Below are 49984 nucleotides of genomic sequence, written 5' to 3' on the forward strand. Positions count from 1 at the left end.
TTGCAAATCTTTAAAAAGTACAATAAAGAGTGCCCTCTTATTGAAATTGTACAAAATTCAACTCGATATTCACATTATTATAAATGTCAAGTCAAGGTGATATGTGTGGCTGCAAATGTATAAAAATAAAAAAAGGGTTGTCGATGATTTACCGACAACCCAGGTAGTTTTTTAAAAAAGTTATTTTTCAACTGTTACTTAGACAAAATCAAAGTACTATATAGGGCGTTGTTCAACTCTGGAATAGTAGAACCATATTTAGCGTTGATCACCTTGATCATTTCATTGGTAGCTACCGCATTTCCGGCAGGGGTCAGGTGAATACCATCTAAACTAAAAATACCTCCTTGAATAAAAGCAGTACGGTAAGTAATCCCATTGAGGGTAACTCCGTTAGCGGTGGCGGCTTGCCCCAAAATAGTATTGATGTCTAAATAAGCCAAACCTCTGGCGTCTGCCTCTGTTTTGATCGCAGCATTGTATGCATCCACGGCAGTATTACAAGCAGCTGCTTCTGTTTTATCCAATACCAGGTTGGTGCCCAAAGGATTGTTAGGGTGTAACCCATAAGGGAAACCATTGTTTGCCCCAGCATCTGTCTTACCTAAAGACGCATAATTGGTTTGTTTGCCCAACAAGAAGAAATCTTCAGCAGTAGCCTTACGCACCGTAGCCCCAGTGCCTTCAGTAATATAAATATCAGCATTGTCTGGTCCTCCACCTGCTTTTACTGCAGCCTGTAGATTCACCAATGTTACTGTGGTAAAATGAGCAGCATAAGTAAGCTTAGGAATGGTAATCAAGATACCTTTGGCGCTCCCAAACTTGTCTAGTAAAGTCTTGTAGTTTGCTTCAAACACCGTAGTAGGAGTGATAAACTCTGGGGTAGCTCCTCCCTCTACTGCATACCTGAGCACATCATTGCCTCCCATCCAGCAACTAAAAAATGTAACCCCTGCAGCCTTAGCCGTCACAAAATCTACATAACTGCTGGTAGCATCGCTGGTACCCAACAAACGCTCAAAGTAGTTGTTAAAACCAGCTGCATTGTTAAAACCATAACCTGCTGTAGTCACTTCAGCCACCTTAATACCTGGTATGCCCAGGTTGTTCAAGTCTCCAGTATATTTTTCTAATAAATTGGTTTTACCATCAGCGCCCACTCCTATGATTGCCAGGCTACTGGTTTCGTTTACAATGGTAGGCTTTAGATCGGTAAGCTTCAAAAAGCCTGAGCCGTTTTCTTTGCCTGTACCAAAAGTAGGCTGTACAAAAGCACCACCACCTACTTGGGCAAACTGCCCTGCCAACAAATTTGGAAAAGCATATTGCATACCATCATTGTATAATCCACCATTGGTCAAGCCAGCGGTAAGAGAATTACCCACTGCAATGTATTTGCTAAAATCAGCGGTTCCCGCCGATGCCGCAGTAGGCAATGTAGGCGTAGGCGAAGGGGTTACCTCTTTGCATGAGGTAAAGCCTATAAACAATAGTCCGATAAGAACTAAAATGATAGGGTTTTTTCTCATAACTATCATTGTTTTCATCTTAATATATTTTGAATGTTTTTGAATCTGAATAATTGAAAGGCAGGTTGCCAACACTAAACACTGGCAACCCTTGGCAGGCATAATGTTAGTTAAGCGCCTGATCGAACGTGATAGACAAATAATACATTTGACCAATGAAAGGGGCGCCAAAACTAGTGCGGTAATCATTGTTGCCAATGTTAGATGCACCTAACTTCACGATAGACTTCAAAGACTTGATTTTGTAGTTTACCTGAGCATCTAACACTCCATAAGCAGGTATATACCCGTGACCAAAGGCAGATCTCCACAAGAAACGGTCTTGCCAACGGTAGTTGATAGAAAAACCTAAATTTTTAACCAAACCACCACGGTTGCTTAGACCGAACTTGTAGCGATCGCCTGGCGTGTTAAACGCAATCTGAAACTCGTCATCAGGGTCAATATCAGCACTGAAAAGCGCTGCGCTATAGTTACCTGTTATAATAAAGTTTTTGGGCAATTTGTAGCTTACGCCAATTCCCAGACCTTGTGAGTTTACTGGTACTTTAGAGTTGATATAAGGACGGAAAGCAGTTCCAGCTGTCCAGCTTCCGGTAGGAGCAGTACCTGCACTTTTAGCAAACACTGTCTGCTGATCCATAAAGTTGTTGTATTGGTTAAAGTATCCATTAATATCAATCAATACCTTATTGGCAATCAACCCTTTATACCCTACTTCAAAAGCAGTCAGTTGTTCTGGCTGGATAAATTCAAGGTTTACAGTATTGCCTTTACTATCTGTGGCGCCTCCTTGAAACAAACCATACTGTTCGGCATTGGCTTTGGTACTCCCCAATAAAATACCTGAAGTACTTGGGAAGTAAATAAACTGTGCCTGAGTGTCAGGGTTACGGAAACCAGTCTGGAACGAAGCTCTGAAGTTATGCTCACGTTCTTTGCCCGCCGAATATACCAAAGAAGCACGTGGCGTGATTTGCCCGTCAAAGTTTTCGTTTTTATCAAAACGAATAGAAGCAGTGATTTTTAAGCGATCTTTCAACAGTTTTTTAGAAACCTGAGTGTATACCCCAAATTCGCCAATTTTAATCCGCTCAAAAGTGCCATTTCCTCTGTTTTCGTTAAATACAGTACCATCAGAAAACAAGTCGTACTGACGATAGTTACCCCCTACCTGAATCTCGGCAAAGTCAATCATATCACTAAAGTTATAATTGAACTCAGCATGGTAAAGGCGGGAATTATCTATAAACCCAGCGCCTCCTCTCTGGAAAACACCCTCTCTTACTGTTTTCAAAGTAGACTCTGCCAAACCATTGCTTGTACCTGGTTGTACGGCAGCATAAGCAGCCGTTTGTGCAGCGGCCACCTGTTCGGCAGTAGGCGTACCACCTGCCAGCAATGTAGGCAATAAAGCACTGGCATAAGTACCAATATAAGTAGGTGCAAGGGTAGAAGTAGTCAAAAGACCCATAGCCGTCATATTGTAAGAGTCTCCATCATCGGTCTCAGACATATACGCTCTGGCAAAAAAGTTAGCCCCTTTTACCTCTGCCTTGTAATAAGTTTGAGTAAAGTCTCTCAAAGCATAACGCTCACCTCCCTGGTATACCGAAGAACCAGAACCACGGCGGAAACTAAAGCTGGCTTCTATCTTAGGCGTGATACGATAATGCAACGCCGCACTAATTTTCATACTGCGGGCATCAAAAGACTCTAACATGTCTTCTTCTTTGTAGCCTAACCTTCGCAATGGTACCGTTCCTAAAGACTGTAGACCATTGGCTACCACTCCTTGTGCCAGTGCAGTATTACCTCCAAACTGACTTGCCAAAGTAGCAGCAAAAGCAGGGTTATTAATAATGCCCAATGCCACCGTGTTGGCAAACGAAGCTGTTCCAAAAGGAGCTACGATAGGCACTTCGTCTCCGTAACTGTTCAAACCATCAAAAGAAGGGTCGCCAATGGTAGGCTGGGTTTCATTTCTTACTGTAGTTACATCGGTACGGTGCGTTACATAATCGTTAGACCGCCAATCTTGCGCCTGAGACAAAGAGAAATTTACCTTAAAAGCAAGCTTGTCTTTCAAAAAAGATTTGGCATAACGAATAGAGGTGTTATACAATGGCTGAGTGCCATAGGCAGTAGCACCATCTTTGGCAGTGTTTGATGTAGCCACCCCTCCTTTTACCAATACACTGAGACCTTGGTATTCAAACGGGCTTTTACTATTCATCATCAAAATTCCGTTAAAGGCATTAGGGCCGTATAATGCCGAAGCAGCACCTGGTACCAGTTCCATGCTTTCCATGTCTAGCTCCGAAATACCTACCACATTACCCGTAGGGAAGTTTAATAACGGCGCAGCATTGTCCATTCCATCCATCAACTGTACCATACGCACGTTGGATATAGTAGCAAAACCACGGGTATTAATTGAAGCGAAGTTCATGCTACCCTTATTTACGTGTACTCCTTTGAGGTTGGCAAGTCCATCGTAAAAATCAGGTGCTGCTGTATTTTTAATGGCAATGATGTCCATCTTTTCAATCGTTACCGGAGACTCCAGAATTTTTTCCTCCACCCTTGAGGCAGATACAACTACTTCGCCAATAAGACTGTTACTTTCTTTAAGACTTACCTGAATATTACTATTACTTCCAGTAATATCAACGGTTTGACTAGCATAACCTATGTAAGAAATTTTGAGTTTAAAAGGTGTTGGTTGACTTACAGACATACTAAAAGAACCATCTGCCTTAGTGGTGGTTCCTTGTACTGTTCCATCTACAACAATGTTTACCCCAACCAGGCCTTCTCCAGTCTTGTTATCTTTTACTACCCCTGACAAAGTTACTTGTGCCTGGGCATAAGCAGTAGATAACAGGCAAACAAAAATAGAAAACAGAAGTTTACGTAAATGTTTCATCATAAACTAAAAATTTAATTTGTTTTTGTGTATAAATTGTAAAATTTTGTACTATTCCTAATTTCAAATATAGTATAATAACATATATGGTCAAAAGATTACATAATTTATGTGAATATTTAAAATTGTGTTTTTTTTAATTTGTTTATCACTTCCATAACAATGTAATGATTTTAACAGTTATGTAAAAGTTCATTAAGTAACAAATTGAATATAGCATAAAAAACTGACTAACAGTTAGTTGCGAGTCATAGCAATGTATACCACATTTACTTGGTTGATTGGGTGAGTCACCCAAAAGGAATGAAGGGCTTTTGGTTCCGAAAAAACCCTGAAAATCAAACCAAAACCCATATAAACTTACGTCTGAGGCCACATCATAACCATACACGCTACAGACAAACTTATAAGCTCAGATGCTTTGTGTAAATTTATATAGTTTAAGCAAAATCAATGAAAAAACTGCCGCTCCACCCCAAAACCCTCCCTCTTAAACAAGGGAAAATAGAATGTAAGGTTTCACATCAATTAAAACCGTTTATCCCAAAAGAGAAAATAAGATCATTTTTTCAAACTATTGGTCAAAAATATCGTTTAAGTTGCCCTGCTACTTAGTTTACTTTACAGTTGGGCAACCATTTTTTCACTTGTTTGGCAAGTGTTTTATCTGACACATTTATATAAGTGAGATTGGTAAGACTTGCTAATTCTTCGGGTAACGCAATCAACGGATTATTGCCCAGATTCAATACACGCAATTGGGTGAGCTGCCCTATTTCGGGTGGTAGGGTGGTGAGCTGATTATTTCTTAGAATAAGTGATTCAAGCGAAGTCATTTGTCCAATAAAGGTGGGTACTTCAGTCAATTTATTATCCATCAAATCCAGCTTCTTTAACTGCCTCAGTTGAGTAATACTTGATGCAATCTGACTGATTTGCCCATGTGACAATATCAACACGCGCAACTTTATAAACCTACAGATATGCGCTGGTATGGCTGTCAATTGGTGAAAGTTCATGCTTAACTCTTCCAGTTGCCCGAACTGGGTCAATCGTTGGGGTATTTGCGGGCTATACCAATAAGTAAAATATAGGTGGGTAAGATTAGGCAGGCGCTCTATGCCCGCTGGAATAAGCAACGAACGCGTTGCCTGATTGTTGAATGTTTCAAACTTAAGCCGCTGGATGTGGGCAATGTCTTTGATTTGGTCAGCCACTTTAGCCACTTCAAAATTAATCGTAAGCCAGGGAATCGCCTGATTGTTTTTGTATTCTGTCGTTGTCAGGCACTCTATCACCCTGGAAAAAAAACGCCCTCCTTGTTCAAATATCTCCTCTTTGCCGTATTCTTTGCAAGCAAAAGCGTGGTCTATAAAGCGCTCAACAGAAAATGACGCATACACTTGTCCAATTTGTTGGATTCGAGCCTGATCAAAAGCAGAAGCACTGCTGGCATACCCCAACACTAATGCCTGTAGTAAAGCGGGTAGGTATTGGGCAAACAGTTTTTTGACCACCTTGTGCAATGCCTTGTCGTTTTCTGTGTACAAGTAGAGGGCTGCCAGATTGCTATACAGTGCTGGGGGTATTACAAAGTTTTGCATCAACGAAAGACCCAACATTACATTTCTGGTATCACTACTGAGCAACAAATGCGTGATTTTTTCAAGGTTCTTGTCAGACATCGGGGGTAAGGCCACTATTTGCTGCTGATACCATTGTTTTAGTAAGCCTTCGGTAAGACACTGTGTATGTGGGTACTTGTTTAGATGCTCCTGCACCAGGGCTTCTTTGTCTTTAAAACCTGATGCCAACACCACATGGGTAACTTGGGCATGCAAGGTGGTACTTATTTTTACTTGCTGCGCTTTGAGCACCTTTTTCGCTTCCTTTGTTTCGTACAAGGTAGCTTTACCCGCCAAAAAAAGCATACTTTCGGCAGTAATTGGGGCTTGGCTTTGTGACACGATGTATTGCTCTATCAAAGTCTGGGTATATTTTGCCACATGTGCAGTTTTAAGCCCTAGTAAAGGTATAAGATCATACACATTGTGGCACATTTCCTGGGCTTGCTGCCAATGGTTTTGGTAAAGGTAAAAGGCTATTTTTACTATATCAGGCGACAACTGCTGCTTTAGGGCTTGCAACTCTTCTAGAAAGAAAGCTTGCTTTTTAGTATACGAGGAACTGTTTTTTGTGAAAACCAACGTGTCTAACTGATGAAAAATATCGGCAAGTTCAGGGGGTATGTCTTTCATTAGGTTGCCGTCTAAATCGAGGTAACGCAAACGGTTCAGACGAGTAATATCAGACGGCAAATGGATAAACCTGTTTTCGTGCAAACTCAAATATTCCAGTTTGTCCAATGTCAACATCCATTCAGGCAAAGTATTGGGGGCGTTGTCAAACCAACCCCAACGCGCCATATCAAGCGCTGTCAACTGGGTAAACTCAGGCAAAATATCGGCAATATTGGCGCTTGGAAACAAATGCAGTACTTTAAGATGTTTGAGCTTGGTAAAACGTGTGGGTAGCTTTTCGTCAGGCTCCATAGGGTGGCAAAAATACAAGCATTCAAGGTTTTTCAACTTAGTCAGTTGTTTGATCGTATGCCCCAAATCCAAGTCAAAGTTGGATGAAATATCAAGCGAAGTTACATTTTGTAACTTGGTAAAATTAGCTGGAAGCTTTCTTAGGTTACAATCGTTCAGACTTAAGTGCAAACCTTGGGACAGCTGGCACAATACCTCTATTGCTTGCTCCAGATCTAAGTCAAAATTTTTTTGCAAAATCACTTCTTTGAGGCAAGGCAAAGTCCCCAACGCTTCGGGCAGTTTTTTAAGTAAGTTGTCCCGTAAATTGAGCTTTTCGAGCGCCTGCCATTCGGCTATTCTAGGCGACACTACTTTGATGCGGTTATGCTTGGCAATGAGTACCTTAAGACTTTTGTTTTCAAACAATACATCAGGCAGGTCAACAAAATAGTTTTTATTAATGTCAAGATATTCAAGTTTATCGAGCCGGGCAAAAGAGGCAGGCAAGGTTTTGAGGCGATTGTGGTTAATGCCCAGTTTAAGCAAACCAGGAAAGTCTCCCACCCTATCATCCAATGTCTTGAGCTTTTTATGCCCATAAAACAAATCTTGCACTATGGCAGCCTCTTTCAGAGCTGCTTCAAAATCCAGGTATCTTTTCATTCTCACAAATGGTTGATTTAATAAAGGTGTTGGCTGGCAAGCAATTACGAATGAATACATTGTCTTGATGATCGACACCTGTAATCATATTTCTTGATTAAATATAGCAAACCCACTTTGTATTTGCAACCTAATAAAAAAGCCTTGGTACCTGAACCAAGGCTTGCTCTTAATTTTCAAAAACCAGGCGCAAACCAACTACAGTTCCTGAAATGATTTGGCTACCTGACTAAAAGTACCTTGATACTTTTTCCGCTGGCTTGCCATCGTCCAACCCATCAACATATATAAGCTTTTTTTACCTTCTATAAAAGTAAAAAAATAAGCTACATCTGTCTCTATTTCTTTAGTACTGGCATCTATGTTTACGGTTGCTGCCTCCAAGCCATTTATCTTTATCAGCTTACCCTTATGCTTTTTGCTTATTTTCAGGTCTTTCCCCAATTGTTCCATTTTTTGTTTGCGGTAATAGCTCAATACCGATCCTCCACTCAACTCCATGGCTTTCGACAATATCTTTTTTGCTGTAGTATCTTCGTCTATCACAATCACATACATCCCTTTGGTAGTATTTTGGTATTGCAACGATGCATATTGATTGAGCCCAATGGATCGTTTCATATATTTGGGTATTTGTATACTATATTTACCTGGTATTTTTACCAGAGTAAAATCTTCTTTGTCCAGTTTTTCAGGAGCATTGCTATTGCACGACATCAGGGCACACCCTGCCCATAGGCATATTATTAAATATGTAATCTGTTTCATATCTTTTTAGGCTATTAATTTATCTCTTTATAAACGAGGGCAAGCAGTCCAACGGTTAGGTCACCCTTAGCTAAGGTAAGGAATCCACCTCATGAAAGCATACGTTTATTGCAATAAGTTGCCTTCTCCAAATCGCCTACATCTACCGAGACAGAAGCTACATTGGGGAACATTTCTACCAGGCAAGCGGTTATTTTTTTAGCCAATACACTTTTCATTTCAGTGGTTCGCCCCTCCATAATACGTGCAAACACATGAATAAAGTCTGCCTGGGTGTTGGCAGTAATATAATGCTGATAAGGAATGAGCCTTACTTTGATATTCTGTACATCGAACAAGCCGCTGGCATTAGCAACATCAAACACGGCTTGGATTACCTCTTCGGGCTTTTTTCTTTCTATAATGCTTTGATTGCATTCAATCACAAAATGTGGCATATTTTTTTTAAATTAGTTGAATACAAATGTAGGATTTTAGTTGGTAGTTTGTAGCCTGTTTTTGTAGCCAAAATTCATTTTCAATATAAACCAAAGCTTACACCCCTGGCAAGTTTCAATTCTCTTGCTTTACGCAAAAGAGTAACAAATAAAACAGCTTTTTACACCTGCTAGGTTTTGAAAACCTGGCAGGTGTGGGTGCTCAAATAAACAACCCTCCCAAAAAAGTAAATATTTGGACAGTATATTTGATCATCTGGGGAGGAGTAATACTTTTGGGACTTATTTTGTCACTACTTGCCGACTAATGTTTTGCCTTAAGCACCTTTTGATATTCTCGGTATACAGGCATTATATCAGGTTCGGTTTTCATCCATTGACTACGTGCTTTGCCATCTTTCATCCAGCGGTACATCCAAGACACTCCCCATTTTTTGTAGTAAACATCGGTTTGTTGGTAAACAGGGTCTTGCATTGCCTTGGTTAAACTAATAAAACTGTACTTCCGTTGACGCAACTTGCTCAATAATAAGCCTATGTAATCGGCATTGAGGGGATTGTCATGGCACAAGTAAATATGACGTACCGGACGTTTGTATTGAGTCATTGCCATTTTTTCAAAAAAAGTAAAATACTCCAGGGTCTTTTGTATATACAAATTACCTATGCGTTGAGCTTCTTTGGGCTTGCCTTGCTTTTGGTAGTGTTCATACAAATAATTAAACATCCAATCGGAACTTTCTACAGTAAAAGGAGTCAATATATAGTCATTGGCTTGCAGATAATGTACAATTTGGTAGTGTTGGCTAGAGTCTTTGCCCAAATCGTTGTAAGGAAATCGAAAGTAACGCAATTTTTTATGGTATTTTTTGGCAAGCTTCTCAGTAAACTCTTCCCCTTTTAATAAGTCTTGGGTAAATGCCTGATACCCCACTGCCGAATACCGCAAATGACTATAGGTATGATTGCCTAAAGTATTGTAGGGTGATTTGCCCCAGTGCATAAGCAAGCCTACATTGGCAAAAAAACCTTGGTTTTTGGAAAACCGAAGTTTACTTTCGTTGATAAAAATAGCTGTAGGTACTTTCATCTTGTCTAATTGCCGTACCAATTTCAGCGAAGCATCATAGGCTTTGGTATTGGGCACATCATCTATTGTAATGGCCACTTGGAGCTGGGCCAATACGCCTGGGCACACAATCAAACCAGCAATAATCAACATCAAAAGTTTTTTCATTTTTTTTTAAATTTTACTCTCGTGAAGATCGTATAAATCAATCATCACAAAAAAATTAAGCAATATTCATGGAACTCACCAACGACAAACCCCACCAACTAAATTATAATCAGGCGTATCAATTTTTTGACTACCTGCTCAGAGAAAGAGATGACTTAAGCCTGCAATTAAACGTCAAAAAAAATGCATTGATCGCTCTAGACAATCACTTTGACCCTATTTTTGAGTTTCGTTTTCCTTTGCCTTATCCAGTAATTACCGAAAACACACTGGGTGAAGCAGAAACACCCCAAACTTATTTCGAGAAAGTATCTACAGCCATTCCCAACTATTTGATGTTGCTCATTCAGGCAGGCAATGCCGCCCTGGGGTATTTTGAAGAAGGCGAAATGATCAATCATAAGGTCATACGTAAATACATGATCCGCAAAAAACAAGGAAAGTTTCAGGGTAACCACCTCAAAACCAAAGGTAAATCTAAATATGGCTCAAGGGTACGCCTGCAAAATACCGTAGATTTTTTTGAAGACATTAATCAAAAAATAACCGACTGGGAAATAGCAGATGATGCCGAACGAATTATCTATGCTGCATCCATTACCCTCTGGAACATGTTGTTCGATTCTAAGGTAGAGAGTCCCTTTGACAAAGCCGACCCTCGCTTGCGTAAAGTGCCCAAAGATGTACACATACCTACTTATGAGGAGTTGCTCCGCATCAATCGCTTTGCTCATCAGGGATTTGTGCACATTTTCCAGGAAATTGACCTCGAAGCATTTTTTGAAGGATTACTGCCTCAAGACAGTGACGAAGATTGGTGACCCGCTCAGCAACAGTTCTTTTTAATTAAGTACTGAGTCACAATTAAATACATCTAATTACTACAGGTAATTAATTTATTATGAGTAGCTTAAGTACACTTGTAACCACTTATTGCTACTTAATCACTAAAATAAGTACTTTATTCAAAAAAATTCAACCAATTTTTCGCTCCCCAAAGGGGTCAATTCGTATACGGTGTAATACTTGACTTGTCTCAACTTTTACCAATGAGTAGCAAATAGTTCATTTTAACGTACATCCACGAATTTTATAAAGCATTAAAAACCAATGCACTATAAAATTAATGGCTACTTGTAACGCAGGGTGTCCTACTCACCACTGTTTTTTTTCATTGTACAAAAGTAATTATTTGCAGTCACTCTCTAAGGAATGGACAAAAGTAACTTTCAAGCTTAAAGGTGGCCTTTTTCCTTGACGCTTCTTTATTTTCAACCATTTCTTTACTCTAAACATTGACAATTATGAAAACTAAAAAAACACTATTCCTACTGCTATTTTTTTCGTGGGCGGTGTTTGCCGCTCAAGCACAAAAAAAGGGGGGCAAGATCATGCAACAAACTACCAGTGGTAGTCTCAAAGGCAAAACTTATAAAGTAACTTTCAAAAACAAATCGGAAAAAGACATGTATGTGGCAGTGGCCTACTACGACAACGACCCCCGCACCATGGGCGGGCGCTGTTTTTACAGCAAAGGCTGGTATAAGGTAAAACAAGGCAAGTCGATATGGCTCAATGTATCGGGAAAAAAGTTTTACTACCACGCCCACCAGGTAGGCAAAAACGATGTATCGTATGGTAGCGAAAAAGAGTTTTATGTACACCCCATCAAAGCTTTCAATATAAGGCGGGCAGCAGTAGGCAGGTATAAAAGAGAAGGCGATAAATATTCAAAGTATAAATTTGATAAAATTCCCGAATCCAGAATGATCACTATTAAGTAATAGTTGCAGTTAGTAAACTCATGAGGGCAATTCATAAACTCACGTGAGGAAATCTGGCATATTATGCTAACTTTGCTAATACATAAAACAGTTGAAAAATATAACCACAGCCAGGGTTTGTATAATATTTAAAACGTTTACTACCAGTTAGTAAGTAAAAAAAATATAGAGACTGCTGGTGGAGGTTTGAGGGCACTATATTTGAGCCTTTTTTAGGGAGCAAACAAGAAATCACCTACCCATTTTGTAGCTACTCTTTTGCCCCGAGGCTTTGTTACTTTTAGCCTTTGGCAGAGCTCAGCACAGCAAAGCTGTAGCCTCGGTTTGCAGCCGTAGCTCTGCTATGACTTTAAAAAGTGCCGCGTCTCAGAATAAGATAGCTAGCAAAGAAAGGGTATCCTATTTTTTAATTGCTCCCTTATACGTCACATTGTTTCATATAAATGATTTTATTTCACAAATTTTTTACAATACCTTACAAATTAAAAACGACATTATGAGAAAAAGTATCTTCACATTGTGTTTACTAGGTCTGTTTGCCTTATGCACTACCAACACTTCGCAGGCACAAATTCATTTTGGATTTGATGTCTCAGGAGGGTTTCCCTTGAATGAGTTTCAAGCACAAAACCCCAATACTGGAGTAGGCATAAACCTGAATGCCTTTTTTCCTTTTGCCCCTCAAGTACCAGTGTATATAGGTCTAGACCTTGGGTTTATGGGCAATGGTTCACGTACCAACACTATTACAGAAAACCTGATATTAAGGGATGGTTTAGGAAATACTATTGTTAACTTTCCTATTCTTTTTGATGTCCAGACCCGCAACAACATTTTTAATGGACATGTAATATTAAGAACCAAAATTCCATTACCCCTGGTACAACCTTACTTCGAGGGTTTGGTGGGCTTCAAAAGCTTTTCTACCAGAGTTTCGCTTACCGATGTAAGAGCAGGCGATGGTATAGGGAATAATATATTTAATATTAACTATGACCAACTCAGACAAAACTCGCAGGTAAATACCACTGTCTTATCAAGCACTGCCCTTAGTTATGGTTTTGGGGCTGGTTTTCATATTATGTTCGGGGGCGGGCAATTTGGCTTAAACCTGGGAGCTCGTTATTTATTGGGTGGCACTGCTCAATACTACACTCGCGAAGACATCAATGAATGGACTGCTACCTTTGACACTTCGTCATTGACAACCAACCCTGACAATGCCCAGGCACAACTTAACAATGGAGGAAACCCTCGCAACTCTCGCACCGATATGCTTGTGGCTAATATAGGTATTGTAATTAAATTATAATCCAAAACGTTTACGGTAAGAAATATAATGAACTCCCTGAAAACTCAGGGAGTTTTTTTATTGCCTTTTGGTAAATAATGTGCCTGTTTGTAGTCACTACATATCTTTAAAGTCTAAAAACTCCTGATAGGCATTTTGCAATTCACGCAACGCTAAGGTCTCGTTTTGCGCAGTAGCTACCTCTACCCCTCTCTTGTATACAGCTTCGGCTTTTGCTTCCTCTTCAAGTTCTTCATAAAGCTTGCCTGCGTGATAATAGGTAGGCACATAACCAGGATGGTCTTGCAGTAACTTTTCAAAATAAATCAACGCCTCCAAAGGTTTGTGCTTGGTATACTCCAAAGCTATAGCATATATATTAAACGGCTCGTTGGGCTCTTCTTCCAGAAAACCAAGTAATTGCTCTAAGCGAGATTGTGACATATAAAATTTTGTTTTTAGAATATTAAGTTAAACTAAATTTCAGCTTATGTACTCATCATAAATGGTCATCTTTGATCTTATATCGCTACTTTCGGGTATTTGCCACTCTTTTTTGACTTACATCAGCCACAATTAGGAGTAAAACAAACAAGAATAAAGAACACCAAATAGTCTATTGAAACCTAAGAAAATCACTTAAGACAAGCCTAATCCATTGAATTGTACAACTAAAACTACCATTAGTCCTTTCAATGCAAAAAAAGGTATGCACGCATACTAAAATTACCCCATGATTACCTATATTATTCAAGGAATATTGCCTAAATTCACACCAATTTAAAACAGTTAATACAATAAAACATAATATAAATGAAACGCCTGGTAATTTTTTAGTTTTAGGTATAACATAAGGCTTGAACAAAAAATTTATCTGAATGTTTCCATTTTACCCTTACTCATCGTACTGATACTTCTTTTGTTTTTGTAACAACTTGAAGCAAGGGGTAAGTGAGGGGATTTATCAACATTTTAAAATTTCTATACGAATGAAAATATTAGTTTGTATTACGCATGTTCCCGATACAACTTCTAAAATCACTTTTACTAACGACAACACTGAGCTTGATAAAGGTGGATTGCAGTTTGTGATTGGTCCTTATGATGACTATGCACTGGCTCGCGCAGTTGAAATAAAAGAACAATTGGGAGGTACAGTAACGGCGTTGAATGTAGGACAACAAGAGACTGAACCCACCATCCGTAAAGCCTTGGCTATTGGTGCCGATGATGCCATTCGCATAGACGCTGAGCCAACAGATGCTTATTTTGTTGCCCAACAAATAGCAGAAGTAGCCAAAGCAGAAAACTATGACTTAATCATGATGGGTAGAGAGTCTAGTGACTATAATGGAGGACAAGTTCACGGAATGGTAGGCGAAATGTTGGGAATACCTTCACTTTCGCCAGTAATGAAACTGGACATTGACAAAGGAGTGGCTAAGATGGCCCGTGAAATAGAAGGTGGAAAAGAATACTTAGAAGCATCGCTTCCGTTGGTATTGGGTTGTCAGGAACCAATTGCTGAATGGAAGATTCCAAACATGAGAGGTATCATGGGTGCCCGTAAGAAGCCCCTTAAGGTGATTACTCCTACCAATAACGACACCCTTACAACTCCTGAGTCTTACGAATTACCCGCTCCTCGTACCGACGTAAAACTAATTGATGCAGATAATACTGCTGAATTGGTAAGCTTGTTGAAAAACGAGGCTAAAGTTATATAAGGTACTTTAGCAACAAGCCAGAAGCCGCAAGGTACAAGCTTTAGACAAAACTTTATACCTGTTTCTTGCCACTTGTAGCTTGTCCCTTAAAGCTATTTTTTAAATTAAATAAAGAAATTACTACGTAATAAAAATATATGTCAGTATTAGTTTTTGTAGAACTTGCCGATGGTGAACTAAGAGGTTCATCACTTGAAGCTGTTGGTTACGGAGCCGAAGTAGCCAAAATGTTAGGAACAGAAGCCAACGCCTTGGTATTGGGAAATACTGTAGGTGCAGATAAATTGGCTACTATAGGAAACTACGGAATCAACAAAGTGTTAAACGTTTCGGATGAGCGTTTGAACAACGGAGTGATTCAGGCGTACGCCAGCGTAATGCATCAAGTAGCTGAGCAACAAAATGCCAACGTAATTGTACTTGCCAAATCGTCTTTAGGCGATGCGGTATCGGCACGTGTAGCCGCTCGTTTGAAAGCAGGATTGGCTTCTAATGTGGTAAGTTTGCCAGATACATCGGCTGGATTTAAAGTAAAAAGAAGTGTATATACTGGTAAAGCATTCCAGTTTACGAACATGGCTTCTGACAAGAAAATCCTTGCCCTTAAAAAAGGCGCTTATGCACCTGAGCCTACTGATGCCACTGCCGAGGTAGTAGATACTACTGTGAATGTTGACGAGGCGGACTTTAATGTAAAAATCACTAAAACCGATAAAGTAACCGGGCAAATCTTATTGCCGGAAGCTGACCTTGTAGTATCAGGTGGACGTGGTTTGAAAGGACCAGAAAACTGGGGAATGATTGAAGAACTTGCCAGCGAACTAGGCGCGGCTACTGGTTGCTCTAAGCCTGTATCTGACATGGACTGGAGACCTCATCACGAGCACGTAGGACAAACTGGAGTAAAGGTTTCTCCTAGTTTGTATATTGCAGTGGGTATTTCAGGAGCCATCCAACACCTTGCTGGGGTAAGCTCTTCTAAAACCATTGTAGTCATCAATAAAGACCCTGAAGCACCATTTTTTAAAGCAGCAGACTATGGTATTGTAGGCGATGCTTTTGAAATAGTACCTAAGTTGATTGACGCAGTAAAATCAGCCAAATAAGGGCTTTATAGCTTGTTTTAAATATTTTAACCTCTTGACGAAAAGCACCTTAGCTGACTGTCAAGAGGTTTTATTTTGTAAAAAACGCATACAAAATTGCTTAAATTTGATTAGGGACAAATTTCTTGTATATTTGTTTGGTATTCCACTTACCAGAGGTTAATCCTATACAGTAATGTTCAATTAACTTCCTGAAAATTCAAGGGTATTCAATAATTATTGTAGTAAGTTTTTATACCTTTACACCTGAAATTTATTCGATTAAATACTAAAGCCGTTTTCAAGCACAGTGAGTAAGATAAAACTTAAAATTCTTGGCCTATCATCTAGTCAATCACAATCTGGTTCATTTGCTTTGGTTATGGGAGAGTCTAAAGGAAACAGACGCCTTCCTATTATCATTGGAATGTTCGAAGCTCAAGCCATTGCCATCGAAATTGAGAAAATCGTTCCCAATCGTCCAATGACCCATGACTTGTTCAAATCATTTGCTGAATCGTTTAACTTTTCAGTATTAGAAATTCTCATATCCGATCTGCGTGAAGGCGTTTTTTATGCCAAAATTGTTTGTACGGATGGCACTCAAACAGTAGAAGTGGATGCCCGCCCCTCAGACGCCATCGCTATAGGCTTAAGGTTTAGTGTACCTATATACACTTACGAAACCATTATGTCAGAAGCAGGCATTGTATTGTCGGAATCTGAAGAAGGCGAAGAAGACTCAATCATACCAGAGGAAGAAGAAGTAAGCGAACTATCGTCTACCGAGCAAATCAAGGATTACACCAGCGACAAACTGCAGGAGTTACTTGATGAAGCCCTGGAAAATGAAGATTACGAAAGAGCAGCCCAAATTCGTGATGAAATGAATCGTCGTAATTAGTTGTTGCCAAAAAAATATCCTCCCTCCTACGGGGGAACAAACTCACAACCAAGGTTGTGAGTTTTTTTATGCCTTGTATAAGGGCATTAGTTTGCTTATGCAATAAAATTTTATTCCAAAAAATACAATTATTCCAAATAAAAAACACATAAACAATCATATACATTTTTTTATTTGGAATAACAGTCAAAAACAGGAACAATAGAGGGTAAATTCGCGTTCGATGTAGTAACACCAAAATAAGTAAGTGATGACAAACATAATATTAACCCTCGATAACAATATACTATCGATATCTTTCTATAAATTTATCGCATTGTATATACTTGCCATTCTGGCAATGCTTTCTTTGCTTATAATCGTAAGCAAAAAAATTAAAGAAAATTACTATAAGAAAGCAACTCAACAACAAATCAAAATTTCAAGCCCTTTACAAATAGCCTATTTAAACAATGGCTTGCCTGGCTATATTCGTACGGTATTGTTCCAATTGATACAAGAAGGCTACCTTACCAAACCCAAGAGGCACTGGTTTAGCTACAAAGTAAAAGCTACTGCTACACACCCTCCAGTCAAAGACTTGAGTAAAGCCGAACAAACTATTTTTCATTATGCTGCCTCAAACGAGTCATGGCATAAGATTATCAATCACCAGGAACTACACGAAGACTTGTGGAAAACCGAAGCAACCCTGGAGACCCAATTGACCAATTTTAACTTACTTTACCCTCAGCCTGTGCTCAATCGGCTAAATAAGTTGCGAGGTATTTTTATTCTTTTTACACTGACCCTAGGTTCTTATCGTTACTTATTAGGAACCGAAAAAGCCCGCACAGGTATTTGGAGTTTGTTGCTTGTGGGTATGTTGGGTATGATGCTCATTACACACGTAGCAAAGCTTGATCGGGTAACCAAACAGGGACAAAAGTATTTGAGTAGCTTGAAAAACAGTTATAAAGACTTAAACCCTGCCAAAAGCAATAAATATAAGCTGGTGGTTACCAGTTTGCTCAAAGATGATAAGCAAGAGATGGCTTCTCTGCTGAAAATGCTCAAAAACAAAAAACCAAATCAACACAGCTGGGCACAAATGCCACAAAAGTACCTCAATAACTTGTCGGCGAACCCACAATTAGAAACCTGAACATCTACTACAGTGGTTTAATGCAAATAAAGGTACATGGCGAATCCAAAAAACGATTTAAACGTATATTTTTGTGTATCTAAATTACATATTAAACCCTTTCTATTATGTTAAAGCTTAACTATACTACCCTGCTTATTTTTTGCATTATGTTCATGACGGCCTCTTGTATCAAGCAAGATGTTGAGCCAGATAATACCACTACCAATAGTGGAAACAATGGCGGCACTGATGACAACGATAATAGTGGAGGCAATGATAATGACAACAACAATGGTGGAAGTAGTGGTGGTTCGTCTGGCTCTACCAGTTTAAACCTGGACAAGGACAAAATATTGGCCTTGGTAAATGAAGCCCGAACCAAAGGGACTACTTGCGGAAGTAACGCAAAGCCTCCAGTAACAGCAATTAAGTGGAATGATGAGCTGGCAAAAGCAGCTTTAGACCATAGCAACGATATGCAAGCGCAGGATTACTTTAGCCACACAGGAAAAAACGGTTCTAAATTTAGTGAACGCGCCAAAGATGCTGGTTATACAGGATTCCCCACGGGTGAAAACATTGCCTGGGGTTATGGTAGTGAAGAAGCAGTAATTAAAGGTTGGTTAGAAAGCACCGGACACTGTAACAACATAATGAACGGTAACTCTAACGAGATAGGCATTGCCAGATCTGCCACTGGTAATTACTGGACAATGGTACTAGGAAAAAGCAAATAAACTTATTCATATAACAATTCAAGCCCTGATGTAATGCTACATCAGGGCTTTTTATTTTGCCATTATTGCATGTTGTCTCCTAATATCATCTGTTCTATTTCTTGTTTGGCTTGCACCAATGCCTGATTTGCCTCAGCTTGTAGCTGTTTTGCCCGATCTCTCAGGTCTTGAATATAGGTTACTATTTCGTTTTGTTTGGCAAGGTGAGGCAGGGGAATGGTTTGCTCTAAATAATCAGGCATAATCAAGTTTCTAATTCCATTGGTTTGACTTTGCATAGCATCGGTTAATTTGATATGATGTACGGTTTTTAAAAAGCAAAACAAATACTCAGGTAATACTTTTTGGCTATTGACTCTTATTTTATGAATAAAATTACTGTAACATATTGGCTCCTTTGTCAATAACTCTTCCCTGAGAATGGCTACTCTCCCTACTGGTTGATCCAAACTCCCCCCAGACTTTTCTATTAATAAATCATTTGGACGAATATCTATATCAATAAGTTTTTTTTGCTGTATAAGCCTATGCTTTACTCTATTATTCTCTAATTTCAAATTGTATACATTGTCAAATTCTGTAGCCCGAACCACCAAACATCTGCAATACTCATTACCCAGATTTGTATTGTCATCCTTCCCCCAATCTCCTGCCCTACTGGATACAATCAGTGTTTTGAGTTTTGTAGAATCAAACCTATTACCTTCAATGGCTCTTTTAAGATCTTTTACATTTTTATCATATCTTTTAGGATCAAACCGCTCTCCGCTTACCGCTCGTATAGGCACAGTAAATATTCTGCTTTGCAAAGAGGTGTCTTTTTTGGGCAATACAATGCCCAACTCTTTCAGCAAATAGTGATTGATACCTGCCAATAGTTGCTGGGCTTGCACTAGCTTTTGTTGCTTTATTTGTACCGCTTTATCGTACTTCAGGCATATTTGCCGTTGCCTGTCTTCTGGAGGAACTATAATAGGCATAGGCGATAGTTGTTGGATATTGATATTCTTTTGTGCAGACTGTGGTGCCAATTTTTCGAGGTATGGTTTAATAAACTTAAAATAAATATTTAAATAATTTATATTCAAGCGTTCGTCCTTTGGGTAAAGCGCAATTAGGCTATCAGGAAAACAAGCTGGATAGTCTAAAATAGCCGTATCTCCAATATTTGCGGCAATTGTCATTACCAACACATTTGGTTGAAACAACCTACTTGTGTTTACCCCTTTTTCGTTTAGAGTCTGGCTATAAACTATTTTACCATCGCTTTGGCTTGCTTTCACTATATCACCAGTTTGAATAAAAGGGTATTTACCTCCATAAAACGCCGGATCATTCCTGGGTCTATGCCCAAACCTTCCCCGTTGCATTGTTATAACATTTGATAGTTTATACACAGGGTAAACAGTTTGTTTAACAAGGGGTAAATTATCTACAGATTGATAATAAACAGGATCGAGCCGTCCTATAACCTGTGAATATCGCAACAAAAACACTTTTTCCTGATTCACTTGATCGCTTAATACAAAATTGCTCATATACTTTTTGTTGATTATCTTATAAAGTCGCCATAAACTTTTCCAATGCTTCGCCAATTGCTACCAACTCATTGTTGGAGGTGGTTTTGCCAGTGGCATCATAGCCAATGTCTTCGGCTATAGCCATAAAAATGCTGTAATCGGGCAGGACAATTTGTTTTTGCTGCATATATTGATCGTGTAAGTTGGTTTTGAGTTGGTTGATAGCATGGGTGTATTTTTGTTGAATGCCTTTTTTCCAAGCTTTAAAAGCAGGTGTTTTTGCTATGGCTTTTCTGTCTGTTTCGGAAGTGGTATTATCAAAGCCCCGATGCGCTTTGATAATATCCTTTTTTTCTTTTTCGAGACGTTCAATAGTAGCCTCGTACTGGTGAGTAGTTTTTATATTATTCTTAAGGCGATCTTTTATACTTTGCAACGACTCGGTAGTGGCTTTGTCCCATTTTTTTAGAAATAACACTGAGCTTTTCACCCCAGCTCCGGTATGCGCAAAAGCAGTTTGTGGCATAGATACTACTGCCACTATACGGTACCACTCTTCTATACGATCGCGCACATATTGCAGGCTACTATTGGTAAGTATGCCATCGGGTACTACTATAGCCAGCGTGCCACCTTCTTTGAGGAAATGCCAACACTGTTCAATAAAAAGTACTTCGGTGCTTTGGTTGGCACGCCCCTGCACGGCTGAGTTTTTGGTGTCCAGCCAGCTTACGTCTTTATTGCCTAACTTGTATTGGTGTAAGTAGGCTTTTTCGAGCTGTTTTACTACACTTCCAAAGGGTGGATTGGTTACAATAAAGTCAAAACTATTGTATTTAAATTCACGATTATGGCTTCTTTGACGCAAGGCTTCATCTTTGAGTAAACCATCGGCAGCTATCACATTGGTTTGCCCGTCGTTATGAATAATCATGTTCATTTTGGCAGTGCGGGCAATTTGCTCATTGATTTCTATCCCAAACAGTTTTTTTGACACAAAGTCGTGCCAGTAACGATGATGGTCTGCTCCCTCGGCAATGTCGTTTTCAGGGTCTCCTTTTTGATTTTCAAAATACTCATCTGCCTGTTTTCTTATTTTTTCAAGGGTATACAGCAAAAAGCCTCCACTGCCACACGATGTATCTAACACCCGCGAGTGGTTGGTAATGGGCAATACATTGATAATAAACTGAACAATGTTGCGAGGGGTAAAGTACTGCCCAAAGTCGCCACGAAAATAAGAGCCCATGAAGGTTTCAAATGCTTTTCCTTTGCTGTCCAGGTCGGTATCTTTCAGGTTTACCCCTTCAAGGTACCCTACCACTGCTTTTACTTTAGCAGGTTTGAGCCTGATATCGTCTTTAAATACTTCTGGGTCTTGACGTTTACCTTCGGCATATAGTTTTTTAATCCGGGCGAACAACTCATTTGAATTTTTGTGCTCAGCACGGGTAATTTGCTCTGGAGTAGCATTTTTAGGCAACGGCGTATTAAACACTTGAAAGTCGTACGCCTCTCCTTTTTTTCTTAGTTTGCGTTCATCCCATATTTTGCAAAAGATCAACTTATCGAGTTCGTCAAATGCTGTAGAAGGGTTGAGCTCCCCTCCTGCCCATAAAGCATTATGTGCCAGCTTGAAACGGCGGGTAAGGTCACTTTCACTGACTGTTTCAATGTCAAAAAACTTTTGCTTGATACTGTCACCCAGCGCGTCTTCATTGCCTTTACGCCCACCTTTGGCATATTTATATGCTTCTACCCCCACATTGCCATACCGGGGAATATCGGGCTTGGTGGTCATCACAGTGTTTTCGTTTCCGATAAAAAAGGCTTGATTTTTAGTACCAGAAGTGATCCAGGTATACATTGGTTTTTTTGATATACCACAAGCATAACTATAGGCTTGAGCAACCCCTTCTTTGAACTCCATTTCCGAGGCATCGGCTTTTTTGCATTCTACTACTATATGAGGCACAGTACACGCCGCATCGCTGTATACCACAATATCTGCCTCTTTTTTTCTACCTGCTCCGATTTTTATGGGTACCAATAACCTTACTTGCTCCACTGGGTAACCATAAATCAATATGAGTTTAAGAAAAGTAACCGCCTGCACTTGCTCTTCAGGATAAGTGTAATTCCGTTTTTTGTTTTGGTGCAAATAGGTAATTTGTCTTTGGTCGTCAGCAATTTCAATGAGGTGGTTAGCTACACCTTTTGATATCAGGTTTTTGGACATATTGCTTGGCTAATTGTTGTTTTAGAAATGCAAAAGAATTAAAAAAATTAATAAATAAAACATTTTGATTAAAATTTTTAACTATTAAGATTATTAAAAACAACACATAGAGACAAATCAAGCAGTCAAAAAGCCCTGATGTGAGTTACACCAGGGCTTTTGTCAAATTCTTAGACATTTTTTTTATTGAAAAGCCTATTTGGGTTGTTGCTGAAGATCTGTAGCAGGTGGAGGTGTAGAGGGGGAAGACTCTTCAGTGGTAAAAAACCGTCGATGTAGTATCACCACCATTACAATGCCCACAAAAGCCGATATATCGGCAATATTGAAAATAGGCGCCGATACGGTAAGTCCGCCAAACTTAGGCACCCAATGGGGTAAAGCTATAGGGCCTACATCTATAAAAAGCATGTCTATCACTTGCCCGTGTAACCAAGGAGTGGCAGCATCGAGGGTGGCAAGCCCAAGAAACGCCCCATAAAAAATACTGTCAATCAAGTTGCCTAGCCCTCCGGCAAAAATTAATACCAAACTCCAGATTAAGCCTTTGTGAGCTTTGCGTTGAATCAATTTGTGTAGATACCACCCTATGCCTAAAATGATGGCAAGTCGAAAAATAGTAAGTAACAATTTACCGTAAAACGACCCAAATTCGAAACCAAATGCCATACCGGGGTTGAGCGTATAATGAAGCTTGAACCAGTTGCCAATCAAGGCAACCTCCTGCTCTTGCTGCATATTGAAATGAACTAATAGTTTTAACAGTTGATCGAGCAAAACAATGCGCAGAGCATAGACATAATATAAATGGTTTTTCTTCATAACGCAATATATAACTACACAATTAGTTAAACAACTTCTCTATCTCCAAAAAGTGATCATTGAGGGCTTATTCAATATCTACAAAAACGGAATGTTGGGGGTTTAGTTCAAAAAATCAGCCAGAGCTGCGGCTGAATACCACAGATAAAATACCCCACAATTTGACCCTTGTATGTTTTTCTCATGCCCTCTCCCTCAGCTACTTGGTTCTATGGGCATACTTTATTTTTTGTGCTTTGCTAAAAGGTACAATTAATGATTAAAGGTGGTTGAAATTTTTATAAAAAGTTGCTTTAACATACATTTGTATTTACAGTTTTCAAAATTTATCGTTTGAATAGATTACTGAAACACTCAATGCAATGTTGATTGCTCGTATTACATGGAATATATCAAGGAACGTAAACCTTTACTAGAAGTAATAGCCCTCTTTTTGTTAATCATAGGATCTCTATTGGCTTATTCGCTTTGGGACAAACCCTTGTCTTTGAATGTAGAGATAAAGCAAACCAGAATGAAGGCTTTTTTGAACCTTGAGCCTCAGGAAGATATACTCTGGAAACCTGTAACCGAAAAAATTACTGCTTTTATTGATAAAAAATTACGCGAAGATTCATTGGCAAAAGCCGATTCAATTAACCAAACAGCCAATAAAGGAAACAAAGCCAAAGCCGATGCTACCAAGGTAAACAATGTACCTGCCGGATCGGGCAACCTGGAAACTAACCTCAAAATAGCCAAAAAACGAGGAGTACCACTAAATGTAGTCATGCCTGCCGGGGTAAACACCAATACCCAACATATATTGCTTGCTGGCGACTCAATGGCGGGGGCTGCCGGGTTGGAATACGGCTTTAGAAAATACGCTATGTACAACGGGCATCGCCTAACGGTGATATCACAACCCAGCTCTACTACTGCTCTTTGGAGTCAGCAAAAAAAACTCAAAGCAGCAATCGCTACTTATAAGCCTACCTTTATCATTATTGGTCTGGGAGCCAACGAGCTGTTTGTACGAGACATACCCCAAAGAAAAAAATACATCAGAGATATATTAAAACAAGCTGGAAATATTCCAGTGATATGGGTAGGCCCACCCAATTGGCGTAAAGATACGGGCATTAATGCTGCTATTCGCTCTATTGTAGGCAAAGATCGTTTTTTCTTGTCTGAACACATCAAAATGAGTCGCCAATACGACGGTATCCACCCTGATATTAAGGGAAGTGTTACCTGGACTGATACGCTTACTACCTGGATTATGTATGCCAGCAAACACAAAATTCGGTTGATTAACCCAATCGCAGCAAGAATTAAACTACCCAAAAAAGATAAAGCTGAAACAGGCAAAGACTCTACAAACAGGAAAACAGATACTACTTCACAAAAATGAGGACAAAAAATTTGTTTATAGGAATAGGTCATCGCTGTTTTTTGGGAGGGTGGTTCATTTTATTGGCAGTGTGGAGCTGCGAAGAACCAGCGTCTCGTCATAACCACGATGAAAAAACAAAACAGGCTCGTGCAGTGCTCAACAAGTCAGCAGCTATGCCTGCACAAGTGAACCAACCACCCAAAACACCCCAAAAAGCGGTGGAGCAATCCAAAGTAAACCATCAAGCTCAACATATTTTATTGATTGGCGATTCAATGGCAGGGGCTGCCGGGCTGGAATATGGCTTTAGAAAATATGCCGCATACAATGGCCATCGCCTAACGGTGGTATCGCAAGCCAGTTCGCATACGGCAGGCTGGAGCACAAGCAAACAACTCAAGGCAGCCATTGCAATTCATAAACCTACTTATGTGATTATTGTGTTAGGTGCCAATGAGTTGTTTGTACAAGATATACCTCAAAGAAAAGAGTATATCAAAGATATCATAAAACAGGCGGGAGATACTCCAGTAATATGGGCGGGACCACCCAATTGGCGCAAAGACACAGGCATTAATGAAGCCATTCTCGCTGTGGTGGGCAAAGACCGGTTCTTTCCCTCAGAAAACGTCAAAATTGCCCGACAAAGTGATGGCATTCACCCTAATCTTTGGGGCAGTGTGGCTTGGTCTGACGCTTTAAGTAAATGGATTATGACAGAAAGTAAACATAAAATCAGGCTGGAGAATCCGGCAATCGCACGCAGAAAATCAGGCAAAAAAAATATTCAAAACATAACAACGGATACTACTTTACAGAAATGACAATAAAATATTTTATCAGAAGAGGCGCCCATAGCTTATTCCTTGGCTTGTTGCTTGCTATGGTGTGGGGCTGCGAAGAAAACTTACCCGAAGGTGAGGTGATATACACTCCGCTTGACCTGACGCTTCAGGCATATATAGAAGCCAACAAGGTAGATTCATCGATGTTGATTGATAGCAGTGCACAACATGTATTACTGATTGGCGACTCGATGGCAGATGGCTTGCGACACCCTTTTTCATTACTTGCCAAACAAAACGGGCACAAGTTTACAGCGGTTGCCAAAACCAGTTCAAGTATTCTAGCCTGGCAAGGCAAACGTATGAAGGCACTCATAGAGGAGCTAAAACCCACTTATGTCATGGTATCGTTAGGCTCAAATGAATTGTTTACCCGCCAACTTGAGGCATATAAAAAGTTTGTAAAGCGCATTGTTGACCAAATAGGTGAAGTTAATTTTATTTGGATTGGACCACCCAATTGGCGCAAAGACAACGGACTAACTGGAGTATTGGCAGAGGGTGTGGGTGAAGGTAGGTTTTTCCCTTCCCAAGATTTGGTACTGAAGCGCGCTGGAGACGGCATACACCCTCGATGGAAAGAATACGAAAAATGGGCAAACGCCATATCGGGCTGGATTATGACTGAAAGCAAACAAAAGATTTTGATGAAAGTACCTGAAAAGGTTCAAGATTCAGACAACAAGCTGTAAGCCAAAAACTCCCCATAACCAATCGCACTCATTAAAAAACAAAAAAATGCTGGATCATCCATTGCTGGAAAATATAGCTCAAATGTTTGCCTACGACAAAAAAGCCCCTTTACTATTTAATAGTGGAGAGTTTTTGGTGTTGTTTACTGCATTTTTAAGCATTTACTTGCTTATCTACCAACAAAAGTTTGCGCGGGTGTTGTATGTATTGGCGTTTAGCTTGTTTTTTTACTACAAGTCGAGCGGCATATATGTGCTTAACCTGGTAGTATTGGCAGTGGTCGATTATTATGCAGCACTTTGGCTTAGTCCAGCAAAGGAGCATCCCCGCCGAAAGCTTTGGCTGGTGTTGCTTATTATTTTTAACCTCAGTTTTTTGCTGTATTTTAAATACACCAACTTCATACTGGATAATATCGCTTACCTTGCCCAAAAAGACTTTAAAAAACTAGATATTTTCCTGCCCATTGGGGTGTCTTTTTATACTTTCCAAACGATTAGTTATTTGGTAGATGTATACAAAGGAGAAATTAAGCCTTGCCGCAACCTGATGGATTTTGGGTTTTACCTGAGCTTTTTTCCTCAATTGGTAGCAGGTCCTATTGTACGGGCTAAGGATTTTTTACCTCAAATCAATCAAGACATTGTATTTCGTCGCGATCAGATGGGTGACGGTTTATTTATGATTTTGAAAGGATTGGTCAAAAAAGCACTGATTGCCAATTATGTGGCACAATATGCCGACCTTATTTATGGGGCGCCGGGCACTTATTCGGGGTTCGAAAATCTTATGGCGATGTATGCCTATACGTTGCAGATTTATTGCGATTTTTCGGGGTATTCTGACATGGCAATCGGGCTTGCTCTGTTGATGGGCTTTCGCCTGCCCGACAACTTCCGCAGTCCTTACAACTCGCTCAGTATTACCGAGTTTTGGCGCCGTTGGCACATTTCATTGTCTACCTGGCTACGCGACTATATTTACATACCCATGGGGGGTAACCGCAAAGGGGAAGAAAAGCAGTGGTTGTTTTTGATGCTGACCATGCTCATTGGGGGATTTTGGCACGGAGCCTCCTGGAAGTTTGTCTTTTGGGGAGCTATGCATGGCGCAGGTTTGTTTGTGCACAAGATTTTTAGCAAAACAGTAAAAGACATGGGCTTCAACCGTCAGATTTTACGACCGCTCGACTGGTTTGTTACCTTCCATTTTGTGGCATTATTGTGGGTATTTTTCCGTGCCGAAAGTTTTGTTGTAGCCTTCAAGTCTATAACCCAAATGGCTTTTCATACTGACTGGGCTTACCTGATACCTTTTATGCAAACCCGTGGGGCACTACTCGCAATGATGGTAGCAGGCTTTGCTATTCATTTCATTTCTGAAAAAGACAAAGAACGTATGGCCGAATATTTTGGCACCTTGCCTGTGCTTGCCAAGGCAGCAGTATTTGTGTTAGTCATCCAATTAATTTTACAGTTTCAGACTGAAAACGTACAGCCTTTCATATATTTTCAATTTTAATTGTACCATATTTTATCGTATTCATACTCAGTTACTTCTAAAGTCACTTATTTTAACCTTTGGTTGCTTTTTGTTACAGCAGTTCAATATTGCCGTGCAAACCCCTAAAAATAACCGAAAATATGACAAGACTGCCGGGGAATAAAGAATAAATACTCTTCAATTGTCAAGGTAAGCCTCTGGGTATTTTAACTCGTATTAATTACAATTAACCTCATTATATTAGCAATACTTACACTAAATGTGATTACATTTCTACAACCTGTGTCACAAAATTTGCATATTTGCTAGTCCCCTCGTAAGTTCGTACACTCAAATTATCTAAAACTACAATGCAGAGATTCAATAAGGTTGTATCATACGTTTGTTGAACGTACTATCAATCATATTGACTGGTTTGGTCTTGAAACCGCCAAACTTGCTGAAACCTTTCTTTACATTCGTAGTATCAGGAAAAGCCCAATTTCATTGAATTTGGGCTTTTTTTTTGCTGAAAACTCATTTGTCAGTTAAAAACAATAAAACGCTCCATTTCGTGTAAAAAAATGCTATTTTGGATGACAAGCTTTTTTTCTAATCAATGTAGCTAACCACTTCCTTATACCCTCAAACAAAAGTAAAGATTTGCTTGCTGGTAGTACTCAAACATTTTTTGACTTTTTGGGGCATTTGTTAGAAAGATTCCAAAACAAAAAAATGATGGGAAAGTTTCAAGCAACTCAGTAAAAGAAAGAAAACAATCTACAGTAAACCATTATTTAAAATGCAGCACAAAGCCAGAGAAAATGTCAGATCTTCCGTTATCACTGTCATACTAGTAAACCTCTTGCCCATATTTGGGGTACTGGCACTCCATTGGAAAGTATCTGACGTAGTCATGCTCTATGTCTTTGAAACTTTTGTAGTGGGGGTTTTCAATGTTTTTAAAATGATTTTTGCTGGTACAGACGAAGACATGCCTGGCTGCATGAAAATATTTCTTGTGCCTTTTTTTATTGTGCATTACAATGCTTTTGTGGGTATCCAAGGATTTTTTATTGTATCTTTTGTGCTACTGCCCGAACTCAACCATGCCAATTTTATGACTACCCCATCGGGTAGCGGTTATACTGTATCGGCACAAGACTACCTATCAAGTATACTACAGTTCAACAGTTTGCTGAGCGTTGCCTACCTGTCTATTGTACTCAGCCATTTATATTCTTTTGTGAAAAACTACCTGGTAGAAGGAGAAAATAAAAATGTAGTACTGCTTGATCTCATGTTTCAACCTTATAAACGCATTTTCCTGCAACAGTTTTTGGTCATTGGTGGCACGTTTTTGTTGATGGCTTTAGGGGGGAATAATATGGTTTTTGTTGTATTGTTAGTAGTTTTAAAAATCTTTCTTGATTTCAGAGCACACATCAAAGAAAGATTGAAATACCAACCAAATAAAAAAAGTATTGAAAATCACCAGAAAAGCGAAAATATTTAGACAGGAAATACGACTTGATGAGCTACGCAGCGAACTTTATAAGGTAGATGTGGCTATTTTGATTCTTGCCAACCTACCTCCTCTATTTGGTTTAGTGTTTTTGGGGTGGCAAACTATAGATGTACTCTTCTTGTTTGGTTTTGAGGTGGTAGTCATCGGCTTTTTTAACTTGGTAAAGCTCTTATGGGTAAGGGGTACCCAACGCGCACCCAAATACCTCAAAATCATCATGGCCCCGTTTTTCTTAATTCACTTTACCGTTTTTCTGGGGGTATGTTATATTGGTATTCTGGCAGTGCTCACTGCCTATAAGCAGTTGATTCTGGACTCTAGTGGCATTCATACTATTTGGAAGTTTACCCTCAAGCCCTACTTCAACCACCAAGTGCTCAACCCTGGCAATCTCTTGTTTTACAATTATATACTTATTCTGATAAGCCACGCCACTGCCTTTAGCCAGAATTTTCTGAAGGGAGAAGAAAATATTAAAATGACTATAGACAGCCTTATGCGTGCTCCTTACTGGCAAATATTTATTACTCAAGTGTGGATTGTAGGTGGGGCAGCCATCATTTTAGAACATCGCTGGTCGCTTGCCTGGCTGTCTTTGTCAGTCATTATCAAAATGGCCATAGACTTTTACCTGCGTTACCGCGAACATTATAAATATGGGATTTAAAGTCTGCTACTGCCCACAGGTGCAATAGTGACATCTGACTTTCGTTTTTTACAGCAAAATATACCTTTCCAATCACTCAGTCGTATATTCCTACATCTATTATCACATCGTATAAATTAAACCTCCCTAAGAACATTCCCCAACATTTATGCGTTTCGTTTAAAAGATTGCTAATTGCCAACCGTTTGAGAACGCAAACATTTTTTTAAAGATCAAAGTATGATGCAAAGGTTTTATCTGTTTTTAGGTTTAATAGGGCTTGGTTTGGTTGCCGGATGTACCAACTATACAAAAAAAGAACGCCAGGAAGTACCCAAGGTAGCACCCTCAGCAAAAAAAATGAGTAAATACGACCGCATGGATCTCGCCTGGAAACAAGAGTATGCGCTTACTCGCGACCCCAACCTGAGGGTGATTCCCAAAGATAGGCTTGAAGTAGGCCAGCGTTTTATCCAAAAACAAGAAAGACTTAGAAAAACCTCCCGTACTACATCTACAGATATTCGCTGGCGAGAGCGTGGTCCCAGCAATGTAGGAGGACGTACTCGCGCCATATTGGTAGACCCCAACGACGCTTCAGGCAAAACAGTTTTTGCTGCCGGGGTATCGGGTGGCCTCTGGAAAACGACCGATATTACCTTAAACAAACCTGTATGGAACAAGGTAGATGACTTTTTTGACAACCTTGCCATTGTAACTATAGCGGCAGACCCCTCTAACCCTAAAGTAATCTATTTTGGTACTGGCGAGGGCTGGGGAAACTTTGACGCAGTAAGAGGTGGAGGAATCTGGAAAACGACTGATGGAGGCATTAGCTGGGGCAAAACTCCTTTTGATGGAGGCAATTACATCCAAAAAATCGCCATTAGCACCAGCGGAGAAGTCTACGCAGGTACTCGTTCGGGTTTGTTCAAATCTACCAATCAAGGGGGCAACTGGACCAAACTAGCGGGCTTGCCACAAGACAAAATCTCTGATGTAGAAATTGGCAGCAATGGTACAGTACACGTAGGTTTGGGTATTTTTACCGACGGTAGTTATCGTTACTCTACCAATGGAGGGGCTAACTGGAACACTCCTGTGGGCTTTCCAGCATCGAGCGATATACAAAGGGTAGAGCTTGCCGTAGCGCCCAGCAATGCCAACGTGGTATACGCTATGATGCAAGGCAGCGGAAGGGGTTTTTACGGGGGTTACAAGTCTACCAATGGTGGTGCCAACTGGACAGCCATGGGTGCCAAACCTGCGGATGCAGATACTGACATTTCGGCGTCGGACTTTACCAGAGAACAAGCCTGGTATGACTTAATCATTGCGGTAGACCCTAATAACGAAAATACTATTATTACGGGGGGCATAGACTTATTTAAGTCTACCAATGGCGGTGATAACTGGACTCAAATCTCTAAATGGTCAAATAACAATCTTTTGGCCAACCTGGATGTACCTCTGGTGCACGCTGACCATCACACGATTATCTTTCTCAATTCTGATAAGATATTGTTTGGCAACGATGGTGGTATTTACTATACCGAAGATGGTAGCCAGGCAGTACCTACCATTACAAGCAAAGAAAATGGTTATAACACCAGTCAGTTTTACAGTTGTGCTTTACACCCTACTGCTGGGTCAAACTATATGCTGGGGGGTACACAAGACAACGGCTCGCAAAAACTCAATGATATTTTGATAGGTAAATCGGTGGAAGTAACCGGAGGGGATGGGGGTTTTGCCTATATAGATCAAAACGAACCTACCTACCAGTTTACTTCTTTTACCTTCAACAATTGGTATCGTTCGTCAGACGGTGGACTTACTTTTACTAAAGTAAACCACGCGTTGTCGGGCACTGGTTCTTTTATTAACCCTACCGATTACGACAATGACGCCAATATACTGTATGCGGCTACCAATACTGGTTCTTACCTGCGTTGGAACGACCCTCAAACAGGGAATAGTACATCGGAGGTGAACGTGGCTGCTTTCGGTAGTGCTGCCATTACCCATATTGCGATATCGCCCAATACCGTTCATCGCGTATTCTTTGGGCTAGACAATGGCAATATAGTAAGGGTAGACAATGCCCATACCAGTAGCCCTTCGGCTACCACTATCAATGCTGGTGCCGGTATGCCCAACTCGGCTTCAGTATCTTGTGTGGCTATAGAAAAAGGCAATGATGATCATTTATTGGTGACCTACTCAAACTACGGGGTAACCAGTGTATGGGAAACTACAGACGGGGGAACGACTTGGTTCAACGTAGAAGGCAACTTGCCCGATATTCCGGTAAGATGGGCATTGTTTAACCCCAACAACAGCAAACAAGCCATGCTTGCTACTGAATTGGGCGTGTGGTTTACCGAAGAAATAAAGGGAATCAACACTACTTGGGTGGCGTCTAACAATGGCTTGGCAAATGTACGGGTAGATATGTTGCAAATTCGTGATTCAGACAATACAATCATTGCGGGTACCCACGGACGAGGGATGTTTTCTACAGATTTTTTTGCCAGTACACCCATTGCCAACTTTTTGGTAAATAAAAAGTTAAACTATGCAGGAATAGGGGTCACGTTTACCGATTTATCGGCGAAAGCCACCTCATGGAGCTGGGACTTTGGTGATGGAACGACGTCTACGCTGCAAAATCCTACCCACGCTTACACTGCTGCAGGCGTGTACAATGTAAAGCTTACCATTAATGGTACCACTACTAAAACCATTAATAATGCGGTGCATATTCTGCCCAATTATGGTACTCCTTATACTTTGGCGCAGGGTGGCAACTTTGAGAGCAATCCCAATGATTTTGGTGCAGAGGCTATAGAGGGCTCTATCAACCCTTGGGAGCGGGGAACTCCTTCCAATACACTTTCTACGTTGAGTTCGGGCAGCAATGCCTGGAAAACCGACTTGGATGCTGACATTGTAAAAGGAGATTATAAAAGTGTTTTGCAAACGCCTAACTTCAATTTTTCGGCAAGTGGCACCTATACCATTCGATTTAAAATGAGTATGGAAACCCAGTTTTGCAGTGCTCCACAAGGCGCCAACCTGGAGTACTCTACCGATAACGGGGTTACCTGGCAAGTATTAGGAGCCGCCACTGGCAACCCCGTAAGTAGTAGCAACTGGTACCAACAAGGACCTAGTAAAGAAGGGCAAAGCTGTGGAACAAATACAGTGACTGATTCAAAGAAATCCTGGAGCTTTGATGGCAACAATGTGACTACAGTGTACGATGCTTCGGCGCTTGCCGGTAAATCAAGTGTAGCGTTTCGTTTTGTGTTTCAGATCTCGTCAAACCACGCAAGCGGCTACGCAATAGACGGTATCATGATAGACGATTTTGAGGTAAATGGTCCCAGTAATGATGCCTCTCACTTTGCATCTATCAATGCCTCTGGTGCCACCGAATTTTGCGACGGAGGCAAGGTCACTTTTCAGGCAAATGCCGGGTCGGGTTATACTTATCAATGGCAAAAAGACGGTGTTGACATTGCCAATGCCACCAGCGATAACTACGAGACAAATACTGCTGGGGCATATAAAGTATTAGTGACCAGCAATGGAATAACTGTGGCTTCGCAAACAATACAAGTTCTTGTAAAATCTAGCCCACTGCCCGTGATACAAGAAAGTAGCGGGACTTTATCTACTACGGTAGTAGCTGGTGCCAGCTATCAATGGTTCAAAAGTGGAACAGCCATCAGTGGTGCCACCAATAGTAGTTATACACCCACCAGTTGCGGTACTTATACGGTACAAACCAACTACTCTAACGGGTGTAGTCGCTCTTCTGCATCTTATGATTATAACAATACCAGTCTTAGTGTAAGTATCAGCAATCAGGGCAATACTTTGACAGCTTCGGTAAACGACGCAACCACCTATACTTGGTTTTTGAACGGAGAAGCTATAGCCAATGCCACCAGCAGTACTTTGGTGGCTACTCAGCCGGGTGTATACAAGGTAAGTATTGTCAAGAGTGGTTGTCCAACCTCATCACCCGACTTTAGCTTTGATCCAAGTACTGATTTAAGTGCTTCATTAAGCTACCAACTGGCACTGTACCCTAACCCGGTAAACAAACAACTAAGGCTACGCTTTCAACAGAAGTTGGGGAATGCTCAATTCAAAATATTTAACGCACAAGGGGCTCAGGTAAAATCATTGATAGAGCGCTCAAATACGCCACAACACCAATTCACCATCGATGTATCATCATTGCCTACGGGTGTATACCTATTGCAGCTATTGCTGGAAGATGGCAGATGGGCGACTAAGCGTTTTTATAAACGTTAGCGAATAGTAGTGCAGTCGGTAGGCTTTTAATAAAATAACGTTTTACACCTGGCAGGTGTGGGTTAGCGAATAGTCTTAACTAACGAATTTTTCTCCCTACTCAATTTACTATTGAAGCAGGGATTTTTTTATTGCAAATTTACAACAAAAACTTACACTCAAGGGTATATTTTATTTTACACTAACCTTAAAATTATGCAAATACATACCATTTACTCTGATCAATATATGGATACATATTACAATGATGATTTGCAACTCATAGAAATATATTGGAAAGATACCACTGAAAATATGACAGAAGCTGAGTACCGGATGTTATTATTAGATACTTTGGATAACTTAGAAAAAGGAATAGAAGAAAACAGCTGGAAGTGCTCTAAGATCTTGGCAGATAATAGGTCTTTTTTATTCACGATGTCTCCTAGATTACAAGAATGGCAAGCCAAGTATGTGTTTGCTAAATTACTGGGTTTGGGTTTGCAAAAATCAGCCATAATTATGAGTCAGGAGTTTATTTCACAGTTTTCTATAGAACAAACCCTTGAAGAAAATACCAACATCAATGAAAATAACAGATACTTTGATAATATACAAGAAGCCAAAGACTGGCTAAGTTTGGAAAAAGTAGCTTGAATATTTGATAATATTTAAACCTTATGAAAATACATACTTTATACTCTGATCAATACGCAACATCATACTACAACCCAGATTTATTGCTTTTAGAAACTTACTGGAAAAAGCCTACCGAAGATATGACCAATGCAAATTATCAAATGGTGCTTTTAGATACATTGGATGAATTAGAAAGAGGCATACAACAACATGGGTGGAGATTTGATAAGATGATAGCTGATAACCGTCAGTTTCTATTTATAATGTCTCCTAGATTACAAGAATGGCAAACCAAATACATTTTTAATAAACTTCTGGGGTATGGATTAAAAAAAACAGCCATTGTTATGAGCAAAGCATTCACAAGTCAATTCTCGATTGAGCAAACTTTTGAAGAAAGCCCTGAAACTAACGAAATCACCAAATATTTTGATGACATACAAGAAGCCAGAAATTGGATAGTTTCAGAAAAAGTAACTTAACTCCCTATCAATCTTACTCCTTTCGCTCCTCAAGTTTCTTGATCAAAAAGTCCAGCTTTCGCTCTACCCTTTTCATTCGTTCTTCGAGTTCTTCGCTTTCGTTGCTGATCATTTCTTCTACAAAAATGGCATTGACAATAGAAAAGCCAAAAATGCCCCCGGTAAGCACAATTAACATAAAATAAACGCGGGTAGCCACTCCCATCCAGGCAGCTCCATTTTTGGCTATAGCATCGGGTATATCATACCAGCCCTCCATTGTAAATATTTTGAATATAATATAAAACGACTCAAAACCATTGGTGAAGTATTTGGGTGCCATTTCCCGAAAGAGATAATAGGTAAACAAAGAGACAATGATGTTGTAAAAAAAGAACCCTAACAACACAAATAACGAAGCTTTGAGGGCACGTCCTACCCCTATGAGTAAGTCTTGCAGATGGGGAATAAATTGCAAAAAGCGAAAAAACTTTGCCACCCTAAATGCTCTAAGCACCAGCAAAAAAGTAAAGTCGGGAATGGGCAAAAATAAGATAAGCAATGACGGAGTAGTGACCAATACAATCAAAAAATCGAGTTTGTTCCAATTAGAACTGATATAGCCCCTCCACGAATATTGCTTGATTTTTACAACTGCCTCTATCAAAAAGAACAGGGTACAGCTCAGGTCAATGTATTCAAAAATGACAAACTCTGCCTTGAGGCTGTTAAAAGACAACAAAAACAACACAAGTATATTGATTTGCAGCGCAATAAAGATGACTCGATCATTGGTGAATATTCGGGACATTTTCACTTTGATGTTAGGGAACAATGGTAATTATCAACGTTTATTTGTACAACCTTATTTGCCTGAAATAAACGCTGGGCAAATAAGAAGGAGAGTCAGCGACTGTCAGTAATATCCACTACCCAGGTATTGCTACTAACTCATATACCTGCCAATCGCCCCTACGGTTAGTTCTGATTTTGCCCACGTGCTCGCAGTCTACCTGATCGTGCACTAGTCGGTAAGTATTCTGAAGCAAGTGTATAGGAATGTCCAGATTACGTTTTAAGTGGTGGGTAGTCTGAATAATGTCGCTCCAGATGTCATAAGCAAAACGCTTGTGATGAGTGTCTCCGGCTACTACATCGGTGGTATTGATACCCAAATACATTTTTTTTATCAAGTTGTTTACCTCTTGCGAGTCAGCCTCATAATTGAGTGCCATCTGGCGAATATCAAGGCTTGCCCTAAGCAAAGGCATTGGGTCGCCAGTACCCAAAGTTCGGTGAGCACAGGCATACATATTATTTTTGGTACGTACCCGTTCCAACCCATATTGCTGCACCATATCATTGATTGCTTTAAAAAACACTTCAAGCTCATTGATCAGGCGACTACGGTCAGTTTTAAGCACTGTGTTCATCAAATCTTCAAAACCCAGGTACAAAATGCTCACACTTGGGTGATAATTTACATGTACATAATCTGCTTCTTCCAGATCGCGGGCAATTTCTTCGGGCAAGATGTACTGCATCAACGATGAAGTATGCAGTCGGGCGGCTTCCTTTTCCAGTAGCTTCGAAAAACTCTCTCCTTGTATACTCAAGGGAGCCGCATCTGTCATTACTGTTTGCAACGATTCTTGTATTTTTGCTGGAATAGCCGAGTTGGTACGTCTTGCCGCCTTTTCTTCCATTTCTATCAATTTAAGGTGGGCTTGCTTGTGGGTAAGCTCTTCTTCTAGCTTGCTTAGTTGGGCTTTTGTCGCCAACACCGATTTTTGCAAGTGCGCCAAGTCGTTGCCTTTTTCGCGGGCTTTGGTATTTTCCATCAACAGCTGGTCGCGATTGTTTAAAAAGTCTTCTCTTTCCTGCTCAAAACGTTCTTTTGCCTTCAACAACTGCTGCCTTGCCTGCTCTAACTGGTCTCGCTCCATTTGCAAAGCATTGGGGGTAAGGTCAGCTGTACTATTCGGTGTTTCTTCTGAGTGGTTCTTTACTATTTCTGCCTCCTGTTTTTCATTGATTGGCCTGTGCACTATCGGGGTATTCGCTGACGCAACTACGTTTTTAGCCGACTGGGTGTCCTCTTCATTCTTGGTGGTCAAAGCCTTTGTTGGTACTTGTTGCAATGCTTGCGAAGCAGTTTTGAGCAACGTCTCTTCTTGCGCTACTTTGTCTTTTGCAACCTTTAGAGCTTGTTGTTGTTGTTGCAAACGTTGTTGTTCAGCTTGTACTGTTTCTTTTTCTTGCTTCAGACTGTTTTTTTCTTGTTGCAAGGTAGCTCTTGCCTCTTCCAGCGCCTTACTTTGGGTGTCTAATCGTTGTTGCTGCTGTTGAGTATCCTTTAACGCCCTCTCTCTCTCCTTAAAAAGAGTTTCTTTAGCTTTGGCAAACATCTGTTTTTCGTTCAATAGGACTTCTTTATCTTGCAACAACTCTTCTTGTGCTTTTTGTAGCTCTCCGGCCTTTTGCTGCAGACTCTCCTGAGTTTCTTCAATTTTGCCCTTAGTAGCCTCTATCGAATTTTGGTTTTGATGTATTTGCTTTTTTTGGGTTTCCAATTGGGCTTTGGTTTCCGACAAGCGCGTTTTTTCTTGCTCAATCTCCTCCTTTAGGCGCTTTTGTTCTTCCAGTACAGCATTTTTCTTACTTTCCACCTTTTGCTTCTCCTGAGCAATACGTGCTTCCTCTTTGAGCATTTTTTGGCGGGCTGTTTCCAAGGCATCTTCTTCAGCTAATTTTTGCTCTTTAGCCTGCTTGTGTCCAGCTATAGCCTGTACAATACATTGAATCAACAAAGTACGCTCGATGGGTTTAGGTACAAACGCCGATATATGAGTAGTAATTATTTCATTGATTGTTTGGGTGCGGGCAGGGTGGCTTGAGATCACAATGGGCACCTCACGGGTAGACTCTTGTTGTTGTAAATAATGGTATACCTCCAGTTCTGACGCTATAGAAGTTTCCCAGTCTAACAACACTACATCTAAAGATTTTTTACGGATAATTCGCTGCACCATTTGCGCATTAGTGGCGTTCATTACATTGTATTTACCTTCATCTTCTAAATAGTCAAAAATGGTATGCAAACTTTTAAAATCCTGATTTACAACCAGCACATTGTATTTTTCCATGGGTACGCTATAGTTGGGTCAACTTTGTATAACTTTCTTCATCTAAATACAATATCGCCTGCTCCAAAGCCTTCTTCCACTTGGTCAAATTGCTATTTCCTTGAGGGTCAATTCTATTCAATACTGCCTTAAGAGCACTTGTTTCGTAATACTCTAACTGGGCAAACTCTTCCATAAAAGGCCGCATGATTTCCTTTTCTTCTTCGGTAAACTCCAGCGAATCAATGTCTATCTCTACTACTTCAGGTGAACTGTCTTTTACCCCTAGCAAATCGCTGTAATCTACATCTTCGAGCGACTTGGCATCTAACAAAGTAAACGTGACATGCAAACCTTCATCAGCTGGCAACACCTCTACTTTGCCACCATGAGCTTCAATCATTTTTTTGTTAAATGCCCATGACGACCCGGCAGGGCGTGCCACTTCGGGTGGAAAATTGTCAAATACCCGATGTAATTTGTCTTCGGGCACTGCCACCCCATTGTCACGAAAGGTCACCTCCAGCACATCTTTATCTTCACGGGTTACAGGTTGAGCGTTTAACGACACCTTGCCTCCTTCTGGTGTATATTTGAGGGCATTGGCAAAAAAGTTTAAAAATATACGCTCTACAATTTCATAGTCAAAGGCAGCATAAAAGAAAGGTTTGATCTGGTTGTCTACCTCAATGCCTTGAGCCGTTACCAGGTCTGCAACCTTGTCAAGCGCACTACGCGACACTTTGTAAATAGAATGATTTTCTTTATGTAAAATAATAGTGGCATCATCAGCTACCTGCACCTGGTCTACGTTGTCGAGCAAGTTCATTATCTGTACTCCCGACTGATACACCATTGCCCGGTTTAGATTTTCGTTTGCGTCAGGTTTGAGCAAATCAACCACCGTACGAGTAGGTGGGGCAATGTCTTCTTTTAATATTTTGTTTAAGCCTTCTTTTTCTTTGCTTACTTCCTCTAGTTGTATTTTGGTAGTGTTCAATTCTTCGGTTTGTCTGAGCAAAGCCGATTTTTGCTCATTAATCTCTCTCCGTTGTGAGTTGATCTGATTCACCGATTTATTTTTATGCAACTCTATTTCTTTGGCTGCTTTTTTCTTGATCTGACGTTTGCGCAACAACAAGAACAACACTAACAGTAAAGCAACAATCGCCAAACCAATCAACCACCACAAGCGACGGTTTTTCTCTGCTTCTATTTCATCTTTTTCCTGACTAAGGGTAGTAATCGTTTCTGCCTTATCAGTGGTATCTTTTTTAAGCAAGCTAATAATTTTGTCTTTACGTAATAAACGAATAGAATCTTCTTGATTGATTAACTCTGCCCGTTTTTTAGCCGCTTCGAGTATGCCAATGCGCTTGCTTTTTACCAGATTGTCTACCAACAAACGACGCTTTTCTATTTCCAGCAAACGTACCCGCTGGCTTTCAGGCATAGGATTGTTATTATTATTGTTACCAGCGCTTTTGGTAATGTACTTGGGTACATATACTGTTTTTATTTTAGTATTCTTTGGGTTATTTTTTACGGCTTCCAGCCTTGCCTTGTATGCCTTGTACAGCTTGCGATATTCACGGGCTTCTTTTAGTTTACCTTGGTCTTGTTTGTCTTCAGCAAGTGTACCATAACTGTCTACAATCCCCTCTAGGGCTCCTGCCATGCGCTGTCCATCAAATTGATCGTTGTAATCTTTGGCAACCACAAAAGCCTGAAAAAAGTACTCAAGCGCCTTCTCGTCATTTTTTTTGTATTGTTGATATACCCGTCCTATATTTTGTAGGGTTTCGGTCAATGCTACCTTATCTCCAATTTTGTCTCTGGTTTTTAGTTCTTGCTCATAATATTTCAGCGCCTCATCATATTTCTGTTTCTTTTTTTGGTAATCACCCATAATGCGGTAAATATCCCCTTTTTGCTGGAGTCCTCCTGTAGAGTCCAACGGAGTGTCTACTGCTTTTTGGTATTGTTGTAGGGCTTTGTCATCTCCCTGACTGGCATAATAATCTCCTTCGTTTTGGTAGGCAGCCATAATGCCTCGACTATAGTTGGCATCTTGGGCAGTCTGAAGGGCTTTTTTGAGGTAGTCAGGGGCTTTGTCAGGGGTATCTTCTATGGCCACACTTGCCAAACCATTGAGCGCGTCGGCTTCTCCTGCTTTGTTGTTTAGTTTTGTATAGTTGCTCAATGCCTGCTGCAAAAACACAGGCGCACGATTAAAGTTTTTAAGCCGATAATAAGCATTGCCCATATTTTTTTGACTACGGGCTATAGCCAGAGTATCTTTCATTTTTTGAGCAAGCACCAAAGCTTCACGGGCATAGTTCAACGCTTTTACTCCGTTGGTATACTGAGTGTCTTCCGACAATTGATTCAATACTTTAACCTTCGCTGTATCAGCCGTTATTGTGGGCAAAGCATTTTGGTTAGCAACAATTCTATAAGATCGGTTTTGCTGGGCAAAGCTGTTGGTAGTGGTACTACATAACAAAACTCCCAGATTTGCCCAAAAACACAAAAAACATATCCATCCTGAACGCATAATCCCTGTTATTATTTTCTAATTTTGTATTGGCAACGCAATCTAGCTTCAAAGTAAATAATGAATTTTAAAAATACTACCATCTGGACAATGTTTTTTTGTATGTGCATACCTTTTATAATGCTCAACAACTTATATCCTTTTTGGCGCTTTGGAATGTTTGCCGAACCTGTAAAAACTCAGGTGCAAACCGAGCAATTCAGGGTATACTGCAAAGATGCCCAAGGCAAAACTCATTATTTTTCTCCACAAAGCATTGGTTTCGACAAAAACCAGTTTCTATACATTGCACGAAATTACTATTACAAAAGTCAGACTGTTTTTTTTCTGAAAGCGCTTTCATCTATATATTTTAGGCAAAGCCCCAGACTAGAGTTCAAAACCTGGCAATTGTACAAGATAGTAGTCATCAAAAAACTGAACAACCTACGCCAGGTAAGCAAAGATAGTAGCCTGGTAGAAACTTATACACCTGATGCACTATAACAAAACGCCCTTGTACATCTATTGGGTCGTTGCCCTCCTATTGAGCACTTTATTGCTTGCTTACTGGCTAGAGTGGCGTCATTGGGTAACCCTTGCCTACCAACAACAAGCCCCTGACTGGTTCCAAACGCTGATACAGCGTATTTACCCCAGATTTGGGGTAGAGAAGCAACGTTTTCCCCTAGAGTTTTTCATTGACAAAGCCGATCAGGTAGTGGGGCGGTTTGCCTTCATAAGCCTGGGGAGTTTAAGTTTTATATACTTATATCAATACAAGGTTGGCTTGCGCCAAAAAATTCAGCACTACTGGAACCGCCCCACCACGGCGTATAATGCACAAAGGCAACTACAGGTTTTTGCGGGTGTACTGTTTTTGTTTACCTGGGACTGGTACAGTTACTTGAGTGGACTTGGCAATGCCACTGCTTTTTATACCCCTACCTTCCCTTATCGTTTGCTCCACTTACCCTTCCCGTCTCCTTTTTGGTTGCTAGTGTTGTATATATGCTTCTTGGTTGCCAACTTTGCGCTTTTGTGTAAATTTCGGGTAGTTTGGGCAAGTATTGTGAGCGTGACTTTGTTTGTTTTACTACAAGGGTATATGTATTGTTTTCACAAAATAGATCATACGTATGCTACACTCACCCAAGTGGCTTTGCTTGTGCCTATACTTGCCTGGCACTACCAAAAAGGACAACTACAGCCCCAAAAACAAGTAGCTGCCTGGGCTTGGCGTCTGATGCAGTTCAGCATTGCTTTTACCTACTTTCAGGCAGGGCTAGAAAAACTACTCATTGGTGGTATCAACTGGGCATCTCCCCATAGTTTTCGCAGTTATTTGTACCTACACCCTACCAAACCCGGTACCTGGGTTGCTACCAGTGATTTTTGGTGTACTGTATTGCCATTGGCAGCCATGTTGTTTCAGTTGGGGTTTATCACCATTATTTTTTATCCCAAGCTTAAGCGGGTATTTTTGCCAGCTGGTGTTCTTTTTCATTTAGGCACGTTTTTGTTATTCGGCATTGGGTGGTATTATTCGCCTTGGATGTTGGTCTATTTGTTTTTTATAGACTGGGAGAGTATTCGTTTCAGACAACTACCTAAAAGCACCAAGTTGTAGGATCTTTGACGAAAAAAAATAAGCACTGTTTACCCAACAAGTTTGAACTGTTAATAATTAATAGCCTTTATTGGGTTTCGTCGCATAAACCCATCCGCCTTTTATAACTATGCATTAAAAATGACTATATTTAACTTCTGAGTTACATTAATGACCCTGATAGAAACATTATGCCTAAAAAAATAAGTGCTGTTACCCGTTTTTGTATAGCTGTTTTACTTATGGTGAGTTGCCGTTCTGCTTACTTTACCCGCTATCAACAAAAAACACTGGATAAGTATGTCTGGAAAACCAAGCAACATTTATCTAAAACTGCTCAGCTCAAACTACTGGTAGACCGCAGGATTAAACTCAACCCACATAGTGTAGCCAAAAACTTTTACCCGGTACTGGATAATGTAAGTAAAAAACTAAGCAAAATTCATCACAAGTTGCGGTGTCAGATTGCCAGCAATCAGGCAATGCCCCGCTATGAAATAAGGAAAATAAAACGTGCACTACACAGCACTCATCAGCTACTTAACAAAACCAACCAACATATTCTCAATGGCACTGAACATGTACTAAAGTCTGATGTGTTGTTTGAGGTAGGCAGTGCTCAACTCAGGGCAGCTGGGGTAGTATCACTTAACCAGTTTGCCCAATATTTCAAACACAAAGTATTGAGTGTTTATCGTGCACAAATGCAAGTAAAACTCAATATTACGGGTTATGCCGACGAACAAGGATTTGTGAGAGGGGAAAGCGACCAACAACGTAAAGAAAAAAACCGTTTGCTATCGCTCAATCGCGCCACAGCCATCAAACAATACCTGTCAATAGTTTTAAATCAAAAGTTTGCCAACGCCGATAAGGAAGTAATGCTTGACGTAAACGCAGAAGGCAAAGGAGAACAACTGCCCCCTAAATTACGCAATCCTCAACAAAACGACCACCGCCGGCGGGTATGTACAGTGTCGAGTTATACCATACTGAAGACAGGTGCTCAATTACCCATTATTCAAAGGAATATCCCAAAACGAATACTCACCAACCCTTCTCCTATCAAAGACTAATACTTAGTAAGTATTGACCAAGTACTATTAAAAAAGAACCCAAGGCTTAAAGAAACTGTATTGAACTATCGACCATCGATTGTGAACTTTTAACTACGGCTCTTATAAGTCACTAAAGATCAACGTCATACAAAAGTGTAGATACCTGTGGAACAGGGTATACCCAGAACCTTGAACCTAGTGGAGGCTATGCACCGATTCATTGGTACTTCCACTTCGTTACAGCCGACATCCCGTTTACGGGGAACCTTGTCAGCGCTATGGACTAAATCACCTATCTCATCAAAATCTCTTCGCTCTTAATTTCTTTAGTCTAAAGAATTATTATCTTTCGCCTTTTCAAATCATAATATACATTGAGCCTGAATACGAATGAGATTGTTAGAAGTAAAAAACGATAAAAGACTAGCAAAGGAGTTTATGCAACTTCCTGTAAGATTGTATAAAAATGACAAAAACTGGATTCGCCCTATAGACAAAGAAGTAGCAGCAGTATTTGACCCTAGTGAAAACCCTTATTTTAACCATGGAAAATGCATACGCTGGATTTTGCAAGATAATGCAGGTAAGACCATAGGAAGGGTAGCAGCTTTTGTAAATACACAAACCTCTGATAAGGGAACCAAACAAGCTACTGGTGGAATGGGTTTTTTTGAGTGCATAGACAATCAAGAGGCGGCTTTTAAGTTGTTTGATGCTTGTAAAGAATGGAATCAAGCCCAAGGAATGGAAGCCATAGATGGCCCAATTAATTTTGGAAACCGCGAAAAATTTTGGGGCTTGCTTACTGAAGGTTATATGCCTCAGAATTATGGCATGAACTACCACTTCCCTTATTACAAACCTTTTTTCGAAGCGTATGGGTTTAAAGATTATTTCCAACAATTTACCTTTGGCAGGATTATAGGCACCCAGGCTGACTTTCCAGCACGGCTAGTAAGACTTGCCGATAGAATTATCTCACAAGAAGAGTACACGTTTAAGCCATTGGTTAAAAAACACCTGGATAAATATACTGATGATCTCAGGGAAATTTATAATCAAGCCTGGGCAAACCACACTGGCGTAGACAAAATGGACAAAGAACGCGCCAGGGCTACAGTGGCACAAATGAAACCCATTCTAGAGGAAGAGTTGATCATGTTTGCTTATCACAACGATCGCCCTATTGGTATGTTTGTCATGGTGCCTGAGGTCAATCACATTTTTAAGTATGTCAATGGAAAGCTCAACCTTTTGGGCAAACTTAAGTTTTTGTATTACAAAAACCGTGGAGTTTGTGATACAGCACTAGGCTTGGTATTTGGGGTGGTGCCCGATTTTCAAGGAAAAGGGGTAGAAACTGCGCTGGCGGTATCTTGGGGAAGGTATGCAGGTTGGTTGCCTAACTATAAGTACAAAAATCTTGAACTAAACTGGATCGGAGATTTTAACCCTACAATGATAAAAATGTGTCGCTTGTTTGGTTTTAAAATTATAAAAAAACACACGACTTACAGGTTATTGTTTGACGAAAACGCGGTCTTTGAGAGGGCACCTGTTATGAAGTAGCTTCCTTGCCTAACAAACGCTTTTTGGTAGCATTTATTTGCCTCAATAGATGCTACCTATTCCCCTTTTTGTAATCATTACCCTTGCTAGGAATAATGGCTTATTGAGATAAAATTGATAATTCCTTAACGTAATGAATCAACTAATTTCTTAACTAAACGTTAGTTTTGTATATGGTTAACCACAACACCATTTGCTGACACCATGTATAACTTTCAAAAAATATATTCAAGTAGCTTCAATACCGTTTATTTCGATGCCAAACATTCACTCTTAAAAATGGTAGCATTGCCCGAAACCACTCTCCAACAAGAGGCAGTTTATAAAAAAGAGCTGACCCATGTGATCAAAACTGTAGAAAAGTATTCACCCGACTATTGGCTCTTCAATAACGCCCAAAATAAATTCAAGATTTCGTCTGACCTCCAAACCTGGCAACAAGAACAGTTACTCAAACTTTTTAAAAAAATAAATGTAAGTAAAAGTGCTACGGTCATCAGTGCTGAGCTTATCTTTCAATCAGCCCAGCAAACCCCACTTATTCCCTCTCAGTATTTCACCAACGAAGAAGATGCCTTGCAATGGTTGGTGGGCTCGGTAAAAGAAACGATCAGTTAGGGAGTTTGCAATAAATAGTCTCCCAGGTTTTGGTGAATGGTTTTGATCAAAGACCAGGCGCATTTTAAGGGCATAGCAGCGCTACGGCCGCAACATGCAGCGAAGTATTTGGACAAAAAAATCGCCAGAAATGGGTAGCTTATTTTTTGTATGCTCCCTTAATGCATAGTTCCTCCTTATTGCAGACCCACACATTGCCGCATCCTAAAAAACAGGCAGAAAAAAACTTATTCAACTGTAATAAACTGTCTGCTTTGGCTACCAATGTTACATAACCGTTTGGGCAAGCAAACCGTATAACCTTTTATATTGCCATAAGCTCAAAACAATTGTACTCAAATAGACTTTAATATAGGTAGATGATCAAACTACTAAAATACATAAGATACCTGCTCATTGCAGCCCTGCTTACCTTATTTACTCAAATAGGAGGACTTATCTATTTATTACTCCTGCCAATAGTACCCCTACTCACACGCTCTTTTAGTACCCTTTGGAAAAAACACCTCTTAAACATAGGTATACACTTTGTTAGTTATTTAGTCACCATCTTATTGGTCTTACCTCCAGTTGCCCGGTATTTTGGCAGGGTACCCTTGCCTATCAACAGCCACGCAGGTATCAAGCCTTTAAACACTTTTACCTGGTTATGCAACAGGCACTATGTGCGTCCACAACTATTACAAACATTACACAATGTAAGCCAGCAACTACGCAAACAATACCCCACTACAGTGATTGCCTATATGGATGCTAACTTTCCTTTTAAAAAGGGATATCCGCTTTGACCACACTTGAGTCATAATGACGGAAAAAAAATAGACCTTGCTTTTTTGTATAAAGGTGCCACTACCCAAAAACATCTACCGCAAACTGCCAAAAGCCTGATAGGGTATGGGGGTTGCGAAACACCCCGAAAGGGAGAGTATAATGTGGCGAAAATATGCGCTCAACAAGGTTTTTGGCAGTACAATATTCTACAGAGAATATACCCCAAATGGCTTCAAAAGAATATTGACATTGATGTGCCACGAACGCGTAAAATGGTGCAATTATTCGCGTTTCAACCACAAGTACAAGTAATGTATCTGGAACCCTACTTAAAAAACCGTTGGAGGGTAAATTATACCAAAATTGGTTTTCATGGCTGTCACTCGGTACGACACGATGACCATTTGCACTTAAGTGTCTATTAAAAATAGGTCATTTATGCTTAAAATTGATTAATATTATATAAATCTGTAAACAACACTAAACCTATACAACATGAGTAAATCTGGTAAAACAAACGCTGCAGCTTCAGCATTGAAAAGCAATGGATTAAAAGTAGCCATAGGAGTACTGGTATTATTTATAATATTCAGCCTTTTTTCGGTGGTTAAAACGGTGCCTTCCGGCTATGTGGGAGTAGTTACTCACTTTGGTGCAGTACAAAAACACATTTTGGGTGAGGGCATTCATACTGTCATGCCGTTTCGAACGAAAGTAGTAAACCTAAATGTACGAATCCAAAAAATAGAAGCAAATGCGACAGCATCGTCTAAGGACTTACAAACAGTGACTTCTAAAGTTGCCCTTAACTTTTATTTGTCTAAAGAAAAAGCCAACGTGATTTACCAAGACCTGGGCATGGACTACCAACACACCATTATTCAACCTACTGTGCAAGAATCTATCAAATCTGCCACAGCACGCTACAACGCCGAACAACTCATCACGTCGCGCCCTAAGGTAAAACAAGATGTGTTTACTTATATTAAAAAACGTTTGGCAAAAAGCAATATCATTGTCACTGATTTTTCTATTGTAGATTTTAAGTTTTCGCCCAACTTTAACGATGCCATTGAGAAAAAACAAATTGCCGAACAACGCGCCTTGACAGCTAAAAATGACCTGAACCGGATTAAAACTGAAGCAGAGCAAGCCAAGGCTAAAGCCAAAGGGGAAGCCGACGCACAAATAGAAATTGCCAAGGCTCAGGCAAGGTCTCAGGAACTATTGCGTGAATCGGTAAGTGACCAATTGATTCAACTAAAAGCTATAGAAAAATGGAATGGAGTACTGCCAGTATCAATGGGAGAAAAAGGCAGCGGAGGCTTTTTTGATATTACTGCTGTGGGTAAAAGAAGATAAAATTTAAATCGGCACTGAAAGACCATCATATTTATTAAATTAAAGCAGCAAGAGGGACTCTTTTGCTGCTTTTTTATTTTATCAAAAATCAAACAATCTTATGAACTATCTTAACACTTTGACATTGTGTGTCTTACTTGCTGTTTGTGCAAGTTGTGGAGGCACTAAAGAAAGTGGAAACACTGAAAACACAGATACTACCTCTAGCAACACCACAAGCAACACTACCTCAAACAATGAAGGTAACCAACAAAGTAATGATACTACAAGCACTCAGGTAGACCCTTCCTCTACGGAATACACAGGAGGCGATGAGCCCAATGGCTTTACTGCGGACGAGGTATTACTTGCCCCTGAGCTTTACAAATACATGCAAGCCAATATGAAAGGCTGGGCGCTAATCACTCGTGAAAAATGGTTGAGTAATGATGCCAAGAAAGTAGTAGATCCAGGTGATACCGCCATTATATATGAAAAGGATATTGTAGTAAAGGGAGATTTTAATGGTGATGGTAAAGAAGACTGTGCTGGTTTTTTTATAAACACAGCCAACGAAGCGAGTTTGATGGTATTTCATAAAACTGATGATGGCTATGAGACAATCAAAGTATCAGACGAAGGTAAAATAGAGGGCAAAGCAAGTTTAGGGCGAGGGCTTAGGTTACAACCTCCAGGTAAAATAGAGATGTATGACCCCAGTGAATCTTTTGTCCTCAAAAACGAGTCATTTGTTTATATGACTTATGGTAAATCAGATAATATAATCTCTTATAAGGAGGGTAAATATATAAAAGCATTTACTAGAGATTAGTCCATAACACTTCGCTTAAAGATAAGTGATCATTCTTTATGATTGGGCTTTGATAATGTGCCAACAGACAATTATTTTTGTAAACAGTTTGTACACTCAAAAAATGTTCTCAAATGCAACAAAACCTTTTTCCTAAATCTTCGCCCAATACTCCTAGTCAAAACCCACAAAAAAAAACCAGCATAGGACAAGCAAATGTGGCTTATGCCGATGCCTCCTCTATATTGACTCCCACCAAAGGTTTTTTGTCTAGCTACGACTACAGCCTCAACCCTTATTCGGGTTGCTCGTTTGGCTGCAATTATTGCTATGCGGCCTTTTTTGCTACTACCCAACAAAACCGCGACAATTGGGGCTATTGGATCAAGGTAAAAGACAATGCTTTGCAATTACTTACCAAGTGGCGTAAAAAACCCTTAATTGACAAAGTAATCTACCTAAGCAGTGTTACTGACCCCTACCAACCAGTGGAGCGTTCGCTAAAATTGACCCGCCAGTTGCTACAAGAGTTGCTCGATTACCATCAAGTTACGCTTCTTATCCAAACCCGGAGCCCACTGGTAACGCGCGATATAGATTTGTTACAGAAGTTTGACAAGGCGCAGGTCAACATGACAATTACCACAGATGATGAAGCAGTAAGAAAAGCATTTGAGCCTTTGTGTCCTTCTAACAAAACTCGCTTAAAAGCGATTGCAGAAGTACACCAAGCGGGGGTTGAGAGTTGTATTAGCCTGACTCCCCTATTACCAGTAGCCAATGCCCACGCTTTTGCTCAACAAATGGCAAATACAGGAATCACCAAATACATTGCACAAAATTTTCATATGGGCAAAGGCAAGTTTGTGGCCAATACCCGTGAAGATGCACTTAAAATGATGGAAAAGATGGGTTGGAATGATCAGAAGTACCGGGATACCATTAAAATACTTAAGAAGTACCTGCCTGAGCTCAGCGAGGGTAAAGATGGTTTTTCGGCAAAAAAGGTGGGATAAATTAACGAAATACCGCACTCATTACGAAATAACGTAGAAAAACCCTCACTTTTAGCCTCTCTCATTTTTATGAAATTGAAAAAATAAAATTTTATTTCACTGATTATCAATTACTTATAAAATAATTTTCAGGCTAAAAAGCTTTTGGTCTTTGGTTTGAATATATATTAATCAAAGATATTTAATAAGCTTTGTGGTTAGGAAAGAAAAACGAGATT

40 protein-coding genes are annotated in these 49984 nt (G+C 40.0%); 27 read left to right on the forward strand and 13 right to left on the reverse strand.

The window, feature by feature from the left end:
• Nucleotides 1–194 precede the first annotated feature (194 nt).
• The 6 genes from Q0954_RS13455 to Q0954_RS13480 all read right to left on the reverse strand — a co-directional run bounded on the left by Q0954_RS13455 (nt 195) and on the right by Q0954_RS13480 (nt 10100).
• On the reverse strand, nt 195–1532 hold the full coding sequence (locus Q0954_RS13455) for an SGNH/GDSL hydrolase family protein (RefSeq protein ID WP_299457654.1): 1338 nt from the start codon (nt 1530–1532) through the stop codon (nt 195–197).
• Nucleotides 1533–1638: 106 nt separating this feature from the next.
• Nucleotides 1639–4464, reverse strand: coding sequence for a TonB-dependent receptor (locus tag Q0954_RS13460; protein WP_299457656.1), 2826 nt, complete (start codon nt 4462–4464; stop codon nt 1639–1641).
• Between the two features lie 608 nt (nt 4465–5072).
• Entirely contained in the window at nt 5073–7658 is a 2586-nt protein-coding gene (locus tag Q0954_RS13465; protein WP_299457658.1) for a leucine-rich repeat domain-containing protein, read from the reverse strand.
• Nucleotides 7659–7856: 198 nt separating this feature from the next.
• Nucleotides 7857–8426, reverse strand: coding sequence for a hypothetical protein (locus tag Q0954_RS13470; protein ID WP_299457660.1), 570 nt, complete (start codon nt 8424–8426; stop codon nt 7857–7859).
• Nucleotides 8427–8515: 89 nt separating this feature from the next.
• Nucleotides 8516–8863: a 5-carboxymethyl-2-hydroxymuconate Delta-isomerase gene (locus tag Q0954_RS13475; RefSeq protein ID WP_299457663.1), complete on the reverse strand. Its 348-nt coding sequence runs from the start codon at nt 8861–8863 to the stop codon at nt 8516–8518.
• Nucleotides 8864–9167: 304 nt separating this feature from the next.
• Nucleotides 9168–10100 (reverse strand): polysaccharide deacetylase family protein, encoded by a 933-nt coding sequence (locus Q0954_RS13480; protein WP_299457665.1) that lies wholly within the window; start codon nt 10098–10100, stop codon nt 9168–9170.
• 68 nt (nt 10101–10168) lie between these two features.
• Between Q0954_RS13480 and Q0954_RS13485 the strand changes: the two genes are divergently transcribed.
• The 3 genes from Q0954_RS13485 (at nt 10169) to Q0954_RS13495 (ending at nt 13196) form a co-directional block, all read left to right on the forward strand.
• Nucleotides 10169–10921 (forward strand): hypothetical protein, encoded by a 753-nt coding sequence (locus Q0954_RS13485; RefSeq protein WP_299457667.1) that lies wholly within the window; start codon nt 10169–10171, stop codon nt 10919–10921.
• Between the two features lie 483 nt (nt 10922–11404).
• Entirely contained in the window at nt 11405–11884 is a 480-nt protein-coding gene (locus Q0954_RS13490; RefSeq protein ID WP_299457668.1) for a DUF1036 domain-containing protein, read from the forward strand.
• A gap of 496 nt (nt 11885–12380) precedes the next feature.
• Complete coding sequence (locus Q0954_RS13495; protein WP_299457669.1) at nt 12381–13196, forward strand: hypothetical protein; 816 nt, start codon at nt 12381–12383, stop codon at nt 13194–13196.
• A 96-nt stretch (nt 13197–13292) separates the two neighbouring features.
• On the opposite strand, the gene Q0954_RS13500 is transcribed toward Q0954_RS13495, so the two are convergent.
• Nucleotides 13293–13619: a tetratricopeptide repeat protein gene (locus tag Q0954_RS13500; protein WP_299457670.1), complete on the reverse strand. Its 327-nt coding sequence runs from the start codon at nt 13617–13619 to the stop codon at nt 13293–13295.
• 545 nt (nt 13620–14164) lie between these two features.
• Between Q0954_RS13500 and Q0954_RS13505 the strand changes: the two genes are divergently transcribed.
• The 5 genes from Q0954_RS13505 (at nt 14165) to Q0954_RS13525 (ending at nt 18754) form a co-directional block, all read left to right on the forward strand.
• Nucleotides 14165–14902, forward strand: coding sequence for an electron transfer flavoprotein subunit beta/FixA family protein (locus Q0954_RS13505; protein ID WP_299457671.1), 738 nt, complete (start codon nt 14165–14167; stop codon nt 14900–14902).
• A 137-nt stretch (nt 14903–15039) separates the two neighbouring features.
• Nucleotides 15040–16008 (forward strand): electron transfer flavoprotein subunit alpha/FixB family protein, encoded by a 969-nt coding sequence (locus Q0954_RS13510; protein WP_299457674.1) that lies wholly within the window; start codon nt 15040–15042, stop codon nt 16006–16008.
• A 289-nt stretch (nt 16009–16297) separates the two neighbouring features.
• Nucleotides 16298–16891 carry a bifunctional nuclease family protein gene (locus Q0954_RS13515; protein WP_002703309.1) on the forward strand — a complete coding sequence of 198 codons (594 nt, stop codon included), beginning with the start codon at nt 16298–16300 and terminating at the stop codon, nt 16889–16891.
• Nucleotides 16892–17141: 250 nt separating this feature from the next.
• Nucleotides 17142–18035, forward strand: coding sequence for a TIGR04222 domain-containing membrane protein (locus Q0954_RS13520; protein WP_299457678.1), 894 nt, complete (start codon nt 17142–17144; stop codon nt 18033–18035).
• Between the two features lie 107 nt (nt 18036–18142).
• On the forward strand, nt 18143–18754 hold the full coding sequence (locus tag Q0954_RS13525) for a CAP domain-containing protein (RefSeq protein ID WP_299457679.1): 612 nt from the start codon (nt 18143–18145) through the stop codon (nt 18752–18754).
• Between the two features lie 62 nt (nt 18755–18816).
• On the opposite strand, the gene Q0954_RS13530 is transcribed toward Q0954_RS13525, so the two are convergent.
• From Q0954_RS13530 to Q0954_RS13540, 3 genes are all read right to left on the reverse strand, one after another.
• Nucleotides 18817–20292: a restriction endonuclease subunit S gene (locus Q0954_RS13530; RefSeq protein ID WP_299457680.1), complete on the reverse strand. Its 1476-nt coding sequence runs from the start codon at nt 20290–20292 to the stop codon at nt 18817–18819.
• 19 nt (nt 20293–20311) lie between these two features.
• Complete coding sequence (locus tag Q0954_RS13535) at nt 20312–22513, reverse strand: N-6 DNA methylase (RefSeq protein ID WP_299457682.1); 2202 nt, start codon at nt 22511–22513, stop codon at nt 20312–20314.
• A 195-nt stretch (nt 22514–22708) separates the two neighbouring features.
• Nucleotides 22709–23335, reverse strand: coding sequence for a lipoprotein signal peptidase (locus Q0954_RS13540; RefSeq protein WP_299457684.1), 627 nt, complete (start codon nt 23333–23335; stop codon nt 22709–22711).
• Between the two features lie 382 nt (nt 23336–23717).
• Here Q0954_RS13540 and Q0954_RS13545 point away from each other — a divergent pair, with 382 nt between their 5' ends.
• The 9 genes from Q0954_RS13545 to Q0954_RS13585 all read left to right on the forward strand — a co-directional run bounded on the left by Q0954_RS13545 (nt 23718) and on the right by Q0954_RS13585 (nt 35333).
• A complete protein-coding gene (locus Q0954_RS13545) occupies nt 23718–24728 on the forward strand; it encodes a hypothetical protein (protein WP_299457686.1) in 1011 nt (336 codons plus the stop codon).
• The gene (locus tag Q0954_RS13550) at nt 24725–25534 is read left to right on the forward strand and encodes a hypothetical protein (RefSeq protein WP_299457688.1); all 810 of its coding nucleotides are present in this window, start codon (nt 24725–24727) and stop codon (nt 25532–25534) included. The genes Q0954_RS13545 and Q0954_RS13550 overlap by 4 nt, the downstream gene beginning before the upstream one ends.
• Entirely contained in the window at nt 25531–26247 is a 717-nt protein-coding gene (locus tag Q0954_RS13555) for a hypothetical protein (protein WP_299457690.1), read from the forward strand. The genes Q0954_RS13550 and Q0954_RS13555 overlap by 4 nt, the downstream gene beginning before the upstream one ends.
• A gap of 46 nt (nt 26248–26293) precedes the next feature.
• A complete protein-coding gene (locus tag Q0954_RS13560) occupies nt 26294–27769 on the forward strand; it encodes an MBOAT family protein (protein WP_299457693.1) in 1476 nt (491 codons plus the stop codon).
• Nucleotides 27770–28532: 763 nt separating this feature from the next.
• A complete protein-coding gene (locus tag Q0954_RS13565) occupies nt 28533–29246 on the forward strand; it encodes a DUF6498-containing protein (RefSeq protein ID WP_299457695.1) in 714 nt (237 codons plus the stop codon).
• Complete coding sequence (locus tag Q0954_RS13570) at nt 29215–29925, forward strand: DUF6498-containing protein (RefSeq protein ID WP_299457696.1); 711 nt, start codon at nt 29215–29217, stop codon at nt 29923–29925. The genes Q0954_RS13565 and Q0954_RS13570 overlap by 32 nt, the downstream gene beginning before the upstream one ends.
• A 219-nt stretch (nt 29926–30144) precedes the next feature.
• Nucleotides 30145–34233 (forward strand): PKD domain-containing protein, encoded by a 4089-nt coding sequence (locus Q0954_RS13575; RefSeq protein ID WP_299457697.1) that lies wholly within the window; start codon nt 30145–30147, stop codon nt 34231–34233.
• A 195-nt stretch (nt 34234–34428) separates the two neighbouring features.
• A complete protein-coding gene (locus tag Q0954_RS13580; RefSeq protein WP_299457699.1) occupies nt 34429–34869 on the forward strand; it encodes a hypothetical protein in 441 nt (146 codons plus the stop codon).
• Nucleotides 34870–34892: 23 nt separating this feature from the next.
• On the forward strand, nt 34893–35333 hold the full coding sequence (locus Q0954_RS13585) for a hypothetical protein (RefSeq protein ID WP_299457701.1): 441 nt from the start codon (nt 34893–34895) through the stop codon (nt 35331–35333).
• Nucleotides 35334–35346: 13 nt separating this feature from the next.
• Here the strand turns inward: Q0954_RS13585 and Q0954_RS13590 are convergent, their stop codons facing one another.
• The 3 genes from Q0954_RS13590 to Q0954_RS13600 form a co-directional block, all read right to left on the reverse strand.
• Entirely contained in the window at nt 35347–36123 is a 777-nt protein-coding gene (locus Q0954_RS13590) for an ion transporter (protein ID WP_299457703.1), read from the reverse strand.
• Nucleotides 36124–36241: 118 nt separating this feature from the next.
• The gene (locus tag Q0954_RS13595; protein ID WP_299457705.1) at nt 36242–38458 is read right to left on the reverse strand and encodes a response regulator; all 2217 of its coding nucleotides are present in this window, start codon (nt 38456–38458) and stop codon (nt 36242–36244) included.
• A 7-nt stretch (nt 38459–38465) separates the two neighbouring features.
• Nucleotides 38466–40994, reverse strand: a complete 2529-nt coding sequence (locus Q0954_RS13600) for an ATP-binding protein (RefSeq protein ID WP_299457706.1) — start codon at nt 40992–40994, stop codon at nt 38466–38468.
• A gap of 60 nt (nt 40995–41054) precedes the next feature.
• On the opposite strand from Q0954_RS13600, the gene Q0954_RS13605 reads away from it, so the two are divergent.
• From Q0954_RS13605 to Q0954_RS13650, 10 genes are all read left to right on the forward strand, one after another.
• Nucleotides 41055–41480 (forward strand): hypothetical protein, encoded by a 426-nt coding sequence (locus Q0954_RS13605; protein WP_299457708.1) that lies wholly within the window; start codon nt 41055–41057, stop codon nt 41478–41480.
• The gene (locus tag Q0954_RS13610) at nt 41470–42603 is read left to right on the forward strand and encodes a hypothetical protein (protein ID WP_299457710.1); all 1134 of its coding nucleotides are present in this window, start codon (nt 41470–41472) and stop codon (nt 42601–42603) included. Before Q0954_RS13605 ends, Q0954_RS13610 begins: the two co-directional genes overlap by 11 nt.
• A gap of 170 nt (nt 42604–42773) precedes the next feature.
• The gene (locus Q0954_RS13615; RefSeq protein ID WP_299457712.1) at nt 42774–43658 is read left to right on the forward strand and encodes an OmpA family protein; all 885 of its coding nucleotides are present in this window, start codon (nt 42774–42776) and stop codon (nt 43656–43658) included.
• Between the two features lie 372 nt (nt 43659–44030).
• Nucleotides 44031–45209, forward strand: coding sequence for a hypothetical protein (locus Q0954_RS13620; RefSeq protein WP_299457714.1), 1179 nt, complete (start codon nt 44031–44033; stop codon nt 45207–45209).
• Nucleotides 45210–45413: 204 nt separating this feature from the next.
• On the forward strand, nt 45414–45827 hold the full coding sequence (locus Q0954_RS13625) for a hypothetical protein (RefSeq protein WP_299457715.1): 414 nt from the start codon (nt 45414–45416) through the stop codon (nt 45825–45827).
• Nucleotides 45828–46186: 359 nt separating this feature from the next.
• Nucleotides 46187–46615: a hypothetical protein gene (locus Q0954_RS13630; protein WP_299457716.1), complete on the forward strand. Its 429-nt coding sequence runs from the start codon at nt 46187–46189 to the stop codon at nt 46613–46615.
• Nucleotides 46616–46621: 6 nt separating this feature from the next.
• A complete protein-coding gene (locus tag Q0954_RS13635) occupies nt 46622–47023 on the forward strand; it encodes a hypothetical protein (RefSeq protein ID WP_299457717.1) in 402 nt (133 codons plus the stop codon).
• A gap of 70 nt (nt 47024–47093) precedes the next feature.
• The gene (locus tag Q0954_RS13640; protein ID WP_299457719.1) at nt 47094–47960 is read left to right on the forward strand and encodes a prohibitin family protein; all 867 of its coding nucleotides are present in this window, start codon (nt 47094–47096) and stop codon (nt 47958–47960) included.
• A gap of 100 nt (nt 47961–48060) precedes the next feature.
• Nucleotides 48061–48771, forward strand: coding sequence for a hypothetical protein (locus Q0954_RS13645; protein WP_299457720.1), 711 nt, complete (start codon nt 48061–48063; stop codon nt 48769–48771).
• Between the two features lie 113 nt (nt 48772–48884).
• Entirely contained in the window at nt 48885–49766 is an 882-nt protein-coding gene (locus tag Q0954_RS13650) for a radical SAM protein (RefSeq protein WP_299457721.1), read from the forward strand.
• Nucleotides 49767–49984: the final 218 nt, after the last annotated feature.

Source organism: uncultured Microscilla sp. (genome assembly GCF_947493425.1).
Classification (GTDB): Bacteria; Bacteroidota; Bacteroidia; order Cytophagales; family Microscillaceae; genus Microscilla.

Bases quoted from the DNA above. Each gene is read 5' to 3' on its own strand.
- Q0954_RS13455 (WP_299457654.1), bottom strand. From the start codon at position 1,532: ATGAGAAAAAACCCTATCATTTTAGTTCTTATCGGACTATTGTTTATA.
- Q0954_RS13460 (WP_299457656.1), bottom strand. From the start codon at position 4,464: ATGATGAAACATTTACGTAAACTTCTGTTTTCTATTTTTGTTTGCCTG.
- Q0954_RS13465 (WP_299457658.1), bottom strand. From the start codon at position 7,658: ATGAAAAGATACCTGGATTTTGAAGCAGCTCTGAAAGAGGCTGCCATA.
- Q0954_RS13470 (WP_299457660.1), bottom strand. From the start codon at position 8,426: ATGAAACAGATTACATATTTAATAATATGCCTATGGGCAGGGTGTGCC.
- Q0954_RS13475 (WP_299457663.1), bottom strand. From the start codon at position 8,863: ATGCCACATTTTGTGATTGAATGCAATCAAAGCATTATAGAAAGAAAA.
- Q0954_RS13480 (WP_299457665.1), bottom strand. From the start codon at position 10,100: ATGAAAAAACTTTTGATGTTGATTATTGCTGGTTTGATTGTGTGCCCA.
- Q0954_RS13485 (WP_299457667.1), top strand. From the start codon at position 10,169: ATGGAACTCACCAACGACAAACCCCACCAACTAAATTATAATCAGGCG.
- Q0954_RS13490 (WP_299457668.1), top strand. From the start codon at position 11,405: ATGAAAACTAAAAAAACACTATTCCTACTGCTATTTTTTTCGTGGGCG.
- Q0954_RS13495 (WP_299457669.1), top strand. From the start codon at position 12,381: ATGAGAAAAAGTATCTTCACATTGTGTTTACTAGGTCTGTTTGCCTTA.
- Q0954_RS13500 (WP_299457670.1), bottom strand. From the start codon at position 13,619: ATGTCACAATCTCGCTTAGAGCAATTACTTGGTTTTCTGGAAGAAGAG.
- Q0954_RS13505 (WP_299457671.1), top strand. From the start codon at position 14,165: ATGAAAATATTAGTTTGTATTACGCATGTTCCCGATACAACTTCTAAA.
- Q0954_RS13510 (WP_299457674.1), top strand. From the start codon at position 15,040: ATGTCAGTATTAGTTTTTGTAGAACTTGCCGATGGTGAACTAAGAGGT.
- Q0954_RS13520 (WP_299457678.1), top strand. From the start codon at position 17,142: ATGACAAACATAATATTAACCCTCGATAACAATATACTATCGATATCT.
- Q0954_RS13525 (WP_299457679.1), top strand. From the start codon at position 18,143: ATGTTAAAGCTTAACTATACTACCCTGCTTATTTTTTGCATTATGTTC.
- Q0954_RS13530 (WP_299457680.1), bottom strand. From the start codon at position 20,292: ATGAGCAATTTTGTATTAAGCGATCAAGTGAATCAGGAAAAAGTGTTT.
- Q0954_RS13535 (WP_299457682.1), bottom strand. From the start codon at position 22,513: ATGTCCAAAAACCTGATATCAAAAGGTGTAGCTAACCACCTCATTGAA.
- Q0954_RS13540 (WP_299457684.1), bottom strand. From the start codon at position 23,335: ATGAAGAAAAACCATTTATATTATGTCTATGCTCTGCGCATTGTTTTG.
- Q0954_RS13545 (WP_299457686.1), top strand. From the start codon at position 23,718: ATGGAATATATCAAGGAACGTAAACCTTTACTAGAAGTAATAGCCCTC.
- Q0954_RS13550 (WP_299457688.1), top strand. From the start codon at position 24,725: ATGAGGACAAAAAATTTGTTTATAGGAATAGGTCATCGCTGTTTTTTG.
- Q0954_RS13555 (WP_299457690.1), top strand. From the start codon at position 25,531: ATGACAATAAAATATTTTATCAGAAGAGGCGCCCATAGCTTATTCCTT.
- Q0954_RS13560 (WP_299457693.1), top strand. From the start codon at position 26,294: ATGCTGGATCATCCATTGCTGGAAAATATAGCTCAAATGTTTGCCTAC.
- Q0954_RS13565 (WP_299457695.1), top strand. From the start codon at position 28,533: ATGCAGCACAAAGCCAGAGAAAATGTCAGATCTTCCGTTATCACTGTC.
- Q0954_RS13575 (WP_299457697.1), top strand. From the start codon at position 30,145: ATGATGCAAAGGTTTTATCTGTTTTTAGGTTTAATAGGGCTTGGTTTG.
- Q0954_RS13580 (WP_299457699.1), top strand. From the start codon at position 34,429: ATGCAAATACATACCATTTACTCTGATCAATATATGGATACATATTAC.
- Q0954_RS13585 (WP_299457701.1), top strand. From the start codon at position 34,893: ATGAAAATACATACTTTATACTCTGATCAATACGCAACATCATACTAC.
- Q0954_RS13590 (WP_299457703.1), bottom strand. From the start codon at position 36,123: ATGTCCCGAATATTCACCAATGATCGAGTCATCTTTATTGCGCTGCAA.
- Q0954_RS13595 (WP_299457705.1), bottom strand. From the start codon at position 38,458: ATGGAAAAATACAATGTGCTGGTTGTAAATCAGGATTTTAAAAGTTTG.
- Q0954_RS13600 (WP_299457706.1), bottom strand. From the start codon at position 40,994: ATGCGTTCAGGATGGATATGTTTTTTGTGTTTTTGGGCAAATCTGGGA.
- Q0954_RS13605 (WP_299457708.1), top strand. From the start codon at position 41,055: ATGAATTTTAAAAATACTACCATCTGGACAATGTTTTTTTGTATGTGC.
- Q0954_RS13610 (WP_299457710.1), top strand. From the start codon at position 41,470: ATGCACTATAACAAAACGCCCTTGTACATCTATTGGGTCGTTGCCCTC.
- Q0954_RS13615 (WP_299457712.1), top strand. From the start codon at position 42,774: ATGCCTAAAAAAATAAGTGCTGTTACCCGTTTTTGTATAGCTGTTTTA.
- Q0954_RS13620 (WP_299457714.1), top strand. From the start codon at position 44,031: ATGAGATTGTTAGAAGTAAAAAACGATAAAAGACTAGCAAAGGAGTTT.
- Q0954_RS13625 (WP_299457715.1), top strand. From the start codon at position 45,414: ATGTATAACTTTCAAAAAATATATTCAAGTAGCTTCAATACCGTTTAT.
- Q0954_RS13630 (WP_299457716.1), top strand. From the start codon at position 46,187: ATGATCAAACTACTAAAATACATAAGATACCTGCTCATTGCAGCCCTG.
- Q0954_RS13640 (WP_299457719.1), top strand. From the start codon at position 47,094: ATGAGTAAATCTGGTAAAACAAACGCTGCAGCTTCAGCATTGAAAAGC.
- Q0954_RS13645 (WP_299457720.1), top strand. From the start codon at position 48,061: ATGAACTATCTTAACACTTTGACATTGTGTGTCTTACTTGCTGTTTGT.
- Q0954_RS13650 (WP_299457721.1), top strand. From the start codon at position 48,885: ATGCAACAAAACCTTTTTCCTAAATCTTCGCCCAATACTCCTAGTCAA.